This is a genomic window from Mesorhizobium sp. WSM4808, assembly GCF_055811675.1.
This window is the reverse complement of the sequence record NZ_JBVVQX010000011.1, coordinates 164,005-221,675: the sequence shown is the minus strand read 5'-3', so window position 1 is coordinate 221,675 and position 57,671 is coordinate 164,005. Positions and strand designations below refer to the sequence as shown.

At 62.1% G+C, this 57,671-nt stretch carries 47 protein-coding genes (2 of these 47 only partly in view); 19 read left to right on the top strand and 28 right to left on the bottom strand.

What is annotated here, in order from left to right:
* The 7 genes from AC0L2U_RS21075 to AC0L2U_RS21045 all read right to left on the bottom strand — a co-directional run.
* Nucleotides 1–252, bottom strand: partial view of a class I SAM-dependent methyltransferase gene (locus tag AC0L2U_RS21075; RefSeq protein ID WP_023809557.1) — the 5' portion only. The gene continues 228 nt to the left of window position 1, outside the view; 252 of the gene's 480 nt are visible here — the first part of the coding sequence; the start codon lies at nt 250–252; the stop codon falls past the left edge of the window.
* A 206-nt stretch (nt 253–458) separates the two neighbouring features.
* Nucleotides 459–1,640: an ABC transporter permease gene (locus AC0L2U_RS21070; RefSeq protein ID WP_127811229.1), complete on the bottom strand. Its 1,182-nt coding sequence runs from the start codon at nt 1,638–1,640 to the stop codon at nt 459–461.
* Complete coding sequence (locus AC0L2U_RS21065) at nt 1,637–2,635, bottom strand: ABC transporter permease (protein WP_127395737.1); 999 nt, start codon at nt 2,633–2,635, stop codon at nt 1,637–1,639. Before AC0L2U_RS21065 ends, AC0L2U_RS21070 begins: the two co-directional genes overlap by 4 nt.
* A gap of 2 nt (nt 2,636–2,637) precedes the next feature.
* A complete protein-coding gene (locus AC0L2U_RS21060) occupies nt 2,638–4,536 on the bottom strand; it encodes an ABC transporter substrate-binding protein (RefSeq protein ID WP_127395736.1) in 1,899 nt (632 codons plus the stop codon).
* Nucleotides 4,533–6,428, bottom strand: a complete 1,896-nt coding sequence (locus AC0L2U_RS21055) for an ABC transporter ATP-binding protein (protein ID WP_127395735.1) — start codon at nt 6,426–6,428, stop codon at nt 4,533–4,535. Before AC0L2U_RS21055 ends, AC0L2U_RS21060 begins: the two co-directional genes overlap by 4 nt.
* A gap of 156 nt (nt 6,429–6,584) precedes the next feature.
* Entirely contained in the window at nt 6,585–7,919 is a 1,335-nt protein-coding gene (locus AC0L2U_RS21050; RefSeq protein ID WP_127811228.1) for an adenylate/guanylate cyclase domain-containing protein, read from the bottom strand.
* Nucleotides 7,920–8,721: 802 nt separating this feature from the next.
* On the bottom strand, nt 8,722–9,885 hold the full coding sequence (locus tag AC0L2U_RS21045; RefSeq protein WP_245463554.1) for a DUF3095 domain-containing protein: 1,164 nt from the start codon (nt 9,883–9,885) through the stop codon (nt 8,722–8,724).
* 92 nt (nt 9,886–9,977) lie between these two features.
* On the opposite strand from AC0L2U_RS21045, the gene AC0L2U_RS21040 reads away from it, so the two are divergent.
* Both AC0L2U_RS21040 and AC0L2U_RS21035 read left to right on the top strand, forming a co-directional pair.
* Nucleotides 9,978–11,066: a glycosyltransferase family 4 protein gene (locus AC0L2U_RS21040; RefSeq protein ID WP_127395733.1), complete on the top strand. Its 1,089-nt coding sequence runs from the start codon at nt 9,978–9,980 to the stop codon at nt 11,064–11,066.
* Nucleotides 11,063–11,824: a polysaccharide deacetylase family protein gene (locus AC0L2U_RS21035; protein ID WP_473602608.1), complete on the top strand. Its 762-nt coding sequence runs from the start codon at nt 11,063–11,065 to the stop codon at nt 11,822–11,824. Before AC0L2U_RS21040 ends, AC0L2U_RS21035 begins: the two co-directional genes overlap by 4 nt.
* A 1-nt stretch (nt 11,825) precedes the next feature.
* Here the strand turns inward: AC0L2U_RS21035 and AC0L2U_RS21030 are convergent, their stop codons facing one another.
* From AC0L2U_RS21030 to AC0L2U_RS21020, 3 genes are read right to left on the bottom strand one after another with little or no spacing between them, the layout of a single operon-like run.
* Nucleotides 11,826–12,680: an MBL fold metallo-hydrolase gene (locus tag AC0L2U_RS21030; protein WP_127811227.1), complete on the bottom strand. Its 855-nt coding sequence runs from the start codon at nt 12,678–12,680 to the stop codon at nt 11,826–11,828.
* A gap of 23 nt (nt 12,681–12,703) precedes the next feature.
* Nucleotides 12,704–13,150, bottom strand: a complete 447-nt coding sequence (locus AC0L2U_RS21025; RefSeq protein WP_127292062.1) for a cyclic nucleotide-binding domain-containing protein — start codon at nt 13,148–13,150, stop codon at nt 12,704–12,706.
* 34 nt (nt 13,151–13,184) lie between these two features.
* Nucleotides 13,185–15,899 (bottom strand): ABC transporter transmembrane domain-containing protein, encoded by a 2,715-nt coding sequence (locus AC0L2U_RS21020; RefSeq protein WP_127326884.1) that lies wholly within the window; start codon nt 15,897–15,899, stop codon nt 13,185–13,187.
* Nucleotides 15,900–16,129: 230 nt separating this feature from the next.
* On the opposite strand from AC0L2U_RS21020, the gene AC0L2U_RS21015 reads away from it, so the two are divergent.
* The gene (locus AC0L2U_RS21015; RefSeq protein WP_164873903.1) at nt 16,130–16,804 is read left to right on the top strand and encodes a class I SAM-dependent methyltransferase; all 675 of its coding nucleotides are present in this window, start codon (nt 16,130–16,132) and stop codon (nt 16,802–16,804) included.
* 37 nt (nt 16,805–16,841) lie between these two features.
* On the opposite strand, the gene AC0L2U_RS21010 is transcribed toward AC0L2U_RS21015, so the two are convergent.
* From AC0L2U_RS21010 to AC0L2U_RS20960, 11 genes are all read right to left on the bottom strand, one after another.
* Nucleotides 16,842–17,993 carry a glycosyltransferase family protein gene (locus tag AC0L2U_RS21010; protein WP_127811226.1) on the bottom strand — a complete coding sequence of 384 codons (1,152 nt, stop codon included), beginning with the start codon at nt 17,991–17,993 and terminating at the stop codon, nt 16,842–16,844.
* Entirely contained in the window at nt 17,990–19,234 is a 1,245-nt protein-coding gene (locus AC0L2U_RS21005; protein ID WP_127811225.1) for a glycosyltransferase, read from the bottom strand. Before AC0L2U_RS21005 ends, AC0L2U_RS21010 begins: the two co-directional genes overlap by 4 nt.
* 1 nt (nt 19,235) lies before the next feature.
* Nucleotides 19,236–20,450 carry a glycosyltransferase family protein gene (locus AC0L2U_RS21000; protein ID WP_127396319.1) on the bottom strand — a complete coding sequence of 405 codons (1,215 nt, stop codon included), beginning with the start codon at nt 20,448–20,450 and terminating at the stop codon, nt 19,236–19,238.
* Nucleotides 20,451–21,506: 1,056 nt separating this feature from the next.
* Nucleotides 21,507–22,607 (bottom strand): class II histone deacetylase, encoded by a 1,101-nt coding sequence (locus tag AC0L2U_RS20995; RefSeq protein ID WP_127811224.1) that lies wholly within the window; start codon nt 22,605–22,607, stop codon nt 21,507–21,509.
* 8 nt (nt 22,608–22,615) lie between these two features.
* Nucleotides 22,616–24,199 carry a GMC family oxidoreductase gene (locus AC0L2U_RS20990; RefSeq protein ID WP_127811223.1) on the bottom strand — a complete coding sequence of 528 codons (1,584 nt, stop codon included), beginning with the start codon at nt 24,197–24,199 and terminating at the stop codon, nt 22,616–22,618.
* 10 nt (nt 24,200–24,209) lie between these two features.
* Nucleotides 24,210–25,295, bottom strand: coding sequence for a branched-chain amino acid ABC transporter permease (locus tag AC0L2U_RS20985; RefSeq protein ID WP_127396192.1), 1,086 nt, complete (start codon nt 25,293–25,295; stop codon nt 24,210–24,212).
* An 8-nt stretch (nt 25,296–25,303) separates the two neighbouring features.
* Nucleotides 25,304–26,191: a branched-chain amino acid ABC transporter permease gene (locus tag AC0L2U_RS20980; protein ID WP_473602606.1), complete on the bottom strand. Its 888-nt coding sequence runs from the start codon at nt 26,189–26,191 to the stop codon at nt 25,304–25,306.
* Nucleotides 26,192–26,195: 4 nt separating this feature from the next.
* Entirely contained in the window at nt 26,196–26,924 is a 729-nt protein-coding gene (locus tag AC0L2U_RS20975) for an ABC transporter ATP-binding protein (protein WP_127326892.1), read from the bottom strand.
* Nucleotides 26,921–27,745 carry an ABC transporter ATP-binding protein gene (locus tag AC0L2U_RS20970; protein WP_127317773.1) on the bottom strand — a complete coding sequence of 275 codons (825 nt, stop codon included), beginning with the start codon at nt 27,743–27,745 and terminating at the stop codon, nt 26,921–26,923. Before AC0L2U_RS20970 ends, AC0L2U_RS20975 begins: the two co-directional genes overlap by 4 nt.
* A gap of 70 nt (nt 27,746–27,815) precedes the next feature.
* The gene (locus tag AC0L2U_RS20965; protein ID WP_128287408.1) at nt 27,816–29,114 is read right to left on the bottom strand and encodes an ABC transporter substrate-binding protein; all 1,299 of its coding nucleotides are present in this window, start codon (nt 29,112–29,114) and stop codon (nt 27,816–27,818) included.
* Between the two features lie 55 nt (nt 29,115–29,169).
* Nucleotides 29,170–30,603, bottom strand: a complete 1,434-nt coding sequence (locus AC0L2U_RS20960; protein WP_127811220.1) for an amidase — start codon at nt 30,601–30,603, stop codon at nt 29,170–29,172.
* A gap of 131 nt (nt 30,604–30,734) precedes the next feature.
* On the opposite strand from AC0L2U_RS20960, the gene AC0L2U_RS20955 reads away from it, so the two are divergent.
* The 16 genes from AC0L2U_RS20955 (at nt 30,735) to AC0L2U_RS20880 (ending at nt 51,418) form a co-directional block, all read left to right on the top strand.
* A complete protein-coding gene (locus AC0L2U_RS20955) occupies nt 30,735–31,703 on the top strand; it encodes a LysR family transcriptional regulator (RefSeq protein WP_128287407.1) in 969 nt (322 codons plus the stop codon).
* Nucleotides 31,704–32,201: 498 nt separating this feature from the next.
* Nucleotides 32,202–33,179 (top strand): cytochrome c oxidase subunit II, encoded by a 978-nt coding sequence (gene coxB / locus AC0L2U_RS20950; RefSeq protein ID WP_281061694.1) that lies wholly within the window; start codon nt 32,202–32,204, stop codon nt 33,177–33,179.
* Entirely contained in the window at nt 33,176–35,704 is a 2,529-nt protein-coding gene (gene ctaD, locus AC0L2U_RS20945; RefSeq protein ID WP_127326898.1) for a cytochrome c oxidase subunit I, read from the top strand. Before coxB ends, ctaD begins: the two co-directional genes overlap by 4 nt.
* 7 nt (nt 35,705–35,711) lie before the next feature.
* Complete coding sequence (locus AC0L2U_RS20940) at nt 35,712–36,086, top strand: hypothetical protein (RefSeq protein ID WP_127397622.1); 375 nt, start codon at nt 35,712–35,714, stop codon at nt 36,084–36,086.
* The gene (locus AC0L2U_RS20935; protein WP_473602604.1) at nt 36,083–36,703 is read left to right on the top strand and encodes a cytochrome c oxidase assembly protein; all 621 of its coding nucleotides are present in this window, start codon (nt 36,083–36,085) and stop codon (nt 36,701–36,703) included. The genes AC0L2U_RS20940 and AC0L2U_RS20935 overlap by 4 nt, the downstream gene beginning before the upstream one ends.
* 41 nt (nt 36,704–36,744) lie before the next feature.
* Nucleotides 36,745–37,785 carry a c-type cytochrome gene (locus AC0L2U_RS20930; protein WP_473602603.1) on the top strand — a complete coding sequence of 347 codons (1,041 nt, stop codon included), beginning with the start codon at nt 36,745–36,747 and terminating at the stop codon, nt 37,783–37,785.
* A gap of 38 nt (nt 37,786–37,823) precedes the next feature.
* Nucleotides 37,824–39,158, top strand: a complete 1,335-nt coding sequence (locus tag AC0L2U_RS20925; RefSeq protein WP_473602601.1) for a PQQ-dependent sugar dehydrogenase — start codon at nt 37,824–37,826, stop codon at nt 39,156–39,158.
* 226 nt (nt 39,159–39,384) lie between these two features.
* A complete protein-coding gene (locus AC0L2U_RS20920) occupies nt 39,385–40,581 on the top strand; it encodes an AraC-like ligand-binding domain-containing protein (RefSeq protein ID WP_245481773.1) in 1,197 nt (398 codons plus the stop codon).
* A gap of 103 nt (nt 40,582–40,684) precedes the next feature.
* Nucleotides 40,685–42,712, top strand: a complete 2,028-nt coding sequence (locus AC0L2U_RS20915) for a hydantoinase/oxoprolinase family protein (RefSeq protein WP_127398407.1) — start codon at nt 40,685–40,687, stop codon at nt 42,710–42,712.
* A gap of 3 nt (nt 42,713–42,715) precedes the next feature.
* Nucleotides 42,716–44,683, top strand: a complete 1,968-nt coding sequence (locus AC0L2U_RS20910) for a hydantoinase B/oxoprolinase family protein (protein WP_127380462.1) — start codon at nt 42,716–42,718, stop codon at nt 44,681–44,683.
* 162 nt (nt 44,684–44,845) lie between these two features.
* On the top strand, nt 44,846–45,697 hold the full coding sequence (locus tag AC0L2U_RS20905) for an FAD binding domain-containing protein (RefSeq protein WP_127811214.1): 852 nt from the start codon (nt 44,846–44,848) through the stop codon (nt 45,695–45,697).
* Nucleotides 45,694–46,191, top strand: a complete 498-nt coding sequence (locus tag AC0L2U_RS20900; RefSeq protein WP_127811213.1) for a (2Fe-2S)-binding protein — start codon at nt 45,694–45,696, stop codon at nt 46,189–46,191. Before AC0L2U_RS20905 ends, AC0L2U_RS20900 begins: the two co-directional genes overlap by 4 nt.
* On the top strand, nt 46,184–48,532 hold the full coding sequence (locus AC0L2U_RS20895; RefSeq protein WP_473602600.1) for a xanthine dehydrogenase family protein molybdopterin-binding subunit: 2,349 nt from the start codon (nt 46,184–46,186) through the stop codon (nt 48,530–48,532). The genes AC0L2U_RS20900 and AC0L2U_RS20895 overlap by 8 nt, the downstream gene beginning before the upstream one ends.
* Before the next feature lie 12 nt (nt 48,533–48,544).
* Nucleotides 48,545–49,276 carry a LamB/YcsF family protein gene (locus AC0L2U_RS20890; protein ID WP_127317797.1) on the top strand — a complete coding sequence of 244 codons (732 nt, stop codon included), beginning with the start codon at nt 48,545–48,547 and terminating at the stop codon, nt 49,274–49,276.
* 94 nt (nt 49,277–49,370) lie between these two features.
* Nucleotides 49,371–50,753 (top strand): aspartate aminotransferase family protein, encoded by a 1,383-nt coding sequence (locus AC0L2U_RS20885; RefSeq protein ID WP_127396158.1) that lies wholly within the window; start codon nt 49,371–49,373, stop codon nt 50,751–50,753.
* Complete coding sequence (locus AC0L2U_RS20880; RefSeq protein WP_127396157.1) at nt 50,750–51,418, top strand: nuclear transport factor 2 family protein; 669 nt, start codon at nt 50,750–50,752, stop codon at nt 51,416–51,418. The genes AC0L2U_RS20885 and AC0L2U_RS20880 overlap by 4 nt, the downstream gene beginning before the upstream one ends.
* A gap of 156 nt (nt 51,419–51,574) precedes the next feature.
* On the opposite strand, the gene AC0L2U_RS20875 is transcribed toward AC0L2U_RS20880, so the two are convergent.
* The 7 genes from AC0L2U_RS20875 to AC0L2U_RS20845 form a co-directional block, all read right to left on the bottom strand.
* On the bottom strand, nt 51,575–52,768 hold the full coding sequence (locus tag AC0L2U_RS20875) for an ABC transporter substrate-binding protein (RefSeq protein ID WP_127317803.1): 1,194 nt from the start codon (nt 52,766–52,768) through the stop codon (nt 51,575–51,577).
* Nucleotides 52,769–52,811: 43 nt separating this feature from the next.
* Nucleotides 52,812–53,903: a branched-chain amino acid ABC transporter permease gene (locus tag AC0L2U_RS20870; protein ID WP_127326909.1), complete on the bottom strand. Its 1,092-nt coding sequence runs from the start codon at nt 53,901–53,903 to the stop codon at nt 52,812–52,814.
* Between the two features lie 4 nt (nt 53,904–53,907).
* Complete coding sequence (locus AC0L2U_RS20865) at nt 53,908–54,813, bottom strand: branched-chain amino acid ABC transporter permease (RefSeq protein WP_027036291.1); 906 nt, start codon at nt 54,811–54,813, stop codon at nt 53,908–53,910.
* A 1-nt stretch (nt 54,814) separates the two neighbouring features.
* Nucleotides 54,815–55,549, bottom strand: a complete 735-nt coding sequence (locus AC0L2U_RS20860; protein WP_027036290.1) for an ABC transporter ATP-binding protein — start codon at nt 55,547–55,549, stop codon at nt 54,815–54,817.
* Entirely contained in the window at nt 55,546–56,298 is a 753-nt protein-coding gene (locus AC0L2U_RS20855; RefSeq protein WP_027163992.1) for an ABC transporter ATP-binding protein, read from the bottom strand. Before AC0L2U_RS20855 ends, AC0L2U_RS20860 begins: the two co-directional genes overlap by 4 nt.
* Nucleotides 56,299–56,547: 249 nt before the next feature.
* On the bottom strand, nt 56,548–57,519 hold the full coding sequence (locus AC0L2U_RS20850) for a 5-oxoprolinase subunit C family protein (protein WP_127319973.1): 972 nt from the start codon (nt 57,517–57,519) through the stop codon (nt 56,548–56,550).
* A protein-coding gene (locus AC0L2U_RS20845) for a 5-oxoprolinase subunit B family protein (protein WP_127811209.1) crosses the window boundary here: on the bottom strand, nt 57,509–57,671 show its 3' portion. 713 nt of this gene lie beyond the right edge of the window; the window shows 163 of its 876 coding nt (coding positions 714–876); the start codon falls outside the window, past its right edge; it ends in the stop codon at nt 57,509–57,511. Before AC0L2U_RS20845 ends, AC0L2U_RS20850 begins: the two co-directional genes overlap by 11 nt.

The window sequence follows — 57,671 nt, the reverse complement described above, 5'->3', positions numbered from 1 at the left end:
GGCCGTCTCGCGTATTTCGCCGAGCACGAGGTTTTCGGCTTCGGGAATTGAGCTGGCATGTGCGCCGACTTCGCGGTCGAACACCACGATCCGGCGCCCGGGCAGGCGCTCGCGCAGATGGTGGAACGTCCGACCGTTGCCGAGGCCGAGCTCGAGTACAAGCCCCTCCATCTTCGCCACCTCGACGCAGACTTGGTCGAGAATGTCGCGCTGTGCGGTCATCCTGCTGATGAAATTCTCGAGGCGACTCATATGCTTTTGTGTGTCCTGAACCAGAAAGAGATCGTCAATGCCGCCGACAAGAACTGTTCACGGGTGAATCCCGAAGGCGTAGTGCGAAACTCGATCACGTGTCGGCACATATAGAGGCGGACCATGAACACTGCAACAACCGTACAGGCAGCCGGCAGGATCATACCGGGTGGAATAGGCGGCACGGCGCGCGGCAAAATAACAACTCATTTGTAGGGATCTGCGGCGTCCCGCAAGCCGTCACCGAGGAAGTTAAACGCCATGATGACGAGAATGACGGGAAGCATCGGCAAAAGCAGCCATGGATAGAATGCGATCACGCTGACGCTGCGCGCCTCGGTGAGCAGGATGCCCCAGCTGGTTATCGGCGCTCTCAGGCCGAGCCCGAGGAAGCTCAGCGCCGTCTCACCCAGGATCATGCCGGGAATGGAGAGCGTCGCCGTGGCGATCAGATGCGACATGAAGCCGGGAATGAGATGCCGGCCGATGATGCGGCTGCTCCCGGCGCCCATCAATTGCGCGGCCAGAACGTAATCCTCTTCGCGCAAGGCCAGAAGCTTTGAACGCACGGCCCGCGCCAGTCCGGTCCAGTCGAGCACTCCGAGGATCACGGTGATGCCGAAATAGATCAGGATCGGACTCCAGGTTATCGGCATGATCGCCGCCAGGGCCAGCCATAGCGGAATGCTGGGAATCGATTGCAGGACTTCGATTATCCGTTGAACGATCAGGTCGAAGATACCGCCGTGATAACCGGCCAGTCCGCCGATGACGATGCCGAGCAGGAAGCTGAAACTGATGCCGACGAGGCCGATTGTCAGTGAAATGCGTGCGCCATAGATCATGCGCGAGAGCACGTCGCGCCCCAGCCTGTCGGTGCCGGCCAGAAAGAGCTGGCCGTTTTCGGCAGCGCAGACAAAATGCCTGTCACCTTCGATCAGGCCCCAGAACCGGTAACTGTCGCCCTTGCAGAAGAAACGGACCCGCTGAACATCGCCCGGGTCGTCGATGTAGTTCCGCTTGAGCGTGTCCATGTCCAGCGTCATCTGGCGGCCATAGACGAACGGCCCGACGAACTCGCCGTTGTGGAACAGGTGCACCTGCTGCGGCGGCGAATAGATATAGTCCATGTTGCGCGTGTGCAGATTGTAGGGCGCCAGAAACTCGCAGATCAGTATCCCGAAATAAAGCACTATCAGGAATATGCCGGATACAAGGGCAAGCCGGTGCATGCGGAATTTCCACCACATCAACCGCAACTGCGACGCCTGAAAGACCTTCGACTGCTCCGCCGTCATCGCCTCGACCGACTGCAGGTCAAAGGGCGCGCTGGAAACGTAGTGTTCTAGTGGAGCACCCGGAGCGGGGAGCGGCGAATCCGTCTTCATTTGGTGCTGCCGCCCTGCAAACGAATTCGTGGATCAAGCACCGCCAGCGCCAGGTCGGAAATCAGGACACCGATGACTGTCAGGAAGGCTAGGAACATCAGGAACGACCCCGCCAGATACATGTCCTGGCTTTGCAAGGCCTTGATCAGCATCGGCCCGGTCGTTTCCAAAGACAGCACGATCGCCGTGATTTCGGCGCCGGAGATGATGGCCGGCAGGATAGAGCCGATGTCGGAAATGAAGAAATTGAGCGCCATGCGCAGCGGATATTTGACCAGAGCCCTGAACGGATGAAGGCCTTTGGCGCGTGCGGTCACCACATATTGCTTGTGTAGCTCATCGAGCAGATTGGCGCGCAGCCGCCGGATCATGCTTGCCGTGCCGCCGGTGCCGATGATTAAGACCGGGATCCAGAGATGGGCGAGTATCGACTTCGCCTTGGCCCAGCTCATCGGCTCGCTGAGATATTGCGGGTCCATGAGATGGCCGAGGGACGTGCCGAACCAGATGTTGGCGAAATACATCAGGATCAGCGCCAGCATGAAGTTCGGAATGGCAAGGCCCAGGAGGCCGAAAAAGGTCAGGCCGTAATCGCCCCAACTGTATTGATGCGTCGCGGAGTACATGCCGATCGGAAAGGCGATGAGCCAGGTGAAGATGATCGTGACGAAGGAAACCAGCACAGTCAGCCACATTCGGTCCCCGACGACGTCGCGAACCGGCAGCTCATACTCGAAGGAATAGCCGAAATCGCCGTGCAGCATCCCGCCGACCCAATAGAAGTAGCGAATGATCGGCGGCTTGTCGAAACCATATTCCTTGCGCATCATCTCGATGCGATCGGAATCCACCCCTTCGCCCTGTGCCCGAAGCTCGGCGACATAGCTGTCGAAATAGTCGCCGGGGGGAAGTTCGATGATCGTGAACACCAGCGCTGATATCACCAGCAGCGTTGGAACCATCACAGTAATGCGCCAGACAATATATCGAAGCACGCTCAGGACTCTCCAAGCCAGAATGTATCCGGCATGTAGACACCGAAATAGGCGGTCGGATCGTAGCCGAAGAGCGCCTTGTCAGGCAGATTGCGCAGCCGTGAGGACACCAGAATCGGCTGATGCGTTCCGTTCACGGTCCCGATCGAAAACACCTGATCGGTGTAGATCGACAGCATCGAATTCCAGATTTCGGCGCGCTCTGTCGCTTCGGTCGATGCGTTCCAGCGCTTGAGCAAAGCCATCAACTCGATCACTTCAGGAAGATCGGGCGCCTCGCCCATCTTGCCGTGAGACAAGTAGTGAGCACCCCAGAGCGGCCATTGCAGTTGATCGTCGATGGTGGGGGCCAGCTGGCTCGGGTTCATGTCGGCGGTCGGCACGCCATTGTCGATGCCCGACCACATCGACATCATGATCTGGCCGCCAAGCGCGCGGCTGCGGAAGATGTCGCGCTGCGAAGTCCGGATGAACAGGGCGATGCCGATCTTTCGCCAGTGATCGGTGATGAGTTCGAGCGCGTCGGTTTCCAGTGTGCTTTCGCCGGCGGTTTCCACGATTATCTGGGCAGAGCGTCCATCGGGAAGTATCCGCAGGCCGTCATCGTCACGTGCCAGAAGCCCGACCTCGTCGAGCAGTGCATTGGCCTGCTCGGGATCATGGGCAACCCAAGCTTTAGCGAATTCCGGCCGGTAGAGCGGGCTCTCGGACAATACCGTATCGGCGCTTTCCTGCGCCAATCCGTAGAACACGGCCATATTGATCTCGCGCCTGTCCACGGCGAGCGAAAGTGCGCGGCGCACGCGCACGTCACGCAGAAGGCCACGCCACACTTGGTCGGCGCAATTCAGATTCGGCAGCAGCGCCAGCCGAGAACCCTGTGTACGTTTCCACAGGTGCATCTTCACCGGATAGCGCTTCTCCGCGTCTTTCAGGAAGGAGTAGTCGCTGAAGTCAATTCCCATGCATTGCAGGTCGCTCTCGCCCGCACCGGTCTTGGCGGAGATGATCGCCGATGAGCTGACATTCATGATGATCCGGTCAACATAGGGCAGTTGCCGGCCGTTCTCGTCTATTCGATGAAAGAACGGGTTGCGCTCGAAGATGAATTGCTCGGCCGGCGGCTTGGTCCGGTTCTGCCAGGGGTCGAGCGTCGGCAGTTCCGGGTTCTCCGGGCGATACTGCCGCGACATGCGGATATGCAGGAGCGTCCATTTCTGGGTCCGGTTCTCCTTCATCAGGCCGGCGAGCCGGAATGAATCCTGATATTTCTTGTGGAACTGCTTGAGATAGGCGGCCGGCAGGACAAGCGATAGCGGCGAAGCGGCAGCGAGCTTGGGCAGGAAGTCTGGATTGGGCGCATCCCAGCTGTAGCGGACCGTCAACGGATCGACGATCTCGAAGCGTGGCGGCTTGCCGTCCGCCAGCAGGGCGGGGGCGAGCCCGCCTTGCGAAAGCTCGTCGTTCAGCCAGACATCTTCCCAACAATAGCGAAAATCCTCCGGCGTCAGCAGGCTGCCGTCAGACCATTTGTGCCCTTCCCGTATCTTGAAGGTGAAGACGCGATCATCCGCCACGTCGAAACGCTCGAGAATGTCGGGTTGCATGTTGAGCTTTTCGTCATAGCCGACCAGGCGAGAATACCCGTAGATCGTCATCATCCGGATATCTTTCTGGCTGCCGATGATTGTCCGCAGCGTGCCGCCATACTGGCCGGGCAGCCGGCCCATTGCAGCGAGATTCAGCGCGCGCGGACTCTTGGGCAGGCGCTCAGCGAGTGTCGGCAGCGCCTTGACCGTCAGTTGTTGCCGAAGAAATTCCGGCTCCAGATCGCCGGCGCGCGACGTCCCTGGCAGAAATGCCGAAGCCATGAGACCAAGGACGGTGCGCCGGCTGATCAATGGCGTAACTCACTGATATCGGCCGAATGTCTCGCCAGCACGAGGTGGCCACCGCCAAGATCGAGTGGTGACAGCCTATCTTCGTCGCCCTCGTCGCGGAATTGCGGTCCCCATGCGCTGGTGTCGGAAGCTCCGCTGAGCTTCAGCGTCTTGAAATCCATCGGCCTGTCGAGATCGGGGAAAGGTACCGCGGCGACCAGGGAGCGCGTGTAGGGGTGGATTGGTTTTCTGAGCAGAATTTCGCGCGGCGCAAGCTCGACGATACGCCCGCCGCACATCACCGCGATGCGGTCTGCCATGTAGTCCACCACCGCCAGATTGTGGGATATGAACAGGTAGGTCAGGCCCAGTTCTTTTTGCAGGTCCTTCAGAAGATTCAGGATCTGCGCCTGGACAGAGACATCGAGCGCCGAAACCGGCTCGTCGCAGATCAGGAGTTCGGGCCCTAGCGCCAACGCACGCGCGATGCCGATGCGCTGACGTTGCCCGCCGGAGAAACTGTGCGGATAGCGCTTTATGAAGCGCGGATCGAGCCCGATTGCCTGCATCAGGCTCTTGACCGTGGCGAGTCGGGACGCCGCATTGCCACGTTGATGGATCTCCAGCGGCTCGCTCAAGATGTTCTCCACCGTCATGCGAGGTGAAAGCGACGAAACCGGGTCCTGGAAGACCATCTGGATTTTCGCGCGCAATATGCGCAGGGCATCTCCCTCTGCGCCCAGGACGTCGGTCGGTCCATCGCGGCCGTTGAAGATCACAGAACCGCCGCTGGGGGTGATGGCCCGCATGAGGATCTTGCTGACGGTTGTTTTGCCACAGCCGCTTTCGCCGACCAGACCCAGACACTCACCCCGCCTGATGTCGAAGCTCACGCCGTCCACGGCGCGAACAGAGGTTTGATGACCCCCGCTGAACCATCCGGACTTGCGGGTGGTGAAGGTCTTTGTCAGATCCCTCACCGAAAGCAGAATGTCCTCCGGCCCCTTCGATGCCGGCGCAGTCTGCTTGCCGAGCAGGTTCCCAACGTTCACCGGCACCTCGCGAAGCGCCTTTAGCCTTTCACCAGGCTTCAGGTCGAAATGCGGAACGGCTGCCATCAGGCCCTTCAGGTAAGGGTGGCCCGGCCGGCGGAATATCGCCTCGACAGGCCCCATTTCCATGATCTCGCCATGGTACATGACCACCACCTCGTCGGCGACATTGGCGACCACGCCGAGGTCGTGCGTGATCAGCAGCATCGCCATGTTCAGCTTGGTCTGAAGCCCGCGCAGCAATTGCAGGATTTGCGCCTGGATGGTGACGTCCAACGCCGTCGTCGGCTCGTCGGCGATCAACAAAGCAGGCCGGCAGATAAGCGCCATGGCGATCATGGCGCGTTGCCGCAATCCTCCCGAAAGTTCAAATGGATACATGTCGTAGGCGCGCTTGGGATTGGGAAATCCGACAAGGCCGAGCATTTCCTCGGTCCGCGCCTTGCGCTCCGCCCGAGCCATAGGCGTATGAATCTGCAAGGATTCGCTGACCTGGTTGCCGATCGTGTGCAGCGGCGACAGCGATGTCATCGGCTCCTGAAAGATTTTGCCGATGCGACTGCCTCTCAACGCCCGGATTTCGGTTCCGTCACGCTGCATCTGCAGGATATCCTGCGTCGTTCCGGGCTTTTCAGGATCAGAAAACAGGATACGGCCGCGAACATGGGCCGTATTCGGCAAAATGCCCATCACTGCCTGGCTGAGAACCGATTTTCCGGAACCGGACTCGCCCACAAGCGCGGTAACCTTGCCGGGCAGGACGCGAAGATTTGCGCGCCTGACGGCATGCAACGGTCCCCCGATCATGGCAAAAGAGATGCCAAGATCCTCGATCCGCAGCAGATCAATGCCCGAATTCATCCTCACACCAGCCCCACTCTGGCAGTCTGCCGGGCGGCAGACCCAAAAGCGAGACTAGCGTATTGCCAGCCTAGAGCAACTTGGATTCGAATCGAATTCCGCGACGGAACCGGCGACCGGGCTGCACACCAAGGCTTTCGGACCGGATCGTGCCGGTTACTGGAGCTTCCTCCGGTCGCTTGCCGACAACCGCGCGGCATCGCGATGAAGCAGCATGACCTGCTCGGCGTCCGATATCCGGTCGTGAATCGGCGCAGCGTCTTCATCGAGGGCGAGAGCACCCGACAAATCGGGTGAAAGCACCGTCAGCTTCTGCTTGATACCCGCCAGTTCCTCCGTGCCGAGCGTCAGCCAACTGTTGTCGCCGCAATAGCTGGCGAAGTCCTTGCTGGCGAGAACGCTGTGCGGATATTTCTTGGTCAGGGTCTGGAGACGCTGGACCTCGTTTACAGCCGAGCCGAAGACAGAGAATGTCAGCCGGTCGGTAAGCCCGACATTGCCGAACATCACATTGCCGACATGCAGGCCGATACCAAACTTTATGTCGCCCAGTCCCTGCTCCTTTCTGCGCAGATTGAGTTCCATCATGCGCGCGCTGGCCTTGTGCGCTGCCGCAAGAGCAGCCTGGCAGGCGATCTCGGACTGCGAGCGATGCCTTTCGCAGGGGTAGACGGCGATGAAGCCATCACCCAGGAAACTCATGATCTGCCCGCCTTTGCGATTGAAAGGCGCAGCGATGGCATCGAAAAACTGGTTCAGCGTATCGATGTAGATTTCGCGACCGGAGGTTTCGGCAAGCCTTGTCGACCCGCGCATATCGCCCATGACCAATGCGGCCCGGATTGTGTCACCCTCGCCGCGCTTGATCTGGCCGTCCAGCACACGCCTGCCGGCGTCGCCGCCAAGATAAGTGGTCATCATGTTGTCGGCGAGCTTGGTGAGCACCGCCATCTTGGTGGCGATAGCGAGATAGTTCTGGATCCGCAGTAGCGCCGAAATCATGCCGTCGCTGAAGCCAGACGCACTGTCGGTCGACCACGACCCCATCATGCCCTGGCTGGTATCGCCGTTGAAGGGGTGCACGAAAGCCATGTAATCGGTGACGCCCATACGCCTGAGGTCGTCGAAAACAGGAAACTCCGACCGCACCGACGGGTCAAGCCGGCGCCGCAGGTGGTCGAGCTTGTTGCTGAGCAGATGGTAATATGGGCTGGTCAGGAATCTGTCGGAATGAACGCCGTTCTCACTGCGGAAGCCTTCCACTTCCAGGCCCTGGCCGCGAAGCCAGGTAAAACCAAGCGCGTCATAAAGCGGATGAAGCATCGAAAAGCTCAAATGCACCCGCTTCAGCGGCAGGCCGGCAGCAGCCAGCCGTTCACAAAAGCCCTTTACCAATGTTTCCAGGTCGTTGCCCGCCAGCGCCGATTGGCTCAGCCAGTCGGCAACTTTATCCATGAGAATGGTGGAAATTTCTGCTTGCGCTGTGCTCATGCCATCTCAAACCCGTCGAAGACGAGCCATCTCCTTTGATCCGCCACACAATCGAAGTCAGTGAAGCCGGCTTCGGCGACGAAAGCCGGCGAAGAATTTCCTAAATAACTCCTTGCAGGAAGGAAGCAGGCGTAAAACAGCATCTATCACCTGGAACCCTATGTGGCGAGGCTTCCGGCGGAGTGCAATCTCGATCCTGACATCGGGCAAAGAATTCGCCGTCTCAGACACCGTCGGGCCTTCACCACTGTCTCTTGGGCACCCCGAGATGGCCAAAAAAATTGCGTGTGTCGACGATCAGAGGAGCGTGATCAGCGATCGCCTGATAGTCGATCGCGTCGTGGCCGGTTGCCACGACGACAGCATCGAATCCTTCGGGGCTTCCGGTGTTTCGTCAGCGGTGTCGGAACGCAGATTATGATGGCATCGCAGACGGCTAGTTCGACAAATCCGCAGTGGCGCGGAACCGCCCGGTCGGCAAGGGCTGTCGACGTCACTGCCTCAAGGAGGATTGGCCGTTGTTCAGGCTCTCGACCTTCCGGGTTTCGATGTCGAAGCCGGAAAACCGGGGACCCGGCGCGTGCGATCGCAACCGACAGCGGCAACCCAGCATAGCCAGCCCGATCACGCTGACATGCGCGGCGCGCCTCGAAATCCGGTTAAGAAGACGGTCATATCGTGAGGCGTCCAAAAAATCTGCTTTCCCGTCAATTCGGACAGGTTACCCGCTCCCATGGCGAGGCTCACCGGTGCCAAGAACCATGAGTGAGGGCATATTGCGGAACTCGAATTCCGCAAGCAGTCAGCAGACCTGCGCCTTTGCCTTCAGGCTTGCGGCAGCCATCGCGTAGCCGCCGGCGGCGCCATCGATGAAGTGAACGTGATCGCGCTGCAGCGGCGAGATGACGAGGCAGGTCATCAAGGCGGACTTCTGGCGGTGCAGGCCATAATTGCAGATGCCCGCTTCTTCCGCCTGCTTCAGCCGGTCTTGGATACGATGCAGCACATCCGCGTCAACGTCGATGGTCATCTTCAAGCCGTCGTCGAACTTTCGGAAATCCGAATTGCTGGCCACCTCGCGTTTGTAGACCTTCGGATCGAAACGGCCAATCGTCCAGCCAAATCGATCGGTTGCAGCCGTAAGCGTCATCAGGAACACGATCCACAGCTTCGACCGCCACCGCCATCCTGCCGGGGCCATCGCCCGCGCCTCGACATCCAGGCCGGCGGGCAGCAGACTGTAGCCCGGGCCGTCCACCGGCACCGGGTGGCCATCGCGCTCCTGCCTGCCGGCGAGGGCGATGATGTCGGAAGCCAGAAACTGAAACCCGCGCAAGTCGCGCGACGCCCCCGGTGTGGCTATGATCGAGACGATTTCGCCATGCCGGGCCTCGATCGGGTTCCAACGGCAGGAGAGGCCGGTCAGATCCGGCCGCGCGCCGGCCGGCGCAGGATCGATGCGGTAGCGCCCCGCTTTCATCTCAGCTTCCGCCCAACTGCCGCCACCGCCGGCGAACATGGCATAGAAGGCCGCTTCGGAAGCCCGGAACCTCGCCACGCGAACGTCGAGGCCATGCGCCCTTATGTCCCCTATCGGCACGATCGCGGCGCGCAAGGTAAGGCCCAGTTCGTCCGCCACCCACCTTTGGACGGCCGCCAGCGCGTTGCGGGCAATCTCCAGCGCCGAGCCGGGAAACGCCACGAGCGCGCCGTCGCCGCCGAAGACAAAGGGGAGGTCTTGCCGACCCAGCGCATTGAGCAGCGCCGAAATGACGCTTGCGCCGGCCATATTGACGGTTTTATAGCGCCCCGCCTCGATCGCCTTGGTCGAGCCGACAATGTCGGCAGTGGCCAGCGCCCAGCCATCGGGGAGGGGCCGATAGTTATCGATGTCGGCAACGCTTTCGAACTTTGCGAAGACCGGCAAAGAAGCGACAAACGGGTCGGACGCGACAGCTGTTTCCATGGCCATTAGATAGCATATTCCACGGCTTGAAGGTGAAGTCGATTACGCTTGGAAATTGACTTGCGCAGGCTTTCCGGTGATAGGGTCGCGCGATGCGAATTGCCTTCTACGCGCCGCTGAAGTCACCCAATCATCCCGTTGTTTCCGGCGACCGCCAGATGGCACGGATGCTTGTCAAAGCGCTGGAGCACGGAGGGCATAGCGTCGAACTGGCATCTGAGTTGCGCTTCTATCTACGCCAGCCGGAGTCGAAAAGTTTCGAGGCACTAAAGATCGAGGCCGCAGAGGAAGCCGCGCGGCTGACCAAACTTTGGGGTCGTGACGGCAAGCCCGATCTCTGGTTCACCTACCATCCTTATTACAAGGCGCCCGACTTGATCGGGCCGGAGCTGGCGTCGGCCTTTGCTGTCCCCTATGTGACAGCGGAAGCCTCCTATTCCAGGCGACGCGAAGCCGGCTTGTGGGCCGATAGCCAAGCATTGGTGGCGCGAGCCATCGAACAGGCGGCGATGAACATCTGCTTCACCCAAAGGGATCGTCAGGGACTGGCGGATGCTATTCCCAAGGCCGCTTTCGGTATGCTTTCGCCCTTCATCGACACATCGGCATTCCGGGAAATCCCGGCACGGGGTTGTCCGACGCGCCTCATTACCGTCGCCATGATGCGCCCAGGCGACAAACTGGGCAGCTATCGCATGCTGGCGCAAGCGCTCGGCTTGATAGGTCACCTGCCCTGGACCATGTCGATCGTCGGAGACGGCCCAGCCCGCGACGAGGTCGAAGCGCAATTCGCCGACCTGCCCGCCGATCGTATCGAGTGGATTGGCTCGATCGAGCCAGCCGCCGTGCCGGATGTCCTTTACACCGGGGGAATCTATGTCTGGCCGGGTTATGGCGAGGCCTACGGCGTTGCCTATCTTGAAGCACAGGCCGCCGGCCTTCCGGTGGTGGCTCAGGACATCGCCGGCGTGCCGGAGGTCGTGCGGGATGGCCAGACCGGGTTTCTAACCCCGCCGGGCGATGTCGCGGCGTTCGCTTCCGCCATTGAAAGGCTTCTGGCCCGTGACGACGAAAGAACCATCATGGCCGCGGAAGCCAGGCGTTTCGTTCTCGAAGAACGTTCCCTCGGTGGCGCAGCTGCGCGTCTGGCCGGACTTATTGCGAAGGTCCCGGTCTCATGACGTCCGATCCGATCTGGCAGCCCTTGGTGGAAGAGCTGGCGCGCCTGCAACGGGCGGGCCGCAAGGCGGAGTTCTGGCTGCGCGACGACGACGCCGTGGATCCGACGCCTGCGCTTAATCGGCTGCTCGACCTCACCGGTGAATTCGCGGTTCCGGTCACTCTGGCCGTCATTCCGGCCCTGACCGACGCGAAGCTTGTCGCCCGGCTTGACCAGGCCCCGCATGCCACGGTCGCGATCCATGGCTGGGCGCACCGAAATCATGCGCCCGAGGACCAGAAAAAGCAGGAACTCGGCGCGCATCGGCCACGCGAGGCGGTGCTCGATGATCTGGCTCGCGGACTGTCGCGAGTAACCGGCCTGCACGGCGCACGTGCCGTTCCGATGCTGGTGCCGCCATGGAACAGGATCGACGCCGGCGTGGTATCCGACCTTGGATCGATAGGTTTTGCGGCCTTGTCAGTCTATGGGCCGCCGAAGCCGGCTTCATTGGCGGTCATCAACAGCAATGTCGACATCATGGATTGGCATGGCACGCGCGGCTGCCTCGATCATGGTCTATTGGTCCAGGCTATCATCGCACACTTGCAGCATGCATCCGACGGCGAGCCGATCGGCCTGCTCACCCACCATCTTGTACATGATGAATCGGCCTGGCTTTTCCTCGAACGATTGTTGACAGTCACCGCACAGGCTGAACCCTGTGCATGGCTTCCGATCAGGACATTGATCGGGCGCCGCGCGGGTAAAGGAAAATAGCTCAGCGCTTTCTGTGCGATGAGACCGGGAATTTGAGCATCTGGCCATCCCGCGCGGCAAAAGCGCCGGCAAACCTGTCCTTGGCCAGCTTCTCCATCTCGTCCAGTTGCTCGTCGGTGCGTGTCGGATCGTGGTGAAACAGCGCAAGCGCCCGTGCACCAGCAGCCTCACAGAGCTTGACGCCCTGTTGCCATGTCGAGTGCCCGTTACCGCGGCGGCGTTCCATTTCCTTCTCGGTGTAGGTGCAATCGTAAATGACGAGGTCGGCATCTTCGATCAGGTCGAGCACCGACTGATCGAGTTTGTCCGGCTCGTGCTCGGTGTCGGTGATCACCGCCACGACGCGGCCGCCCCATTCGATCCGGTAGCCTATGCAGCCTCCCGGATGGGCGAGACTGCCGGTCCGAACCACCACCCCTTCGCGCGGCCGAAGCACGTCTCCGGATACAAAATCGCGGCAGTCGAGATTTGCCTTGCAGACGTTCATTTTCACCGGAAACCACGGCGGCCGTATGAACTCATCGATAATCTGCCGGGTCGTCATGCGTCCTGCAAGATGCCCGGACCAAAGCGTAAGTTTGACGCTCGGGTCGAAGATAGGCGCAAAAGCCGGCAGCCCGATGATGTGATCGTAATGGCAATGGGTGAAAAGCAGGTCGAAATCGGTTACATCCGACGCCTGAAGCGCCCTACCGGCAGGCCGCAGGCCAGAGCCTGCGTCGAACAGAAGCGTATGCTTGCCGCATCGCATCTCAATGCAGATTGTGTTGCCGCCATAGCGAGCGAATTCTGGCCCGGATACAGCAATGCTGCCGCGCACGCCCCAAAATCTGACCAGGAAAAAATCGTCGTCCATGCTACCTTTCGCTCATCATAGCTCTAGGCGCTTCGTGCGTCGATCAGATCCGCGGTCGTATGGCTTAGCCGATCGGCAAGAACCCGCAATATCTCGATGGTCATTTCCGGGAACTCCTTCATAAGCCTCAGGAAATGATCCTTGCGGATTCTCAAGGCCTCCAGATCACTTGCCGCGCTGACGGTGGCAGTGCGGGAGCTGTTGCACAATATGGCGATCTCGCCGACGATCGAATTTGGCAGCAGTTCGGCAACCTTTATCGGCCCGCTGTCGGAATCGACCAGAATATCCGCCCTGCCTGAAAGGATGACATAGGCAGCGTCTGCCTCGTCGCCCTGCCGGAAAAGAATCTGGCCGGCGCTGTAATTCACGCGATCGGATGTGAACGCGAGCAGCTTGAGCTTTGCCGGCTCAATGCCGGAGAACAAGGGAACGCGTTGCAGCATTCCAACTTCATCCTTGAGCAGCATTGTCGCAAACCTTCCTAAATTCGCGTCTGCCAGACTATGACAGAAGTTCCTTGAAGATACCGTTCTCTGCCAAAAGTGTCTCGTGTGTACCGTCTTCCACCAATTGCCCCGAGTCAAAGACGATAACGCGATCGAACATCATCGCCATTGCCGGACTCGTCACGACCCACACAATTGCCGGCGAATGGCCGTCGCGTCTGGCTTCCTCGAGCACGTTTCGCAGCACCTTGTCCTGAACGCGCTGGTCGAGCGCCGACAGCGGCCGGTTGAGAATGAGAAAATCGGGACGCTTGAGCAGAGCCCGGGCAACATCGAGCTTCTGTCGCTGTCCGCTGGTCAGCCGCCTTCCACCGGCGCCGACGTTGAAGTCCAGGCCGACATCCAGAAGCTCGGCATAAAGCCCCAGCTCGTCAAGAATGTCATAGACGATGGAGCGTATGCGGTCCGGCGCGTCGGGATGGTTGTTTCCCACACGGCCGAACAGGACATTGTCCATGACGGTGGCCGCCGCAATGTATTTGGCAGGATCATACCGTTCGATCGCGTTGTGCAGCTCGGGCGGCAGGTTTTCATAGAACCGGTTGCGTGCGGCGACGATCTTGCTCATCAACTCGTCGGTCAGCAGGCCGAAGCGGTGCCGGGGCTCGATATAGGCAAAGCTCAAGGTGATGATCATGGCGCGGTCGGCCTCCGAAACCGCCTCGTAGGGGCGGTTCTTGAGCCGCTGCAGCAAGGTCTCGTAGGCGGGGATCTCCTCGGCGCTCATGAAGGCGAGCTGCTGGAAGAACTGGTGATCTGGCGGCAGGTCGGCAAACAGCTCGATCGCCTGTTCGGCGATCTCCATGCCCATCTCGTAGAGCGTGCTGTCGAGGCCGGCCTGCTTCAGCACGGAAGCAAAGTAGGGATTGGCCGCCAGAGCCTTGTCGGCCAGTTCGGGGCCGGCGGCGGCGCCGAAAAGCAGGTTCTGGCCGATCGTCGCTTCCGTGTTGTAAGCGCCCGGCTCGAAAGGAACCACCAGTTCGCGCAGCCCTTCCTGTTCGAGCCGGGTTCGCAGCGCTGCACGCAGTTCGACGATCCGCCCGGCGAGCTTCGTGTGACGCGTGAGGTCGGCCGAAGAGCGCAAGCCAAGATCCAGAATGTCGCGCGACAGAAGAACCGCGTCGAGCACCCGGCGCACCGCTTCAAAGAGGTCGTGCGGGCCGGTAGCACCGGCGGAAGCATAGTCGATCCAGTCGCTGTGGACGTCGAAATCCGGATTGCCCGACCGGCGCGCCTCGTCCATGTTCCAGCGCTGCTGGTCTGCCGCGGTGCCGTCATAAGTCACCGATGTCAGCGGTGCATGCTTCAACCCGTAGAGCAAGTTATCGCGCAGGCTTGCTTGGAACAGGAAAACATCCGACGAGGCGTAGGACATGCGCCGGCCGGTCACGGCTTCGGGGAGTTCAAGCAGGTCATCGGCGCCCGAAGCGACCTTTCCACTCTCTGGCCAGTTCAGCCGCGCGAAGGCTTCTGCTAGCGCCTCTGCTCCGCCTGTCGGGGTGCTGACCAGCGCCACCGTCTCAGCCGGCTTGACCTGCATGGAGACACGGTTGAGGAGCATTGCACCGCCATCGTCTGCCATGGACAGACCGACCGCCGACAGCGGGTTTGTCATCGGACCGGGATCGTCGATCGCCAGTGCCGCGATTCCCGGCGCAATGATATCCTCGACGGTGAACTGTTCAACGACCTGCTGATATTTGACCTGGACATCCTGCCGATCCTGATCCCAGTCGATCAGCTCCTTCATCGGTCCGGGCAGGTCCTTGTAGGCTCCGATCACCGCCACGAGCTGACCGACGTCCAGCCGGCCCCCTATGACCAGATACCCGCCGATCATGTAGAACAGAAAGGGCGTGAGCTGTGCGAGAAAATTGTTGAGGAACTTTACCATGAATTTCCATTGGTAAAGATCGAAGCGGATCTTGAAGATGAGCCCTAGCCTAGCAGCTATGTCGGCGCGCTCGTAGTTCGACGTGTCGTGGACGTGAACCGCGCCGATACCGTCGACGATTTCGCCAACCCGGCCGGAAAGCGCGCGCGCCGTCAACTGCCGTTGGCGCCCAAGCACGAGCAGCCGCCGCCGCATCCGCGGGATGAGTACGATCTGGATGATCACGATCACCATCGCTATCATTCCGAGCCAGACGTTCTGGACCATGATGAACAGCATGGCCGTCAGCGCCTGGCCGCCGAGCAGCACCGGCTGCAGGAAGGCATCGCCGATAAAGCCGCCCAGCGGCTCCACCTCATCCTTCACCATGGTCGCCACTTCGGCGGATTTCACCCGCTTGAAGTAAATCGGCGGAAACCGCAGCACACGATCGATCAGATCGAAGCGAATACGCCGCAGCATGCGTTCGCCGAGGCGGCCCTTGTAGGTGTTGATGTAGAGTTTGAACAGGCCGTTGATGACGACCAGCAAGAGGAACACAAGGCTCAGGGCAAGCAGCGTCTCCTTGCGGTCCAGCTGAAAACCGGAGAAGAACTGGACCTCGCCAATGAACGGCAGGTTATAGTGCAATTTCATGAAGGGCAGGGTCGCGCCGGGTTGCTCGAACCCCTTCCCCTGGATCGGGCCGTTGACGATCAGCTTCGGCAGGTCGAAGGACATGAAATATGGGATCATCGAAAGCAGGACGATCATCAATATCCAGATCTGCTGCTTCCGGGTGTGCGTCCAGATATAGCGGGCTAGGCTGGGTTCCATATGCGGCTGTCAGTTTGGAGGAAGCAGGCGGTGAAAGCACCTGCTGGCAAACGATGTATCGGCAATGTCTTCGCGGATGGACGCCGCTGGTCCGGACAGACGCAACCGGCCCCCTTCGTGACCGTGCAACGGCGAAACGGCTGGTGGCATAGTCTCATCCGCAAGTCGAACAGCCTTGGGTGAGGCAATATTGCGTTGTGTAGCCCGAAATCCCAACATAGAAGACGAATATGATGGATGTCACGCAAGCACGCAATGCCGGCATTGACGGGCACGAACAAGCCTTGGACCTCGCCCGGGGAATTGCCGCCTATGTCGACCACCCTCTTGTCGCCGGGCTGGCGCGGGTCATCGCCAAGTATCCGACTGCCGATATCGCCAACGCCTTCAACCACAAGCAGGTCGCCTGCAAGATGTGGGCGCTCGACAAGCTGTTCGAAAACGACGGCGGCCGGTTCGGGCGCATATGGGTTCTGGGCGGATGGTACGGCGTATTGCCGGCAATGCTTTTCAACGACGCCCGTTTCGACATTGCGGCGATCGACAGCATCGACATCGATCCTGAAGTCGGGCCGGTCGCCCGGACCCTCAACCGGGAAGCCGGCGACCGCTTCCGGGCGCTGACGGAAGATATGTACGCACTCGACTATGCGGCCGGTCGGCCCGACCTGGTGGTCAATACGAGCTGCGAACACATAGCCGACCTGGGTGCCTGGCTTGCCCTGCTTCCGCGGGGCACGAAGGTGCTACTGCAATCGAACGATTACTTCAGCGAGCCGACGCACATCAACTGCGTGGCTTCGCTTGCAGCCTTCGAAGCAATGGTGGCGCTACGGGAGATCAGGTTCTCCGGCGAACTGCCGACAAAAAAATATACCCGCTTCATGCTGATTGGAACTGTTTGAAGCGCGTTGCGCGAATCCAACCGAGATATGACCTGCGCTAGGATTTCGAGGACCAGGTTCGATGCCGCTCGCGCAGGATTTGCGCCGAGTGACGGGCGCCTTCCAGATCGAGACGATGCGCGGCTGGCGTCGGTCCCGCAAGCGCCTGTTCGATCGCTTGCGCCAGACACTCAGGCGTCAGGTCCTTTTCCATCCGCACCGTTGCAAGACCGAGTTCTTCGAGCATCAGGGCTCGAACCGTCTGTTCCGTTTCCCCGCCGGCTGCAAAGGGAACGAGCAGCGAGCGACAGCGCGCGCGAAGGACATCGCAGACAGTGTTGTAACCCGCCTGCGAGACCGACAGGCGGGCGCCGGTCAGCAAGCTGGCGAAATCCTCGCGAAACCGAAAGATGGACAGGCCCGGCGTGGCATCGCGTGTAATCGCGTCAAACTCGTCCTTCGGCAAGTTTGGGCCGGTGATCAGACACCATTTCCAGGCGTTGTCGGCATTCCGCGCTGATGCGATGGTGGACCGGACAAGGCTCTTTCCGGCGGCTCCGCCGCCAACCGACACCACAACGTCGAAACGCTCGGAGGCCGCGGGCGCTGGTGGCGCGGCAACGAGCCCTGTGTACGCAACCTCGGCCCTGATCGCTCCCGCCAGTGGAAATGTCTTGTCTAGGGTTGCGAAAGCCGGATCGCCATGGACCATGACAAGGTCAAAATGCCTGTTAACGAGATCGACCGTTTCCTCGTTTCGGCCCGGCTTGACGCGCTCCTGAAGGATATCACGGACGGACGTCACCAGCAGCGGTCTGGGCGACGCCGCGTCGATGGCCTCGATCAGCGGCAAGAGTTCGAAACGCATCTGCCGGCGCCCAAATGGAAACGCCTCGACAATGACGATATCAGGCCTGCAATCCCGGAATGCCTGCAGCAGCATCTCTGAACGCCGTTTCTTGAAATCATCGTCAATGGGCTTGCCCTGCAGGTCGACAAGACCGGAAAATCCTTCATCACCGGAGGTAACAGATGGCAGGGTTACAGATATTGCCCCCAATCCCGGAAACCCCGCGACCGGCGCTCCGCCAGTGACGATGGTTACGTCAAACCCGTCATCGACCAGAGCCGCCGCGACGCGGCTGGAGCGCGCGAGATGGCCGATGCCGAGCAGGTGCTGGACATAGAAGAAAGCGCGCAGCCGCTTCATTCGGCGGCCCGCCACTCCCGTTCGAACAGCTCCTTGAGCTGTCCAATGCTTGCCATGTGATCGAAATTGCCGCGCACGCGCGCCTCTGCGGTGTCGCCGAGGCGGGCACGCAGCACGGGATCACGGATCAGTCGCTCCAGCGCCTGTGCCAGGGCAATTGGGTTTTCCGTCGGAACCAGTAGCCCGGTTTCATCCGGCGATAAAAGCTCCGGCACGCCGGAAACATCGGTCGACACGCAGGCAAGCCGCTGGCTGGCCGCCTCCACCAGAACATTCGGCAGACCATCGCGGTCGCCATTTGCGGTGATCCTGCAGGCCAGGGCGAAGATATCGGCGCGGCGGTAGTGCTCAAGCACCTCTTCCTGCGCGAGCGCGCCTTTCCAAGAGATGCGACCATCCAGTCCGAGTTTTTGCGCCAACGCCTTGAGCCGCTCCAATTCCTCGCCGCCGCCAATATGCTCGAAACGCCACGCTAAATCACCGGGCAAGAGGGCAAGGGCCTCCAGCAAGGTGTCGAAACCTTTCTTTGCAACGGCGCGCCCGACACTCAGAACGATAACCGGTTCGTCCGGCGCCGAGCCGTCATGCTGTTTTCGTGCCTCGCCGAAAATGCCGAAGCGATCAAGGTCGAGCCCATGATAGCTCAAATGCACTGACGAGTTGCCGTCGGCGAGTTTTTTCAGACGGTCGAAGCCCGTTTTCGTGCAAGTTACCGTCCAGCGCGCCGAGGAAAGCTTGCTGGCCAGATCCCAATCCGCCGAAGTCCAGATGTCCTTGGCATGGGCCGAGCAGCTCCAGGGCAGACCAAGAAGCTGGCTGGCATAGCGCGTCACCGATGCCGGCGTGTGCGCGAAATGCGCATGCAGCCATACCGCGTCTTCGGGCCATTCGGCCGCTAGCACGAGCGCTTGCCCGAAACGGCGCGCGCGATTGCGCGTAAAGTCGCGCGGCATATCGACGGCCAGCGATCCCAGTGCACGCCAGAAGCCCGGCCGCTGCAAACAAGCAGAAAGCGAGCGAACCACGCGCAGCGGCTCTTCATGCAGATATTCCGGCAGATAATGGACGGGCGCTTTGATCTCGTCATGCACGGGGTGGCGTTTTGCGTCGGTCGGCCGCCTGAGCGCAACGAGTATCAGATCGAACCCCGCACGCTCCAGTCCGAGCAGTTCCTGCGCGATGAAGGTTTCCGACAGCCGCGGATAACCCTTCAGAACCACGACGATCTTGCGATGTTGCAACTCAGTTCATGCCTTCAATAACCGAAAGGTGAGGGCCAGCCTGCCGGTCGAGCAGTTCCGCGACGATTTCGGAAATATGAGGGAGCCCTTCCAGGGTCAGATGTGGATTACTCTGGGATGGACGAGGCCGATTCGGCAGCGCCACCAGTGCATCGGCAAACCGCTGGGAGTCCTTGGCTTCCTCCGGCAAAAGCATTTCGATGAGGCCCAGTTCGGCCGCGCGCCGCGCGCGGATCAGTTGTTCCTGGCGGGGTTCGATGCGCGGCACGATGAGCGCCGGCTTGTCGAAAGAAAGTATCTCGCAATAGGTGTTGTAACCGCCCATCGCCACTACCGCCTTGGCGCCGGCAATCAGGTCTTCCATGCGGTTGTCGAACTCGATAATCTTGATGTAGGGGATCGTGGCACCCTTCTTCAGCAACTTATTGCGCTTGCGAGCCGGCATGTAAGGCCCAAGCACGATCAGCGCCTTGTGCTGCAATTTCGGATCCTGCTGATAAGCGTCGATGACGTCGTGAATCAATTCGGCCCCGTCGCCGCCGCCACCGGTGGTAACCAGGATATAGTCGCCCTCTGGCCGGTGGCCGGGCAACTGGTTCCGCTGCAAGCTCCGTTGCAGGAAACCGACGAATCTCATTTTTGCCCTGACAGCCGGCGGCACATCCAAGCCGGTCAATGGGTCGTAGAAATCCGGCGGGCCATAGGCCCAGACCTTGTCGTAGAACAGGCCTATCTTGCGCATCACATCCCTGCGAGCCCACTCTGCTTCGAGCAGATGCGGTGCATCCATCACCTCGCGCAGGCCAAGCACCAGCGTGGTGCCCCGGGTCTTGAGGTAGGACAGCGTGTCCTCAATCTCACCGCGTAGGCCGAGCGGTTCCTTGTCGACGATGAAGATATCCGGCCGGAAGGTCTCGGCTGTGTGGCGGATGATCGACTGACGCATCCTTAGCGTCTCATGCAGATCGATGTCCTTTTCCAACGAGGTGTATTCGCCGTTGCGCAACTTGATGACGCTGGGGATCTTCACGAAGTCGACACGGGCGCGGTAGTCGAAGGCGCCGGCGATAGTCGCACCCGAAATGATAAGCACCTGAAGCCCACGGAAATCCTCGACTAGCGAATGCGCAATAGTCCGGCAGCGCTGCAAGTGGCCGAGCCCGAACGTGTCGTGGCTGTACATGAGAATTCGAGCGTTTTCTGCGTGCTGGGTCATTCTTGAACGTCTCTTAAAATTCTCGCCTTGAGACCGTGAGCGCCCCCCGGCTTCGAAACCATCCCGGGTGTGAAACACATGGCCGCAATTTCAATTTATATCGCTTCTATGGAATGCCGTTCAGATATGCTTTCTGATCGCCAGTCCGGAACTAGGTGGGTTGGCGAATATCGCCGCGAGGAGTGAGCAGAGACTTCCTGTTGTATTGTGGGATGGATCGAGGAGGAAAACGATGTCAAAAAAATAGGCAGAAGTCATCCCTCTTGATTCCAATCCGGATTGCTAAAAACGATTTCCCCTATCTTGCCCATACAGCCAATTGCTTGATCGGTATACGAAAGGACAAGGTCGCTGGGCGTCGCACGGCGCATTGTTGTAGAGCTCATTCGTGCGCCATTGCACTCGCCTTGGACCAAAGGTGCCGCCCATTATTCTCTTGAAGGGCGGTCTGATTGTGATTCACCGACCAGAAATTGAGCCATCTGTCGCCAAGCTAGCCGGAATTTTAGCAATAATCGAGTGGATGCGAGCGGTCGCGCCACACCGCCCGCAGCAGGGTGTGTGCGACACCGGTTGCTTGTCGATCATTATGACCCATGCCAATGCCTTATTGGAGCGGTGACGGTACCTTTTTTAAACGGCTTGGGCAGGGCCGTCGAACGTCTTGAGGTACAAAAATCGCCCAATTGGTCCCGATAGTTGGTGAACCCTGGAAAAATTCTTTGCGGCGATTTCCCTTTAGAACCAAAGCGTAATTTTTTGACGGCTCTGGTCGGTCTCTTATGGGGCTATGGAAACATCCTAGTGTAATTTCAATTAGTTATAGGCTGTTTGAACAATCGAGTGGGAGTAGGGGTCAGCGTAGTCGGGAGTGCTCCGGCGTAGTTTCTCGCAAAAAACGACGCGCTTTAAGTCTTTGTTTTCGTGCATGTCGTTGTCCCAAACCGGAACTTTTGGGCGACATGCATTAGCCTACCGTCAGCGCATGCCCGCATTTGCGAGATTGGCCGCCGGTGTGTCTTGAGATCGCCTCATCGGCTGACCGCAATCAGAATTCTAGGCGATGCCGCCCAAAAGTTCCTCCGCCCTGGAAACAGCGGCCGCCTGATGTGGCTGCAAGGGTTGGCCGGCATAGCTTTCGAAGACCGGCAGGAACGGGTCGTCGATATGCGTCCTGATGCCGGACAACTGCTCCATCACCGCCAGGCCACAGTAGGGAACGTAGGAGGCGGAATAGCCGCCTTCGTGCGACATCATCAGGCGCCCGCCGCAGAGGTCGTCCGCCGCCTGCATCAGCATCCGCGTCATGTCGCGGTAGCTGCCGCTATGCAGCATCATGCGCCCCAGCGGATCGGCCGCCGAGGCGTCGAAGCCCGACGGCACGACGATGAGATCAGGCTTGTAGCGATTGAGCGCCGGTAGCACGACGCGTTCGAAGACGGACATGTAAGCGCCGTGGCCGCAGCCGGCCGGCAGCGGTACATTGATGTTGTAGCCTTCGCCCTTGCCCTCGCCGCGTTCCTTGTGAAGACCGCTGTCATGCGGATAAAGCCCGTCCTGATGGATCGAGATGGTCAGTACCGACGGGTCCGAATAGAAGGCGGACTGGGTGCCGTTGCCGTGATGAACATCCCAGTCGACGCTGGCGACCCGCTCGAAGCCATGTTTGGCCCGGTTCTTCAGGATAGCGACCGGAACGTTGCCGAACAGGCAAAAGCCCATGCCTTGCCCGCGCTCGGCATGATGGCCGGGCGGTCGCACCAGCGCATAGCCATTGTCGACATCGCCGCTCAACACCGCATCCATCACCGCTGCCGTGCCGCCGGCAGCCAGACAGGCGATCTCGTAGCTGCCATGGCCGAAGGGGGTGAGATAGCTCGCATCGCCGCCGCGCCCATCACTGAGCAGCTTGATACGGCTGATGTAGTCGCGGTCGTGAAACAGGGCGAGGTCATCCTCGCTCACCGCGACGGAGGCGATCTTAGACAGTTTCTCGGTCAGGCCCGAAACCTCCATCAGATTGCGGAATCGGCGTTTCGTGTCGGCATTCTCCGCATGCTCGCCCGGCTCGATGGTCAGGCTCGGCTGAAAGAACTGCGCGGCATTGCCGGTCTCGTGCCAGAGATAGAGTTCGTGGAAATTCCAGCCCGTCGTCATCTCGTGCCTCATCCCGCCTGGATCATTGACGCGGCGCGTTCGGCGATCATGATCGTCGGCGCGTTGGTGTTGCCCGACACCATTTTCGGAAAGACCGAGGCGTCAGCGATGCAAAGCCCGTCCAGCCCATGAACCTTCATCGACGTGGGATCGACGACGGCCATTGCATCTGAACCCATGCGGCAGGTGCTGGTCGGGTGATAGAGCGTCGTGCAGTGGCCGCGTATATAGTGGGCGATCTCGGCGTCGCTCTCGCATTCGGCGCTCGGCGTGATTTCGCCGACGAGCATTTCGGCAAGCGGCGACTGCGCCGCGATGCGCCGGCTGATGCGGATGCCTTCGACCAGCGTGGCGATGTCCGAGCCATCCTCGTCGCTGATGAAGTAACGTGGGTCGATCGCCGGATATTCGATTGGATTGGCCGAGCGCAGGCGAATCTCGCCGCGGCTGTCTGGCCGCTGCAGCGTGGTGTGCAGCGTGATGCCGGGTCTGGACGAAAGGAACCGAACATAGTCGCGATGCGGGCTGATGGCGCCGTAAAGCTGCAGGTCCGGCTCGATATCGGGCCGGCTCTTGACGAAGCCACCCGCCGCCACCCAGGGTGAGGAACGCGGGCCGCTGCGCGATGTCTGCCATTCCGCGAAGTCGCGCTGCAGCGTCTCGTCGGTCCAGGCGCCGACGCCGATCTTGTCCTTGGTATAGAAGGTGATCGGAATGTTGATGTGGTCCTGCAGATCCTTGCCCACGCCCGGCAGGTCGTGCACGGGAGCAACGCCGACCTGGGCGAGTTCGTCGGCCGGCCCGATGCCCGAAAGCAGCATCAACTGGCAACTGCCGATCGAGCCCGAAGACAGCACCACCTCGCTGTCGGCGAAAGCGGTCTCAGGTTCGCCATTGACGAGATAGCGGATGCCCTTGACCCGGCCCTTCTCGACGATCAGGCCCGTCGCCAGCACACCGGTTTTCACGGTGAGGTTGGGACGTTCCCGCGCCGGGCGCAGATAGGCCTTGCCGGTGCCCCAGCGTTCGCCATTCTTGATGGTGAACTGGAACAGGCCGACGCCTTCCTGCTCGACGCCGTTGAAATCGCGGTTCTGCTTGTAGCCTGCGGCCTTGCAGGCCTCGATCCAGGCAAGCTCGTTGGGATCGACATGTCCGACATTGCCGATATGCAGCGGCCCGTCGGCGCCGTGCAGCGGGTCGTTGCCGAGTTCGGCATTGCTTTCACTGGCCTTGAACACCGGCAGCACGTCAGCCCACGCCCAGCCGGGGCAGCCCATCGCCGCCCAGCCATCATAGTCGGACGGCAGGCCGCGAATATAGATCATGGCGTTCAGCGCGCCGGAGCCGCCGATCATCTTGCCGCGCGGCCAGAACACCCGCCTGCCGCGGCAGCCGGCCTGCGGCTCGGTGTAGTAGCCCCAATCGACTTCCGTGTTGAACATGGTCGGCCAGTCCGACGGCACGTCCGAGGCGAGCGGCGCCTCGCGCCCGGCCTCCAGCAGCAGCACCTTGCGGGCAGGATCGGCGCTGAGCCGGTTTGCCAGCACGCAGCCGGCCGAGCCGGCGCCCACTATGATCGTATCGAACATCGTCAGTCTCTCACTTTCCGGCCGGGGTCGGGCTTTGCACAATGCTGCTTGCTGCTGGCTTGCTGTCGGGGCTGGCGCGACGGCGCCCGAGCCAGTCGATGAGATCGCCAAAACGGCCGACCAGCCCCTTGGGCATCAGCACCACCGACAGGGCGATGATCAGGCCGAGCCCGAGCGTGCGGAACTCGCCGCTCTCTCGCATCAACTCGTCAGCCAGCACCAGCACCACCGTCCCGACCAGCGGTCCCCAGAACGTGCCGACGCCGCCGACCACGACGATGGCGATGATGAACATAAGTTGCGACATCGACAGCACACCGGGGCCGATCGCCTGGAAATGCGCGGCATAGAAACCGCCGGCCAGCCCGGTGAAGAAGGCGGAGATGCCGAACACCAGAAGCTGCGCCTGGAAGCGGTTGACGCCGCGGGCCACCGCATAGCCCGGATTGTCCTTCAGCGCCCGGAAAGCAAGGCCGATCGGGCTTTTGACGATCGCGTAGGTGAAGACCATGGTGAGCGCGAACAGCACCGCGATGATGGCGTAATTGCCGACCAGCCACTGCGCTCGGAGCAAGGCCCTGGTGCCGAGGTCGCCGAAGCGGGCAAAGCCGACGGCGCCGCCGGTGAACTGGCGGCAGACGGAGCCGACCATGACGAAACATTCGGTGTCGGTGACGATCAGCAGATACATCGTCTGGGCGATCGCCAGCGTCAGCAGCGCCACATAGACGCCGGTCAGGCGAAGGCAGGCGAGGCCGACGACCAGCGAGAACAGCACGGCGCCCAGCGCGCCAGGCACAAGTGCTGCCCAGACGTTCCAGCCGAAATAGAAGCAGAGCATCGCCGTCGCATAGCCGCCGAAGGCAAAGATCGCCATTTGCGCCAGCGAGAAGATGCCCGAGAAGCCGAACAGGAGGTTCCACTGCGAGGCGATCGTCGCATAGAACAGCGCCAGCACGATCTGGCCAAGGATGTAGCGGCTGTCGACCAGGAACGGCAGCGCGATCGCCGCCGCGATCAGCATCAGGCTGATGGCAAGATCAGTCCTGGCCGAGCGGGACATGGAGAAACGGGGCAGGGGACGTGTCTCTGTCATGATGACCCTCACATGCGCCGGATTTCGGCGTGGCCGAAAAGGCCGGACGGCCGCCAGATCAGCACGGCAATGACGACGAACAGCAGCGATGGAAAGCCCCACCTGGCGCCCAAGACGTACTGGACGAAGGATTCGAGCAACGCCAGCCCAAGTGCTGCTGCGATGGCGCCCGGCAGATTGCCGAGACCGGCGACCACGCACATGATGAAGGCCTTCAGCATCGGGTCGTTGCCGAGTGGCGGCGACAATTGCGTCATCGACGAGACCATGACGCCGCAGATGCCGGCGAGCGCGCCCGACAGCATCAGCACCTGCAGGTAGACGCGGTTGACGGCGACGCCCATGAGTTGCGCCGCGTCGCGGTTCTGCGCCGTCGCCCGGATCGCACGACCCATCCGCGTGCGGCCGAGCGCCGCCGAGACGACCACCATCATGACGACCACCACCGCGATGATCAGAAGGTTTTGCCAAGGCAGCGTCAGCGGCCCCAGGCGCAGGGCGCCGGCGATCGAAACCGGCTGCTTCAGCGGCTGCCCGCCATAGGTCAGGAGGATGGCATTCTCGAGGGCGATGCCGATGCCGACCGTGGCGATCATGACGTTGGCTTCGAATGTCGATTTGTCGTTCTGCAGGAGATTGCGAACGATCGCGAAATAGAGGATGGCGCCGGCCAAAGCACCCGCGCCGATAGCACCGGCGAAACCGATCGCGACCGGCAGGCCGAGCGAGGTGATCACCGTGAAGGCGACGTAGCCGCCAAGCGTCAGCATCGCCGCATGGGCCATGTTGAGCATGCCCATCGAACCCCAGACCAGCGACAGCCCGACCGTCGCCAGCGCATAGAGCGCGCCCGAGGTGAAGCCGGCGACGAGAATGGCCATGAGAACGTCGGTCATGGCGTCAGCCTCCGAGATAGGTTGCGAGGAGTTCGTCGCGCGCCATCAGTTCGGCGGGCTTGCCTGACCAGACGATGGCGCCGTCGTCGAGCAGATGCAGGCGGTCGGCGAGGTCCTCGACCCGGGCCGGGTTCTCCTCCACCAGCAGGATCGTGCGCCCAGCCTTGCTCAGTTGCGAAATGACGTCGTAGACCTGATCGATGATCAGTGGCGCGAGGCCAAGCGACGGCTCGTCGATCAAAAGGATGCGCCCGCCCATCATCAGGCCGCGGCCTATGCCGACCATGCGCCGTTCGCCGCCCGACAGGCTCGAGGCGATCTGGTTGCGACGGTCGGCAAGCTTCGGCAGAAGCGCGTAGACCTCGTCCAGCCGACGCGCGATCTCGGCCTTGTCCGGCGCGAGATAGCCGCCCATCAAAAGGTTTTCGAGCACGCTCATCTGCGCGAACAGCATATCGCCCTGCGGCACGTGGGCGACGCCCAACATCGCCGTCTCATGCGGCTTGCCGGACAGGCGCCGGCCGTCGATGCTGATCTGACCGCCGCGCAGCGGCACCAGGCCGGAAATGGTCTTGAGCAATGTCGACTTGCCATGGCCGTTCGGGCCGACGACGGTGACGAATTCACCGGCATGAACGGTCAGCGAAATGCCCTTGAGCACGTCGAGTCCGTCATAGCCGCAGACGATGCCGTCGAGTTGCAGGACAGGTGGTTTTGCGGCTGCGCCCGTCATGGCGTTCCCCCCACCGCCGGATTCGTCGCGGCAGCTTGCTCATCGAAGAATTTCTTCAGCCGTTTCTGCGTGCCCTGGCCGAGATAGGTTTCGACAACGGTCTGGTCCTCGGCGACCTTGTCCGGCCGGCCTTCGAATATCACCTTGCCATGGTGCATGATGATCACGCGGCTGGAGAGCGCCAGGAGAAAGCGCATGACGTGCTCGATCAGGACGATGGTCAGTCCCTGGTCGCGCAGTTTCAGCACCATCGCCATGATCTGGTCGATCTCGGCGACGTTGAGCCCGCCCACCGGCTCGTCGAGGAAGAGCATTTTCGGCCGGGTGGCGATGGCGCCGGCAATCATCAGCAGCTTGCGGTCGAGCACCGGCAGCCGCGCCACGGTCTCGTCGGCCTTGGCCGCAAGCCCGACGAAGTCCAGCGCTTCGATCGTTGCCTGCCGGACATCCTCGCCAAGGCGGAAGCCGGCCAGCCTTCGCCGCTGCCGGCCGAAATACGCGGCGATCTCGATGTTTTCGCGAACGGTCAAGCTGTCGAAGGCGGCATTGAGCTGGAAGGTGCGGGCGATGCCGAGTTGGCAGATGCGGTCGGCCGGAAGCGCCGAAATGTCGGTGTCGCCGAAATGCACCCGGCCGCCACTGGCCGGCGTGATCCCGGTCACCACGTCGAAGAAAGTTGTCTTGCCGGCGCCGTTTGGCCCACCAATGCCAACGATCTCGCCCGCATTGACCACCATCGACACGCCGTCGACGGCGGCCAGCGAGCCGAACCGTTTGACCACACTGTCACAAACCAGCATCGGACCGGCGGCCTCAGTCATATTTCTCACCCAATGGAGCCGGTCGGGCAAACGGCCCGGCCGGTGTCGTTGGTTTCATTTCCGCGTCCGGTCACTTGATCCATGGCGGCAGGATGAAGCTGTCCGTGGCATAGAGCACCGGCGCGATCAGCTTCGGATCGGTTTTGTAATCCTGATGCTGCAGGAACTGGTGCGGCATGCCAAGCGACGGATCGGCTACCTGCGTCGGATAGCAGAAGGCCGATTGGCCGGCCGGATCGGCCCGGTAGGTGCCGTTGACCCCGCGATAGACCAGGCGCTTCATCGCATTGGCCACCTTGGTGGTCTGCGCCTTGTCCATCGGTTCGCCTGGACCACCGGCGATTGCCGCGGCAAGCGCCCACATCCACAGGCCGTCATAGGTCTGCGATCCCGTGATGTAGGCCGAGTTCGGACCGAATTTGGCCCGGTAGCTCTCGCGGAACGGCTTGGAGAAATCGTCCGGCAGGCAGCCGATCACCGTCGAATAGACGACGCCGTTGACCGCCTCGCCGCCGATCTCGCGGAAAGCCGGCAGCGATGGTCCGTACTGCATGTAGATCAGGCTGTTGATCGGCTCGGCGAGGAACTGGACCATGAACTGCGCCAGGTCCTGCGGCAGGAAGTGCGTGACCAGGATCGCCGCCGGCGGGTCCTGGCGAAGTTTCGCCAGCGTCGGTCCCCATTGGTTGGTCGGGAACGGAACGGTCTCGAACAGACTAACCTCGAAGCCGTATTCGGCGGCCTTGTCGCGGATCGCGTTGGCGATGACGATCGAATATTCGTTGGCAGACGGGATGATGGCGATCTTCTTGTTGGGCGCCTTCCATTTGCCGTCCGCGGCAAGCGTCTTGAGGAAGTTCAGGCAGCCCGGTCCATACCAGAACTCCGGCGGATCGCCCTGGAAGGAGCTGTAATAGCGGGCGGGGTCGGTCTTGAACTTCTCATTGTGCGAAATCAGCGTGTTGTAGTGCATCATGATGACGTCGTTGTCGGCGGCGACGTCCATCTCGATCATGTTGGTGCCGAGATTGTAGCCATTGATGATGACCGGCGCCTCGAAGCGGTCGATCAGGCGCTGCATCGACTGGCTGACGAGGTCGGCGCCCATTTCCTTGGTGTCTTCGATGTGGATCTCGACAGGCCGGCCGAGAATGCCGCCCGCCGCATTGATCTCCTCGGCGGCAAGTTCGAGACCGTTCTTGAACTCGATGCCGTCGGCGGCGGCAATGCCGGACATCGGCAGGGCCGAGCCGACCGGAATGGGCTTGGTGTCCTGGGCGATCGCCGCAGTGTTCATATCGGCAAGAAGCGCGGCACCGGCCGCACCCGCGCCGACCACGCCCTGCAGCATTGCACGTCTGTTCATCATGGCAAAGTTCCCCTTTTTTGGCGTTGGTTAGAGTCTTTTCTTCATGCGAAATCTTTCACACCAGATCTTTCTGGCGAAACGCGTGGGTCATGGGCACGAAAGCGGCTTCCAGGTCGGCTGCCGCCGAAAGCACGCGGGCATCGTCGCCGCGCGCGCCGATAATCTGGAAGCCGACGGGCAGGCTCGCCTCGGTCATGCCGCAAGGGATGACGCAGGCGGGTTGCTGGCTGAGATTGATGGGGTAGCTGAACGCTGCCCATTCGATCCATCGCGAGAGGCCGCTGCCCAGAGGCACTTCAAGGCCAACGTCGAAGGCTGGAATCGATGACCCCGGCGAAACGATGAAATCATAGTCGTCCAGCAGCCGGTCCATGGCGGCGCCGAATTCGGCGCGCTCCAACTGTGCGGCGACGAGCGTATGGACGTCGAACGCCGCCCCAGCCTGTGCGATCTCCAGGAAGCCCGGATCGATGCCCGCCCGTTCGCTCGGCGGAACCAGCGCCAGCCGCGCCGCGGCGCCGGTGAACCAGTGATGCTGGAACAGGTCGAGGAGATCGCCACCGGGAAGATCAATCGGCTCGACCGTCGCGCCGAAGGTGTCGAAACACGTCAAGGCGTGGGAGACGACGGCGGCGATCCCGGAATCCAGCGCTCCTGAAGGCGGCTTCGACCAGTAGCCGATCCGAGCGCCCCGCAAAACTTCTTCGATCCGGCCAAGCGGCGCCAGCGTTCCCACGCCTTGCTGCCAGTCGCTGATATCACGGCCGGACATGGCGCCGGCCATGACGGAAAGATCGAGTGCTGTCCGTGCCATCGGTCCGATATGGGCGACGGTTCCGAACGCGCTGGACGGATAGGCGGGCACGCGGCCGAAGGTCGGCTTCAATCCGGCGATGCCGGTGAACGAGGCCGGAATGCGGATCGAGCCGCCGCCATCGGTACCGAGATGGAAGACGCCGGCGCCGGTGGCGGCGGCCACCGCCGCTCCGCCGGAGGAACCGCCGGGGGTCTTTTGCGCATTCCAGGGATTGCGCGTGATGCCGCAGAGGCCGCTGTCGGTAATCGCCTTCCAGCCGAATTCGGGCGTCGTCGTCTGTCCGATGAAGACGGCGCCGGCTCTGCGCAGCAGGGCAACGGCGGGGGCATCCTTGTCATAGGCGGCGGAAGTCGTCGTCCTGCTGCCGTAACGCACGCTCCAGCCCTCGACCCAGACGATGTCCTTCAGCGTCGTCGGTATGCCGTCGGCTGCCGACAGCGGCTCGCCTGCCCGCCATCGTTTCTCGGAAGCACCTGCGGCCTCGATCGCACCCTTGCGGTCGATCATGGTGAAGGCGTTGAAAAGCGGATTGATCGCTTCGGCGCGATCCAGCGCCGCCAGCGTCACCTCGACGGGCGACAGCGATCCAGCGCGGTAGGCGGCGCTAAGCTCCGCAGCAGCCAGGCGGCACAGATCATCGGCGTCGGCAATGGGAGACAGCCCATTCGGCATGCAGTTCGAACCCCTCACTTCATGGCCGCTCTTCCGGCAGCCTTGTCAGCCCGGGCAATCTGGCGGGTTTTTTCATCACCATAAAATGTATTGTTGTGGGGAATATTCGCTATTTAATGTAACAAAGAGCCATGAATCTGACCATTCGGCAGTTGCGCTATGTCTGCGAAGTCGCCCGCCTTGGCAGCGTGCTGGCGGCCTCCAGATCGCTCTACATCTCGCAATCCTCCATCCTCGCGGCGATCACTCTGGCCGAGACCGGGATGGGGGCGCGCATTTTCGACAGGCGGCCGGCGCGCGGCGTCTCCATCACGCCGGCCGGCCAACGCTTCGTCGCCGCCGCCCGCATCATGCTGGCGGCGGAGACGGAGTTCAACCGGTCGATCGGAGACCTCAACGGGCGCGTGCCGAAGGTCCTGCGCATCGGCTGCTTCGAGCCGTTCGGCGCGCTGTTCATGCCGGAGATGCTGCGCAGCTACCTCGACAGCGTCGGCGATGTCGAGATCGACCTTGTCGAGGCCGACCAGGTCCAGTTGCAGGAACGGCTTGTCGCTGGCCAGATCGATCTGGCCATTCTCTACGACATCGGTCCAATCGGTATCGACAGCGTCACCCGCATCTGCAAGGTACCGGCGCATGCCGTGCTCAATGCAGACGATCCCCTTGCCGCGCGCGACGGCATCTGGCTGGCGGAACTGGCGGCACGGCCGCTGGTGCTGCTCGACCTGCCGCACACGGCGACCTATCTCCTGACCCTGTTCGACGTGCTGGCGAAACGACCGGAGGTGCGCTTTCGCACGCGCTCTTATGAAACGGTGCGCTCGGCCGTCGCATCCGGCTTCGGCATGGCCGTCCTCAACATGCGGCCGATCGGTCGCGCCACCGCCGATGGCGAGGAGATCGTTCGAAGACCAATCCTCGATGAACTGCCGCCACCCACGCTGATCGTCGCCGACATGTACGGGTCGGCAAAGCCACTCTTCGTGCGTGTCTTCATCGACATGTTCCATCGCTTTTTCAGCGCGGTGGGCCCTTCGGGCTTTTCGGTGACGACGCCGGAGCGCGAACCTTTTCTACTGGTCGCCAGGGACGATGGCTGAGCCGCCCCCCTGGCGTTGCGGACATTTACAGGACCGGCGTTGCAACCGCGCCGGAGGCGCGGGTTCCTGATCGAGATGTTCAAGATCGACGGGCGGCTCGGCGACAACTCTTCGGTGCGCGCCCACGTTTCACCAACACCAATGCTCGGTCGCCTGCTCGCAGGTTGGAGCGGAGACGGTACTTTTCGAGACGGCTTGGGCACGCCGTCGAACGCCGCAAAGTGCAAGAAATCGCTCGATTGGTCCCGATAGTTGGTGAACCTTAAAATAGGTGGCTGCCTGCTGAGACGTACAAAGGATCGCCGGTATCGAAGCCTACCGGCGCGACAAATGACGAAACCGGCGCACAGATTGCATGAGCACTGGCCATTGCCGTTAAACTGAAGTTTTGGCGCAACCACTCGGTTGCGGGCGCGTTTGTGAGCAAGGGCATCGATTGGAGGGATAGATTCGTCAACAGTTCCAAGCACAAGCGCCCGGATTACGAAACTCGCTGCGGTGCGCTGGCTCGCGCTGTGGTTATGCTTGGGAACCTGTTCCAGCTGCTCGGGAGCCCAGTCGGCGCTTGATCCGGCCGGAGAGGAAGCGCGCCAGATCGCCGACCTTTTCTGGCTCATGGCCATTGCTGGCGGCCTTATCTGGCTGACGGTCATCGGTCTTCTGGTCCACGCGACACGTCATGAGCGCACTCCCATAGACGAGCGTGTTGCAAGCCGGCTGATTTTCTGGGGCGGGGCAGCCATTCCTTCGCTACTCCTCTTTCTCTTGCTAGGCTATGCGCTTTGGTTGATGCCTGGACTGAGACCTTTCGCACGAGCCGGCGAAGCCAATGGTCTCAGGATCGAAGTGACCGGTGAGCAATTCTGGTGGCGGGTCGCCTACCACCCGGCTGGCGGCGGAGTTCCTATTCTTTCCGCCAACGAGATCAGGCTGCCGGTTGGCGAGCGCGTCGAGTTCTTGCTGAAAAGCACCGACGTCATCCATTCCTTCTGGATTCCTGCGCTCGGTGGCAAGATGGACATGATCCCGGGTCGCGTGAATCGGCTCTCGTTGCTGGCGACCAAACCTGGCACCTACCGCGGCCCTTGCGCGGAATATTGCGGGACCTCGCACGCGCTGATGACCTTCACGGCCGTCGCCATGCAGCCCGCTGCCTTTCGGGAATGGCTGGCTGTGCGGGCGAACCCTTCGCCCGGCGCATCCTTGCCCGGACGCGACATATTCCTTCGCAACGGCTGCGGCGCGTGCCACCGCGTTGCGGGCACACAAGCTGAGGGTGGTGTCGGCCCGGATCTCTCGCATATGGGTTCGCGGGGAACGATTGGTGCCGGCGTTTTGCCCACCGACGATGAGGCCGTTCGTAGCTTCATCGCCCATCCGCATTTGATCAAGCCGGGTTCGAAGATGCCCGACTTCAACATGCTGTCCCAACAGGACATCGCCGAAATCGCCGCCTGGCTGAAGGGGCTCGAATGACAACCCTCAAAGCCCGCATCAAGCGAAACGCCTTGCCCTCCGCAGAGAAGATCGAGGAAGAACAGCTGCGCCTCGTCTGGAAGACGCCGATCGGCTGGCGTTACTGGACTTCGGTCAACAATACGCAGGTTGGCCTCTGGTACGGGGGTGCGGCCTTTGCCTTCATGCTGTTTGGCGGCGTTCTGGCGCTTCTTGTGCGCACGCAACTCGCGGTTCCGGGAAACAATTTCCTCTCTGCCGACTTCTATAACCAGGCCTTTACTCTGCATGGCACCGTGATGATGTTCCTGTTTGCCGTGCCTATCTTCGAGGCCGTCGCGATCTTTCTGCTGCCGCCAATGCTCGGTGCGCGTGAACTGCCATTTCCCCGTCTCGGCGCCTTCGGCTTCTGGAGCTTTCTGATCGGCGGTGTCTTCGTTTGCGGTTCGATCTTCTTCGACGCCGCTCCCTCTTCAGGCTGGTTCATGTATCCGCCTCTTGCCACTGACAAGGCATATTCCGGCATTGGTGCCGACATCTGGCTGCTGGGCCTCTCCTTTATCGAAGTCGCCTCCATTGCTGCGGCGGTCGAACTGATCGTCGGCATCATGAAGTGCCGTGCGCCGGGCATGCGCATCAACCTAATGCCACTGTTCGCCTGGTACCTGCTGATCGTCGCGGGCATGATCCTCTTCGCTTTTCCGCCGCTGATCGCCGGCGACATCCTGTTTGAGATGCAACGCATGTTCGACTGGCCGTTCTTCGACCCGACGCGGGGCGGCGACCCACTGCTGTGGCAACACCTGTTCTGGATCTTCGGGCACCCCGAGGTCTACATCATCTTCTTGCCCGCCATCGCGCTGATGGCGATGATCGTGCCAACCTTTTCGCAACGTCCGATCGTCGGCTACTCCTGGATCGTGCTTGCCGCTGTCGGCACCGGCTTCCTATCGTTCGGCCTCTGGGTCCACCACATGTTCGCTACCGGCCTGCCGCAGATCTCGCTGGCATTCTTCTCGGCCGCCTCGGAAGCGGTCGCGATTCCAACCGGCGTGCAGATCTTCGTCTTCATCGCCACCATGCTGGCCGGACGTGTCATCTTCTCGGTGCCGATGCTGTTCGGCGCCGGCGGGCTCGCTATCTTCGTCATCGGCGGGCTGACCGGCGTGATGGTCGCGCTCGTTCCGTTCGACTGGCAGGCGCACGATACCTATTTTATCGTCGCACATCTGCATTACGTGCTGATCGGTGGAATGCTGTTCCCGCTGGTCGCCGGCGTTTACTATTATTACCCGCTGATCAATGCGCGGATGCTCTCGCCCCGTCTCGGGCGCACCGCCTTCTGGCTGATGTTTGCCGGCTTCAACGTCGCGTTCTTTCCGATGCATCTCAGCGGCCTGCGCGGGATGCCGCGCCGCGTCTTCACCTACCCCGAGGGGATCGGTTGGGACTGGCTGAATCTCATCTCCACGATCGGCGCCTATGTTTTCGCGGCAGGGGTGCTGGTGGTTGTCTTCGATGTTGTACGGCCGAAGCATCGCGAACCCCGCAGCGAGCAGAATCCGTGGAAGGCGGGCACGCTCGAATGGCTGAACGAGCCCGAGGAGAACTGGGGCGTTCGATCCATTCCGATCATCGAGAGCCGGTATCCGCTTTGGGACCAGGCGGATCTGATGCAAAAGGTCAATGAGGGCGCCTATTATCTTCGCAGTGCCAAGGAGAATCGCCGCGAGACGCTCATCACCTCGGTGCTCGACGCCCATCCGCTACAGTGCCAGCGCGTGGCGACATCAACCACGATCACAATAATCTCGGCCGCATTGCTCGGCGGGGTCTTCGTCGCGCTCACCTTCGAACTCTGGATCCTCGCCCTATTGTCGGGCATCGGCACGCTCTCTGCCGTTCTGTGGTGGCTCTGGACCGGCACCGGCGAAACCCCGGAAAAGAAGACCAAGGATGTCGGCCTTGGATTGCGCTTGCCGCTCTATGCCTCCGGTCCGGATTCTGTTGGCTGGTGGGCGATGTTCATTACAATGGTTGGCGACGGAACTGCCTTCGCCAGCCTCATCTTCGGCTATTTTTTCTACTGGACCATCCATCCCGACTTCACTCTGGGGCAGCCGGGTCCCGGTATGCGGTGGCCGATGATCGCGCTGTCTCTCTTCGTCGCCGCATGGGTCGCGATGCTTGGTGCGCGCCGACTGAACGCAAGCGGGTGGATCGACGGCGCACGCGTTGCGCTTGTTGCTGCGTTTCTGCTGACGCTTGCTGCCTCTGCAGCCGGTTTTGCCGGACCCTGGCAGCATGACATGCAGCCGACCGCGCATGTCTATCCGGCGATCGTCTGGATTCTCGTCATCTGGGCGCTTGCTCATGCCGCGGTCGGATCCGTCATGCAGCTCTATTGCCTTGCGCGCAGCCTCGCCGGTCGCCTGACGCGGGAGCACGACATGGAACTGCACAACGTCGCGCTCTACTGGCATTTTATGGCGATCACCGCTGTCATCACCTTCGCCGTCATCGGTCTTTTCCCGGAAGCGATGTGAGACGGTGATGCGCATCATTCCCAAAGAGGTCGAAACGCTCTGGACGCTCTTCACCGCGCCCGTGATCTGGGCCGGACATTTCCTCGCCTGTTACGCACTGGCCGCAATCTGGTGTGCCAAGCGCGGTGACCTCGGTTTCGCTGTCGTCCAGGCTGGCATAGTGGCTATGACGCTGGCGGCACTCGCGATGATCGTCTTGTCCGGCTGGCTCGCCTGGAGGCAGTGGGGCTTCGGCACGAACGACCCGCCGCACGACGATCCCACAGCGACGGACCGCAACCTCTTCCAGGGGTTTGCCACGCTACTGCTTTGCGGCCTGAGCTTCGTCGCCGTGCTCTACGTGGGGCTGCCGCTGCTCTTCATCGACGGATGCTCCTCATGAGGACGGCAAGCCTGTTGCTGGGCTTCGTCACCCTCGCGCTGGTCTGGGCGGGACCGCTGCTCGATGCGTGGCGTGGCTCGTTCGCGGCTCACATGCTTGCCCACATGGGCGTCGTCGCGATTGCGGCGCCGCTGATAGCAATCGGTATTGCCAGAACGATACGCTCCGTGGTCACCGCCGCTCCCCTTATCGCCTCTCTCGTCGAACTGATTGTCGTCTGGGGCTGGCATGCGCCGGCTGCGCGCCAGTGGGCCGAGACATCGACCATCGCCACCATGATCGAGCAGGTGTCCTTCCTTGGCGCCGGGCTGTTCCTGTGGCTGACGTGCATGGCGCCGCGCAATGCCGATGCGCCGGCTAGGGACGCTGCCGGCGCCTTCGCGTTGCTCCTGACCTCCATCCACATGACGTTGCTTGGCGCGCTGCTCTCGCTCGCCTCGCGACCGCTCTATGGCCTCGGCGAAGTGACGTGCTTCGGCCTCGTGCTCGGGGCGGGGCAGGACCAGGCGCTCGGCGGCATCATCATGTTGATGATCGGCGCTGCCGTTTACCTCGCCGGAGGCGTCTTCCTGCTTGCCAGGCTCCTGAGCGGCAAAACCGAGAGGCTGGCCGGCTGATGCACGTCAACTGGAAACACTTGGCGATAGGCTTGGCGATCTTGCCGGCCGCGGTGCTTTTCGCGACCTGGATCGGCTTCTTCAACGTTGGTGCCTCGACCGGCCACTGGAAGGTGACCGAATGGTTCCTGCACTTCGCGATGCGCTCGGCCGTGCGGACATACGCACTCACGGTCAAGGTGCCGGACGAGCTGCCGCGCTACGCTATTCAGCCGGCTGCCGGCCATTTCGCGCGCGGCTGCGCCATCTGCCACGGTGCGCCCGGCGAACCGCGGTCGCCCGCCGTCCTTGCGATGCTGCCGCAGCCGCCGGACCTTGCCGGCAAGGTCGGCGAATGGACGGACGCCGAACTCTTCCGCATCGTCCAGCACGGCGTGCGCTTCACCGGCATGCCGGCCTGGCCGACGCAGCAGCGCGACGATGAAGTCTGGGCGATGGTCGCCTTCCTGCGCGAACTGCCGATGATGGACGAGGCGCGGTGGCGCGACCTTGCTTATGGCAGTAGCGAACCGTCGACTGGCCAAACACAAGGCCTCGAACGCGCACTCGCCGACTGTACCCGCTGCCACGGCACGGACGGGCTCGGCCGGAGCCCCGCAACGCCCGTCTTGGCCTCTCAGCGCGAAACCTATCTTCTTGAGAGTTTGAGAGCCTACGCTACCGGCCACCGCCAGAGCGGTGTCATGGGAATTTCTGTCACCGCTGTCGACCCTGCACTCCTCGCCGATCTCGCGCGGCATTTTTCCGCGCTGCCTGCGCCTGCAACGTCGACGCAACCGGACCGTGCCCGGATCGCGCGTGCCGATGAGATCGCGCGACGCGGCATCCCGGAGCGCGACGTTCCGGCATGCCTGGGTTGCCACGGTCGTCCGGACCGCAACCCCATCTATCCGGAACTGTCCGGACAGCCCGCCAAATACATTGCGACCCAGCTCGAGCTTTTCCGCGAGGAAAAGCGCGGCGGCACGCGCTTCGCCCAACTGATGCGCAACGCTGCTAAAAACCTCTCGGACGAAGATATTGCCGCATTGGCCGCCTATTTCGCGCAAATGTCGCGTGCCGCCGCAACCGGAACGCCCTGATGGCGTTACGTCACTGTCCCAATCTTCGGGAATATCCAATGCGAAAAATTCTGGGCGTCTTACTCGTCATTGTCGCCTTCGTCATAATCGCGGGGGCGGGCTTGTTCTTCTTCTCCCGCGAACAGGCCACCGTTCCGATCGAGCAGACCTACGGTCCAAACCCGACGCTTGCCGAACCCAATCCGACCTGGATACCCACGGTCCACGTTGCCGAGGCGACCCCTTGGCCCCAAGGCAAGATGCCGGTCGCCGCCAAAGGCTTCGCCGTCAACGAATTCGCTGGCGGCCTCGACCATCCGCGCTGGCTGCACGTGCTGCCCAATGGCGACGTGCTGGTCGCCGAAAGCAATGCGCCACCAAAACCTGACGAAGGTTTTTCCATACGTGGCTGGTTCATGAAACTGTTCCAGAGCCGGGCTGGCGCCGAGGTGCGGAGCGCCAACCGTATCTCGTTGTTACGCGACGAGAACGGCGATGGCGTGGCTGAGACCAGGACAGTCCTCCTCAGCAGCCTCTTCTCGCCCTTCGGCATGACGCTGCTCGACGGCAAGCTCTATGTCGCCAATGCCGACGCGGTCGTCGCTTTCCCCTATCGCGATGGCGACGCCGAGATCACTGCTCCGTCCGAGAAGATCGTCGACCTTCCGGCCGGCCGCAATCACCATTGGACCAAGGACGTCATTGCCAGTCCGGACGGAACGAAGCTCTATGCCACCGTGGGCTCCAACTCCAATGTCGGCGAAAACGGCATGGAGGAGGAAGAAGGCCGCGCCGCCATGCACGAAATCGACCTCGCGACGCGGCAGACGCGGCTCTTTGCGTCGGGTCTGCGCAACCCGAACGGCCTCTCCTGGAACCCTGAAAGCGGGGAACTCTGGGCGGTCGTCAACGAGCGGGACGAGATCGGCAGCGACCTCGTTCCCGACTACATGACATCGGTCAGGGATGGCGCCTTCTACGGCTGGCCCTACAGCTATTTCGGCCAACACATCGATGTCAGGGCGGAGCCACCGCGTCCGGACCTCGTCGGCAAGGCGATCGTGCCCGACTACGCACTCGGGGCGCACACCGGGTCGCTTGGGCTCACCTTCAACACCGCCGACCTGTTCGGGTTGCACATGAAGAATGGCGCCTTTGTCGGCCAGCATGGTTCATGGAATCGCATGCCGCGAAGCGGCTACAAGGTGATCTTCGTGCCGTTTGCCGACGGCAAGCCGTCGGGGCCGCCGCAGGACGTGCTTACCGGATTTCTGAGCAACGATGACAAGGCATTCGGCCGTCCGGTTGGCGTTGCCATCGACCGAACTGGCGCATTGCTGATCGCGGATGATGTGGGCAACAAGATTTGGCGGGTTATCCCGGCGGCCGACTAGGCCGGCGCATCGCTTCGGCGCGTGGAAGGGTTGGGCTCATGCCAAAACGACCGAGGAGCCGAGCGGATCGGCGCCATTTTTGGCGGAACAGGGTTTCTCGGCCGCGGGCTCGCGCAAAGTTGCCTGGCGAAGAAGTTTCGGGTGCGCGCTGTGTCCCGCCATCCTCATCGCGCGAAACCAAACACGGCGACGACCGTGCCCAAGGTGCACGAGCCGGTCGAGGCCGATGCATGGTTCCAATTTGGCTTGCGGTTTGCGCGCCCAAGGCTGGTTTGATCAACTGCACACCAGGACCGTGACGATAACTGAAACCATCGCGAGCTCCGGCCCTTGGGCCAACGGCCACATAAGTTTATTCGTTTTTGACCAATACGCGCCGGCGGATTCCTGTAATCTTCAGAAAAACACCGGGCTAACCGGGGCCAACCAGAAAGGTCGGGGAATGAAATACGTCGTCGATACGATCGGCGGTCCCACAGGCGGTGATGCCTGGCAAGCCGCTGTTACCGAAGCCTATTTTCCGCTCGACACCGAGTATCGGAACCGTCGTGAATTTTCGGGCACGCTGGAAACCTTCTCGCTTGGGCTCGTCAGCGTGTCTAAAATGCGCTGCGATGCCGTAAGCTATCGCCGCCATCGCCGCCACTTCCTCAACGAACGTGACGCCAGCCTGCTCATCACCATCCCGGAGATGTCGGAGGTGAATTTCTCGCAAGGGTCGAGGACCGTCAATTGCGGTCCGGGGGGCTTCCTCGTTGAGAGGGGAGACGCGCCTTACGAATTCTGGCACGGCAAGCCAAACGCGCTGTGGGTCCTGAAGGTGCCATCGTCGAGCGTTCGGGCGCGGATCGGGTCTGCCGAACGGCTCAGTGCGCTCAGTTTCGACGCGACCCAGGGCGTCGCCGCGCTCTTCCTCGACACGGTGCGAACCACGATCGGCCATGTCGATGAGATCACTGAAGTCGCTCGTGAGATGATGGGCAGGCACATCCTGGAAATGCTGTGCCTGTCGATCGTGAGCGACGATCGCGTGCTGGACAGCAGCATCTCGTCGATCCGGGCCGGCCATTTGCATCGTGCCGAGCAGTATATTCGCGACAATCTGAAGAATTCCGGCCTCGGCCCGCAGGCGGTGGCCGATGCCTGCGGGATTTCCCTGCGTTACCTGCAGGTTCTTTTTCAGGACAGCAACCAGTCGATCAACGGCTTCATCCGCGACGCCCGGCTTGAACTTTGCGCCGAGGAACTGATGTCGGTGACCAACATCAGCAGCGTTGCCGAGATTGCTTACCGCTGGGGCTTTGCCGACCAGTCTCAATTCTGCAAGCATTACCGGACGCGGTTCGGTTGCGCACCGACCGATACCCGTCGCGAAGCAGCGAACCGGGCAGGCCGCGCTTCGACCTCAAGAGAGCGGCACTAGACCCGGCGAAATCCGGGTCAATTCCATAATCTATTGCGACGCCGCCCCGGCAAGGGCGGCGAAAGCCGGGCCTTGCCCGCAAATATCCCGCGAAGGAACTGTCATGAGCAGAATAAGAGTTGCCGTCGATGTCGGAGGGACTTTCACCGACATCTGCATCATGGACGAAGACAGCGGCGCGATCCGAATCGAGAAGACCGCCTCCACGCCTGACGATCCCATGCAGGCGATCATGAATGGCGTGGAGCAGGGCCGCATCGATCTTTCGGAGGTGACGCTGTTCTCTCATGGTACGACGGTCGCCACCAATGCGCTGATCACCCGCCGCCTGCCACGCACCGCAATGGTCTGCACCGAGGGTTTCCGTGATGTTGTCGAGATCCGCCGCGCCAACAAGGAAGACCTCTGGGACACCTACAAGGATGTCGCCAAGCCGTATATCCCGCGCCGCGACCGGCTGACAGTCCGCGAACGGGTCAGTGCCGAGGGCACGATCCTGGAAGCACTGGACGAAGAGGCCGCTCATCGCGTCGCGGAAATTCTCGTCAAACGGCAGGTCAAGTCCATCGCCGTCTGCTTCATGAACTCCTATGTCAACGGCGCCAATGAGCGCCGCATGCGTGAGATTCTGAAGGAGGCCATGCCGGATCTGCCGGTCTCGATCTCCTCGGAGGTGATGCCGGAAATCTTCGAGCACGAACGTTTTTCCACCACCATGGCCAACGCCGTCTGCGCCCCGGTCGTCGTCGATTACGTGTCGCGTCTCGGAGAAAAGCTTGCCGCCGCCGGATACAAACGAGATCTCCTGTTGCTGCACAGCGGTGGCGGGGTCATGACGCCCGCGAGCGTCAGGGATTTCTCGGCCCGGCTCGCGGGATCCGGCATCGCCGCCGGCGCGATCGCAAGCCGCTTCATCGGAAATCTCTGTGGCTTCCCGAACTCGATCGGCTTCGACATGGGCGGCACCAGCACCGACGTCTCGCTCGCATGGAACGGGGAGTCGCGCATCACAAAAGACTGGTACATCGAATTCGGATATCCGATCCGCTTCCCCTCCATCGAGGTGCTGACCATCGGCGCGGGCGGCGGGTCGTTGGCATGGCAGGACGAGGGCGGCAGCTTGCGCAACGGACCGCAGTCCGCCGGCGCCTTTCCGGGCCCGGCCTGCTACAAGAATGGCAACCGCACCGCCACCAACACCGATGCCAATGTCGTGCTCGGCCGTCTCGGCACCAGCCTTGCGGGCGGCAAGATCACCCTCGACCCCGCCCTGGCCGCCCAGGCGGTGCAGGAGACTGTGGCGACACCCTTCGGTATGGAACTCCACCAAGCGGCCGAGGCGATCATCGCCGTCGCCAACGCCAATATGGGCAATGCCGTGCGGCTTCTCTCCATCAGCCGGGGCTATGACCCACGAGACTTTGCGCTCGTCGCATTCGGCGGTGCAGGCGCTTTGCACGGAGCGGCCGTGGCGAAGGAGCTTTCGATCCCAACCGTGATCGTGCCGCCCAATCCTGGCGTCACCTCCGCGCTCGGTTGCCTTCTCGTCGACGTGCAGCATGATTTCTCCGAAAGCTTCATGGCCGATGCTTCGACGGTCTCGCCCGCCGAGATGCAGACGGCCTTTGTTCTGATGGAAGAACAGGCCGTTGAGCGCCTGACCCATGAGGGCGTGGCGCGCGAAGACATGGCGCTGCAGCGTACGGTCGAGATGATGTACCAGGGCCAGTGGCGATCGCTCGCGGTGTCAGCCCCGGCGCGGATCGAGAGCATCTGCTCGCTGATAGAGGCATTCCACAACGAGCACGAACGCGAGTTCAACTACCGCCGCGAAGAGGCGCCGGTGTCGATCTTCCGCATCGCGGTCAAGGCGATCGGCATCGTACCGAAAGCCGAGATGCCGCGGCATGAAGTCTTGCCTCATGTGCCCGAGCCGCTCGGCCGCCGCGGCGTCTGGTTCGACGGCGTATCTCATGATGCGGCTGTCTATGAACGCGACCAACTCAGGGCCGGCGCTGCCTTTGCGGGACCCGCCATCGTCGAACAGTTCGATTCCACCACCGTGGTTCCGCCGGGAATGAGCGCGACCGTCGACGGCTTCCTGAACATTCTCATCGTGACGAAAGGCTGAGACATGACAAAGCTGATTGAAACGAGCCCTGGCCTCGATCCGGTAACGTTCGAGGTGCTGAAGAACTCCTTCATCACCACCGTCGACCAGATGGCCGAACAGATGCTTCGCACCTGCTATTCCTTCGTCATCTACAACCGAGACTTTTCGAACGCCCTGCACGACGCCGATGGCAACTCCGTCGCCCAGGGCAACTACGACATCGCGGTCCATGTCGGCACACTGCACAACACGTGCAAGGAGGTGATCCGGGTCTTCGAAGGCGACATGGCACCCGGTGACGTCTACGCAATCAACGATCCCTATGCCGGCGGTACGCATTTCAGCGATGTTCGGCTCGTCCGGCCGATCTTCGACGAAGACAAACTGATCGGCTTCTCACAGTCGAACGGCCACTGGTCGGATCTTGGCGGCTCGGTGCCGGGTTCCTTCGACGTCACCGCCCGCGACATGTTTCGCGAAGGCCTGCGGATCACGCCGTTGCGCCTTTTCCAGCGCGGCCGCTTCTGCTCCGACGTCGCCAACATGATCGCGGCCAACACGCGCGATCCCGCATCGATCATTGGCGACATCCATTCCCAGGCGCAGGCGACGCAGGCCGCCGAGCGCGAACTGTTGCGGCTGGTCAAGAAGTACGGACGCGGCCAGGTCATGCGCGGGATGGAGGAGGTTCAGGACTACGTCGAACGTGCGGTGCGAAAGCGTCTCGCGGAGCTGCCCGACGGCACTTGGGAGACGGTCGACTACATCGACCGGGATCTCGGTGCCGGCGAAGGCATGATCCCGATCCGCATCAAGATGACGATCAAGGGCGACACGATCCACTACGATTTTACGGGAAGCCATTCGACCATTGCCTCGATGTACAATTCCGCCCCGGGCGCGACCTTCTCGGCCGTGGTCGCCGGCATGAAGACCTTCTTTCCGGACCTTCCACTCAACAGCGGGTTTTACCGGATGATCGAGGTGACCGCGCCAAAGAACAGCATCGTCAGCGCGGAATGGCCGGTGGCGGTGACCGGGTTCCTGATGCCGTTCGAAAAGATCATGAACGCGATCTTCGAGATGTGGTCGAAGATCATGCCCGAACGCGCTATCGCCTGCGCCTTCAACCTCGAATATCTGCTGGCCGGGGGACGGGACGCGCGCAAACCCGAAAAGCCGATCTTCATGTTCTACGAATGGCTGCCCGGCGGTTGGGGCGGGCGCAACGGCAAGGATGGTGCCGATGTCACCACCGCCTGCTTCGGAACTGGGCTGATGTCGCAGCCGAACGAAGGCAACGAGCGGGTGAATCCCACTCGGACACTCGAGTTCCAGATCAAGCAGGATTCAGCCGGGCCCGGCAAATGGCGGGGCGGCGTCGGCGTGCAGAAGACTTCGTTGCTGCTTGAGGCTGAAAATGCCGTCATGTCCTATATTTGCGACCGCGAGCGCGCTGTCGTCTGGGGTGTCGAAGGAGGCCTGCCGTCGATGCCCCACGGCTTGACCATGAAGCGCGCCGGAGAAGAGACCGAGATTTGGCTCGGCTCCGTATTCTCCGATTACTCCGTCCACACAGGCGATCAGTTCGCTCGTCCGACGGCCGGCGGCGGCGGTTTCGGCGATCCATTGGAGCGCGAGCCCCGCAAGGTGATGGAGGACGTGATCGACGACTACGTTTCCCTGGAGCGCGCCAGGACTGACTACGGCGTGGTGATCCGCGAAATCGACCGCGACCTGTGCCAGTACGAAATCGACGGGACGGCAACCGAAGCCTGCCGTGCCGACATCCGGGCGAAACGGAAGGACTGGGCACGCATGGATCCCGAGGAGGTCGCGCGCAAATACCGCTCCGGCGAGATCGATACGCTCGATGCGGTTCGGCACTATGCCGTGATCCTCGACTGGGAGACTGGCGAACTGCTCCCCAAAACCACCGCCCAGTTCCGGGAAAGTTTTGAGAAACGGACCGTCGCCCACTGGGTCTGAGCACTAACGAGCGCGCCGCAATCTTGCGGGCGCTCGCGGGATGCCCGAGTTATCTGTTTTTTCGATACGATATTCAAAGAATTACTATTTCACAGGAGCCTAAAGCTGGAGCAACAATGCTGCAGCGCCGCGAAAGTTGGCTGCTTCCGAGGGGTATGACAGATGGCACCAAGCGTGGAACGATCGTTCACCGCAGCCAGCACGATTGAAGAGGCAATGGCCGCACGCCGGCAAGGCGCGGCGGTGCTTGCCGGCGGCACCTGGATGATGCGTGATCCACGGCGCGGGGTCGATCTTCCCGAGGCGTTGGTCGCACTCCACCGAATACCCGCCTTGTCCAAGGTCGAAATCGCACCGGACCATGTCGTGATCGGCGCAGCCGTTAGCCATGCAGTCCTTGGCCGCGCGTTGCACGGGGCGGTGGGCTTCGAAGGTCTGGTTGCCGCGGCGGAGAATGCGGCCAATCCCGGCATCCGAAGGGTCGCCACCGTGGGCGGCAACCTTTGTGCCCTGGACTTTGCCGCCGCCGATCTCCCCCCTGCGCTTCTCGTCTGTGAGGCGACGGTGGAACTGGAGACGTTCGAAGGCCCAAAACTCATCGGTATTTCGGATTTCCTCGAAGACAGGCACGCGCTGCTGGCCGAAGCGATTGTGACGAGAATTCATCTGCGCCGCGACCTTGTCGCCAGTGCTCATATCCGCCTGCCGCTTCGGAAAGCCGGCGACTATCCGGTCGCCATCGTCTCGCTTGCGGTAGACAAGGACAAACGATGTCGCATCGCCGTCGGCTCGGTGGAGCCGGTAGCGCGGCGCTGGGCGGCGCTCGAACAGGCCATGGCGGCGGACTCGGCCTCTGCGCTCGATCCGGAACGCACCGCCGGGCTTGCGCTGGAGCACAATGATTTTCAGGGCCGCGACGGCAAGGAAGCGGAGGGTTGGTACCGGCGCCAGGTTCTTGCGCCGCTGGTCAAGCGCGGTGTTGCCGCACTTCTCAAGACCGGGCGCCTGGTATGACCGTGATATTCCAGCTGAATGGCGAGGACTGCCGCTTTGATGGCGATCCGATGACGCCACTCGTCGACATCCTGCGGCAGGAACGATTCCTGACGGGGACCAAAGCCGTGTGCCGCGAAGGCTTCTGCGGCGCGTGCACCGTGCATGTCGACGATGAAGCGGTGCCGTCCTGCCTGAAGCCGATTGGCCTCGTCCAGGGATGCGCGGTGACGACCATCGAGGGATTGAGTTCCGGAAACCAGGCGCTGCACCCGCTCCAGGCCAATTTCGAGGCGGCCGATGCCGTGCAATGCGGCATGTGTTTCCCGGGAATGGTCATGAGCCTTTCGGCGTTCGTGCGCGACAATCCGCATGCGAGCCGTCCCGAAATCAAGGCCGCGATGGTCGGCAACATCTGCCGCTGCACGGGATATGAGCGGATCGTCGACGCCGTGGCCGACTGGCTCGACCAAGCGCGGATGGCTGGCCAGGTGGTAGGAGGCATCCATGTCTGAGCTGTCCGCCACGGTGATGAACCTTCCCCGCCGCGATGCGCAGGACAAGCTGCGCGGGCGCACGAAATACACCAACGACCGGGTTCGCCCCGACATGTTGCATGCCGTGCTGCTGCGGTCGACCGTTGCCGCTGGGCGGATCCGCAAGCTCGACGTTTCGGCAGCACTTCGCTGTCCTGGTGTGCGCGCGGTGGCGACCGGCGCCGATGCGCCAGGGCTGTACGGCATCGGCATTGCCGACCATCCGCTCCTGGCCATCGACACGATCCGCTATCACGGCGAACCAATCGCCGTCATCGCCGCCGAAACGGAGAAGCAGGCGCGGGCGGCGCTTGCAGTCGTCGTGCTTGAGGTCGAACCGCTGGCACCGGTGTCCACCATGGCCGAAGCGCTCCAGCCCGCCGCCCGTCTCGTTCACGAGGGCTGGCGCGGCTATGAGGTGATCACCGAGGGCGGTGCACGTGCCGGCAACATCGCCTGGGAGGCAAAATCCAGTCGCGGCGACGTCGATGCGGCCTTCTCCCGTCCCGACATTCGCATTGTCGAGAGCAGCTTCACCGTCGGCCGGCAGAACCATGTGCCCTTCGAACCGCGCGTTGCCATCGGCTCCTGGGAGGACGCCCGTGCTCACATCCAGACCTCGACGCAGGTGCCTTGGACCGTGCGCAACGTCACCGGAAGGGTCATGCAGCTTCCGCCCGGGCGTGTGCGGGTCACTGTACCCCCTGTCGGCGGCGGGTTCGGCCTGAAATTCGATTCATCCATCGAGCCTATCACGGCACTTCTGGCGCGAATGACCGGGCGCACAGTGGTCCTGGAAAATACCCGGCAGGAAGAGATGGCAACCTGCCTCTGCCGCGAGAATGCGGAAATCCGCATCCGGTCCGCTGTCACTGCCGAAGGATACATTGCCGGGCGCGAGGCGGTCGTGCTGATGGACTGCGGCGCGTATGGAGGCGAACAGGTTTTTCTGACGACGATGACGGCGCACACGCTGGGCGGCAATTACAGGGTTGGCGCAACGCGGCTCGTCAGCCGCGCCGTATACACCAACACACCACCCAACGGTGCTTTCCGAGCTTGCAACGGCGTCTACAACACATTCGCTTTGGAGCGACATACCGACGAAATCTGCGATGCGCTAGGCTTCGACCCTATGGAGTTCCGGAAGAAAAATGTCCTGGGAGATGGCGATCTCGGTGCCACGGGCCAGGTTTTCGAGGCCGATGTGCTAGGTCCGATGCTCGATCGCATGGAGGCGTTACGCGCCAGTACCGGTACATCAGAGGCCAAGGCCGACGGCAGGCTCTATGGAATTGCAACCACGGTCGGCACATGGTTTGTTTTCGTAGGGCCTTCGGCGGCGACGGTGAATTTGAACGCCGACGGTAGCGCAACGCTAGTCACCTCGGGTGTGGAGATCGGATCCGGCACGATGGTGCAATCCCTGCCGCAGATCGTGGCCGGGCAGCTCGGCCTCGCTCCCGACCAGGTGATCGTGCGCGAAGCCGATACGGATGCCGCCGGTCTCGATGTCGGCGTTGGCGGTGGGCGCACCACCGTCTCCATCGGTGCGGCAAGTGTGGCTGCCTGCGCGGAAGTGCGGGAGAAGCTGCTGCGGACCGCCGGTGAGATGCTCCAGACCCGACCGGAAGACTTGGTGGTGCGGGATGGTCGTGTCGAGATCACGGGACGTCCCGGTTCCGGCATGTCGATCCCCGCTGTCGTCGCCCATGCGCAGGCAACCACCGGCCCGGTCACCGGAAGCGGAGCCTTTACCGCCAGGAACACTCCGGCAATGTCCGGCTGCGCGATGGGGCACTTCATCGATGCGCTCGACATCCCCGTCTTCGTCGTTCACGAGGCCGAGGTGGCGGTTGATCCGGACACCGGTCATGTCGAGGTGCTGGCCTATCGCGTGGTGCAGGATGTCGGCCGCGCACTCAACCCGCGCGCGGTCATGGGCCAGATACAGGGTGGTGTCGTGCAGGGTCTCGGCTACGCCCTGCATGAGGAGGTGACGATCACCGCTGACGGACGCATCGCGCAGGACGATTTCGAGACCTATCGCCTGCCGCTGGCGCAGGACGTGGTTCCGGTCGCCGCCGACCTCTACGAGGGCGCACCGTCGATGGGGCCTCTAGGCACCAAGGGCGCGGGCGAGGTCCCGATCCTGGCCGTGGGCGCCGCGATCGGCTGCGCTGTGGCACGCGCTATCGGCAAACCGGTGCGGCAGCTGCCACTGACGCCGCCGCGCGTGCTTCGACTGCTGCATGAGCGCGAACCACCGCCGGAATTCCCGCACATCGCCCCCGGCTGGGCGTCGAACACTCTGGGCTGAGGCAAGCAAACCATGGTCACCCTGAACTGCGACATGGGGGAAAGTTACGGCAACTGGCGTTTCGGCGACGATGCCGGCATCATGCCTCACATCGATTGCGCCAACATCGCATGCGGCTTCCACGCCTCCGATCCATGGACGATGCTGAAGACCGTGCGGCTCGCGCTTTCGCACGGAAAGAAGGTTGGCGCGCATCCGTCCCTTCCCGATCGCGAGGGATTCGGCCGGCGCGAGATGAAACTTCAACCGGAGGAACTGACAGCCGCCTTCCTCTACCAAATCGGTGCTCTGACGGGGATGCTGGCCGCCGAGGGCGGGCAGCTCAGCCATGTCAAGCCGCATGGCATCATCTACGGCATGGCCGCGCACGACATAGACACTGCCCGGGCAATTGCCGCGGCGGTCAAGCCGTTCGGCGTCCCGCTCTTCGGCCTGGCGGGAACCCGTCACGAGACGGCGGCAGCCGAGCTCGGCGTTGCCTTCGTGGGCGAGTTCTTTCCCGATCTTGCCTACGCTCCCGGCGGCAGCCTGATCATCCCGCGCGTCCAGTCGGCCATCGACCTGACACTTGCCGAGCATCGCATGGTGGGGGCGCTTACCCGACGCGAACTCGTCACGACAGACGGTACGATCCGCCCGGTCGACTTCGACACCGTCTGCATCCACTCCGATCCTCCGAATGCGCGCGACGTAGCCGCGCTGATGCGGCGGATCATCGACACCCATTCCAACAGCCTGCCATGATTCGTTTCCCGAATCGTGAAAGCTCCACGCATGGGATCGAGGACTATCTCGAACTCACCGCCCGAACCATTTCCCCAAGCCGCTGAGGACTTCCATGGATGCGCTTTCCAACTCTCTCGCCGCCGCCGACATCGCCACCACCATGCACCCATACACAAACCTGCGTCAGCACGAAGAAACCGGGCCGCTGATCATCAGCCGCGGCGACGGCATCCGCGTGTATGACGAACGCGGCAAGGAATACATCGAAGGGCTCGCCGGGCTCTGGTCGGTGGGCGTCGGCTTTTCGGAAAAGCGGTTGGCCGACGCTGCCTATCAGCAGATGCTGAAGCTGCCCTACTATCACACCTTCTCCTCCAAGGCGCATGAGCCATCCATCCGGCTCGCGGAGAAACTCGTGGAGATGACGCCGGAAAACCTGACGCGTGTCTTCTTCACGTCGTCGGGCTCGGAAGCCAACGACACCATCGTCAAGATGATGTGGTTCATGAACAACGCGCTGGGCCGGCCAAAAAAGAAGAAATTCCTGGCGCGGACCAAGGGCTATCACGGCATCACCGTCGCCTCCGGCAGCCTGACAGGCCTGCCGGTCAACCATCGCGACTTCGATCTGCCAGCGATTCCCGTTCGCCACCTGACCTGCCCGCACTTCTATCGCTTCGGCATGGAAGGCGAAGACGAAGCCGCCTTCACGGCGCGCCTGCTCGCCGAACTGGAAGCGGTGATCGCGGAAGAAGGGGCTGACACCATCGCGGCCTTCATAGGAGAGCCGCTTATGGCAGCCGGCGGCGTTCTGCCACCACCGGTCGGGTACTGGGAAGGCGTGGAGAAAATCTGCCGGGCAAATGATATCATTCTGATAGCAGACGAGGTGATCTGTGGTTTCGGGCGGCTTGGTACGCCCTTCGGCGCTCAGAAATACGGCTTCACGCCTGATATCATGACGGTCTCCAAGCAAATCACGTCGTCTTATATGCCGCTTGCCGCCGTCATTTTCTCCGATGCGATCTATCAGGCGATCGCCGACAACACCGCCACGATCGGCAATTTCGGCCACGGCTTCACCGCGTCGGGTCATCCGGTCGCCACGGCGGTGGGTCTCGAGAATCTGGCCATCTTCGAGGAGCGGGACCTGATCGGAAACGCGGCCCGCCTTGAGACGTCGTTCCAGGCCGGCATCCGCTCATTCGCCGATCACCCGCTTGTCGGCGAAGCGAGGGGCACCGGTCTTATCGGCGCCGTTGAACTGGTGGCGGACAAGGCGACGAAACGCCCCTTCGCCAAGGTTGGGCGTGTAGGGGCTATCGCAGCAGGAATCGGCCACGAGGAAGGCCTCATCTTCCGCGCCATCGGCGACCAGCTCGCGCTCTGTCCGCCGATGATCTCGACAGAAGACGATGTGAAGGAAATCATGACGCGCATGGGCCGGACGCTTGAGCGCCTGACCGGTGCGGTCGCCAAGGAGGGACTTGAATGACCCGCATGAAAGCCGAACCGGTCGTCCATATCGACGACGAACGCTTCCGGGTCACCGAATGGCGCTTTGCCACCGGGGCCGAGACCGGCTGGCACATCCATGGCCATGACTACGTCATCGTGCCGCTTACGGGCGGCAAACTCGGTCTCGAAGGCCCGGACGGCGCGCAGTCGCAAGCCGCTCTCACCCAAGGGGTGCCCTATTCGCGGCGGACGGGTGTGGCTCACAACGTCATCAATGCCGGCGATGCACCGCTCGCCTTCCTGGAGGTCGAGGTCGTTGAAGCCGGCGATCTCGCAGCCAGGCGGCTGGCCGTGCTCGACCGGTTCCTCGCGGCCTGGAACGCCCGCGACGTGGGCGCGCTGATGGACTGCATGGCTGAGAATTGCGCTTTCCACGGCTCGGCTGGACCCGATGCCGAAGGGCGCAAGCATATGGGGCGTGACGCCGTGCGCGCCGCCTATGCAGCGCTGTTCGATGCCTTCCCGAAAGCCGAGTGGACCAGGGGACGGCACGTCGTGACGGGCGACACCGGGCTTTCATCATGGCGCTTCGTCGGCACCACGGCAGCGGGGCAGAAAATCGAAGTCGACGGCTGCGATATCTTCGCTTTCTCGGGGGAGCTCATAGCGCTCAAGGATTCCTACCGCAAAGCGCGAGGGTAGCGAAAATCTGAATTCATCGGGCGACAAGGGCGGTCCAAACGGGCCGCCCTCATTTTTTGTCCAAAGGCAAGATCCTCAAAGACGAAAGGCCCGGTCGTCCCAGAGGAACAGGGCCTTTCGTAGATGAAGGGCCGGACTTATCCGGCCCATCTTCTCCTACTTGAGCAAGGCTTCCATCGGTACCGGCTCGGAAATCGTCCAGTTGCCTACAACACCCGGCTTGCCGGCCTTGGTCTCGACGATCAGGTACCGCGTCTGGTTCTGGTGATGCAGTTCCGGCGAGAAGGTACGAGGCCCGAACAGCGTCGGCTCATTCTTCATCTTTTCCAGTTCCGCGACGACCGCGTCGGCATCGGCCGTGCCTGCACGCTCCACCGCCTTGGCCCAGACGTCGACCATGACGTAACCCGGAAAGACATACTGGCTCGAGGGATCGGCGCCTGTCTTCGCCTTGTAGGTGGCATTGAACTTCAGCACGGCCGGATTGGGATCGTCGCCATAGATCGATCCCTGAACGGGGACGTAGAAGTTCGTCAGATCGGGCACAGCCGAAAGCCAATAGCTACCGTCGACGCCCGATCCATTCAGGATCATGGAGTTGATACCCGCGGCGCGAAGCTGCTTGATGGCCGAGACAGCGCCCGGCATCATCGTGCAAAGCATGATCGCATCCGGCTCCTTCGGCAGAGACTTGATGCGGGTGATCTGCGCGGCGATGGAGGCGTCCTCGTTCTTGAAGGTGTCTTCACCGACAAGCTTCGCGCCCTGGGCTTCGAGCTTCGGCATCATCCAGTCGAAGCCGTCGCAGATGCCCTTGTTGTAGGCCGTCCAGGTATCGAGCAGACGGTAGAAGTCCTTTGCGCCCTTTTCCTTGAATGCCCACTCGGCCATGGTTGCGCCCTGCACGGCCGCCAGCACCGACGCGGAGAAGCTGTGCGGGCCGACACCCTGGATACCGGCCTTGACCGATTCCGCGCACAGGAAGAAGGAGATACGGCCCGCGTCCTCGGCCGCGAGCGCAGCCGGCGATCCGAAGTCGTAATCGCAGGACACGACCACGAGATCCGCACCCTGGTCGAGCACGGAGAGGCCCGCCTTGGCGCCTTCGGCCCGGTCGGACTTGGTGTCGGCCTTGACAACCTTGATCTGCTTTCCAAGCAGGCCGCCAGCCGCATTGATCTCGTCGATGCGGATCAAGGCCGCCTCCTGCGCAGGCTTGTCATAAGCTTCCATGAAGCCCGACTCCGCAGTGGCGAAGCCGATGACGATAGTCTTGTCATCGGCCAGCGCCGGATATGCGATGGACATCGAGGCCAGAGCGGTTGCGACAATTCTCATTTTGTATGTCATGCACGTCTCCTTTTTTGTTTTCCGGTCGGGCTTGTGCCGCCGGTCACTTGTTGCGACTGCTGCGAGGTAAGGTGAGCTCGCGGTTGCCCATGAGTCCGGATGGGCGAAGCGCGAGGATCACGATCATGATGACGCCGAGGGCTATTTCCTGGACCCCTTTCGGGAGGGCGAAAGTGGACTCGCCGAGCGATACGCCTGCCTCCAGCCAGCGCAGCGCCTGGATCAGGGCGGACAGCAGGACGACACCCACCACCCCCCCCGACAGGCTGCCCATGCCGCCGACGACGAGCATGGAAAGGGTGATGAAGGTGAGACCGAGATAGAATGTATCGGGTGTGACCACGCCGATGGAATGAGCCATAAGCGCACCGCCCAGCCCCATCACCGCGCCCGATACGACGAACGCCACGAGTCTTTCCCTGGGAATGTCGATACCGGAAGCCGCGGCGGCGGTGGGCTCGTCGCGGGCAGCACGAAGGGCCAGGCCGGACCGGGAGATCGCGTGCGCCCAGGCGATGAAGATTGCGACCACGGCGCCGATGAGATACGGCCAGATCATGCGCACGATCGGAATGCCGACGACCGATGAGGTCGCTCCGGTCACGCTCTCCCAGTTGGAATAAATTGTGTTGATCATGGCGAGCATCGCGAAGGTCGCGATCGAAGCCGCGATGCCCGATAGCCGCATCAGCACCCGCCCGAAGATGAGAGCGGCGAGGGCGGCGAACAATGCCGCCAGCACGGCCGATTGCCAGTACGGCAAACGGGTCGCCAGCAGCCATTCGGGCAATCCCGGCAGCGAACCGCGTTTCATCATCGGATTGATGGTGAGCCATGCGGCCGCGTAGGCGCCAAGGCAGGTGAAGCCGATATGCCCGAAGCTGAGAACGCCCGAATTTCCGATAAAGATGTATAGGCCCACGACGAGGATGACACGGACGAACACGTCGATCACCGTCTGGTTGAAGGGCCGCGATCCGGTCATCACCGTGATCAGCGCGATGGCCAGCAGCAGCAGAGAAAGCAGGACCGGCGTCAGGATTGTGCGGCGGGCAAGCGCGAAGCGGGCGGGCTTTCGCTCGGCAGCCGCGGCACCGGCAGCGGTAGAGTTGGTGAGGGAGGCGGCGACACCCATGAAATCAGACCCTTTCCTTGGTGCCGCGCGCGGCAATAAGCCCTTGCGGGCGGAAGAGGAGAACGAGGATGACCGCTCCATAGACAAAGGCATCGCGGAACGGCCGGGCGTCGATGGGCAGCATGACCTGCATGATCACCGAGGCGGCACCCAGCAAGAAGCCGGCGAGCACGGCTCCCCCGAGGCTGCCGAGGCCGCCAATGACGGTGGCGATGAAGGCCATCAACATGATCGAGGCGCCCATCTGGATGTCCAGCGTGCCTGTCTGGGCGCCAAAGATCAGTGCAATGGCGGCGGCCAACGCGCCGGAGAGCGCGAACGCGCCCATGATAACCCGGTTCGCACGCACACCCAGCATGCGGGCCATCGAGAAGTTCTCGGCCGCCGCCCGCATCTCCAGGCCGAAGCGGGTTTGACGCAGGAACAGTGTCAGGCCGATCAGGATGACCATCGTGGCGACGATTGTTATGAGCTGGAGGAGGGGAAGCCTGGCACCGAGGATCTCCACCGGCTGGGACAGTTCGGGCAGCAGCGAGATCGATTTCGGCCGACTGGAGAAAAGCATGAGCAGGAAGTAGCGAATGACGAAACCGAGCGCGAAGGAGGCGATCATCATGGTTGCCGGATTTGCCTGGCGGAACCGCCTGAAGACAACGATTTCGCACAGCACCGACAGCCCGGCCCCGCAAAGGAGCACGAAGGGCACCAGCAGGTACCACGGCAATTGGCCAGCGAAGACGATGGCCATGGCGTCTGTTGAGGGCCATAGCAGCGCGAAGACGCAGAAGGCGATGACGTCGCCATGCGCGAAGTTCACCAGCCGCATGACGCCGAAGATGAGGGCAATGCCAAGCGCCCCAAGCGCGTAGAGCGAACCAAGCGAGAGTGCGTCGAACAGGATCTGGAGCATCTCAGTGGTCCTCGTAACCGAAATAGGCAGCCTGGATCGCCTCGCCGTTGCCGAGCGTCCGCGCGTCGCCATCGAGCACGATCTGTCCGCCACGCATCAGGATCATCCGCCCGCCCACCATCATCGCCCGGGCCGAGCTCTGCTCAACGATCAGGAGCGTGAGCTGGCGCTGCGCACGCAGCGCGATCAGCCGCTCATAGACCTGGTCGTTGATGTTGGGGGCGAGGCCCAGCGAAGGCTCGTCGATGGCTACAAGCCGCGGATTGGTCATCAACGCGCGTCCGATGACCAGCATTTGCTGCTGCCCGCCGGACAGCAATCCCGCCTGCCCATGCCGCCTCTCTTTCAGCATCGGGAAGGTTGCGTAGACGGCTTCGAGTTCGTCGGCCGCTCGGCTGCGCCAGCCGCGTTCGCGGGCGTGCATGCCGGTTCCGACCAGAAGGTTCTCTTCGGTCGTCAGCGAGCCGAAGACATCGCGCCCCTCCGGCACCATGGAGAATCCGAGCCGGGCGATGTTCTCCGGCGCCTGGCCGGTGATCTCATGACCTGCAAGGTCGATCCGGCCGCCCGCCACTGGCGTAACACCGGCGATCGCGCGCAGCAGCGAAGACTTCCCGGCTCCGTTCGGGCCGGTGATGAACAGGATTTCTCCCTCGTCCATGGAGAAGGAGACATTTCGGACCGCCGTGAGACGGCTGTAGCGGATAGTGATATCGGAAAGGGCGAGCAGGCTCATTCCATCGCCTCCAGCACAGGCAGGTCGGTGTTCGCGGCCGTGCCCATATAGGCGTGGCGCACCTTCTCGCTGTCGCGGATCGCGGCAGGCGGGCCTTCCTCGATGATCGCTCCGGAATCGAGCACGACGATATGCTGGCAAAGGCCGAGCACCAGCCCGACATTGTGCTCGATGAGCAGGACACCACAGCCGAGATCGCTGGCGATATGTCTTATCAGGGCCGAAAGCTCCCGCGCCTCCAGCGCGCTCATGCCAGCCGCGGGCTCGTCGAGCAGGATGTACGCGGGCCGTCCCATCAGGGCGCGGCCAATGGCGACGCGGCGCTCGTCCGTATATGGCAACGTTCCGGCGATGCGGGTGCCCAGCGCACCGATGCCTATCCAGTCGAGCATCGCTTCCGCTTCGGCGATGGCAGCGCGCCGGCTCATTCCCAGACCAACGCCGGTTACCTCCAAATTGTCCAGCACAGGCAGGTCGCGGAAGAGCCGCCCACCCTGGAAGGTGCGGGCAATGCCGCGCCGCCGGACCTGATGCGGCTTGAGACCTGTGAGTGCTGCCCCGTCGAGCTTGATGGTGCCTTCCGTCGGTGCCTGGAAGCCGGTCAGCACGTTGACGAGCGTGGTCTTGCCAGCGCCATTCGGGCCGATGAGGCCACTGATGCGGCCGGGCGTAATTTGGAGGTCTACCGATGACAGGGCCTTCAGCCCCGCAAACGATACCGAGACATTCTCCGCGCTCAGATGACTCATGACCCTTTCCTTCTTTCTACCGACGGAAAGGCGCGAAGCATCCGGCCTTGCGGCCAGTCACGTTGCAAATGTCTTCCCCTGTCGGTTCCGGCGGTCTCTAGCGGACTGCTCGGGTGCCAAATTCACGCCGTTGCCCGGCGTCGTCTTGTCGTTTCGCGCACCGGATTTTGTCTTCCGCCACGCACGGTCGGTTTTGGCCGGCCGATCTCCTCGCCACCGGCTCCTCCGCCGGCATTTTCCCGGCTGACGTCAGCCGGCCAGATGCCCTTCAGCACGCGCCAGCGCGGCGCGCTGTTCGGTTCGCGCGGCAAGCGCGTCTTCCAGCGTCACCGGAACGAAGCGCGCCGGGGTGTGCGGCTGGAGCTGGGCGATAAGGTCCATGTCGGCCGATATCACCACGCCCAGCATCATGTACCCGCCACCCGAAACCGCGTCCCGGTGAAGAACGATCGGCTCCGTGCCACTCGGCACCTGGACGGATCCGTAGGGATAGCAGGCATCGACGATGTTCGAGGGGTCGGAGCCCGCACCGAAAGGCTGCTCGCGCTCGACGAATTCCAGCGGCGTCCCACCCCGGAAGCGATAGCCGATGCGGTCGGCTTCGGGTGCGACCTTCCAGGTTTCCTCAAAGAACCGAGTGCCGGCAGCTTCAGTGATCCGATGCCAGTACATGCCGGGAAGCATTCTGAGTTCCGCCGGACTATTGCCCGCGCGGCGCAGATTTGCAGGCAGTGAAAGACCGGCTTTGCCGGAACCCTCGCCGAGGGGAAGCTCATCACCCGCCTTCAGCGTGCGGCCCTGATGGCCGCCGAGTGCGCCCAGAATGTAAGTCGAGCGCGAACCGAGAACCACGGGTACGTCGATACCGCCGGAGACGGCCAGATAAGCGCGCGCGCCGCCCTTGAGGAAGCCGAAGGAAAGCCGGTCACCGGCCTTCACCGGAAAACTTTCCCAGGTCGGCCGTTCCTCGCCATTGAGTTTGGGGGGGAGTTCTCCTCCCGTGACGGCGACGACCGCGGATTGGGTGAATTCGAGTTCGGGGCCCATGAAGGTGGCTTCGAGCACCGCGGCACCCGGATCGTTGCCGACAAGCAGGTTTGCGATGCGTGTGGCAAAGCGGTCCATGCCGCCACCTTCTGGAATGCCGACATGGTAGTGGCCCGGTCGGCCAAGATCCTGCACGGAAGTGGAGAGGCCGGGAGAGATTACCTTAACGGCCATTGATAAGCTCCATCAGCTTTGCATTGGTGCCGTAAATATCGCCGTTGAAGTCCTTCAGGCTGAAGGTGCACTCGCGAACCGTCGGCTGCCACCGATTGGCTTCGATTTCCTCCAGCGTGGCGTCGTAGTCATCGCGGCCAATGGCCTTGAAC

Bases quoted from the DNA above. Each gene is read 5' to 3' on its own strand.
- AC0L2U_RS21070 (WP_127811229.1), bottom strand. From the start codon at position 1,640: ATGAAGACGGATTCGCCGCTCCCCGCTCCGGGTGCTCCACTAGAACAC.
- AC0L2U_RS21055 (WP_127395735.1), bottom strand. From the start codon at position 6,428: ATGAATTCGGGCATTGATCTGCTGCGGATCGAGGATCTTGGCATCTCT.
- AC0L2U_RS21050 (WP_127811228.1), bottom strand. From the start codon at position 7,919: ATGAGCACAGCGCAAGCAGAAATTTCCACCATTCTCATGGATAAAGTT.
- AC0L2U_RS21045 (WP_245463554.1), bottom strand. From the start codon at position 9,885: ATGGAAACAGCTGTCGCGTCCGACCCGTTTGTCGCTTCTTTGCCGGTC.
- AC0L2U_RS21040 (WP_127395733.1), top strand. From the start codon at position 9,978: ATGCGAATTGCCTTCTACGCGCCGCTGAAGTCACCCAATCATCCCGTT.
- AC0L2U_RS21035 (WP_473602608.1), top strand. From the start codon at position 11,063: ATGACGTCCGATCCGATCTGGCAGCCCTTGGTGGAAGAGCTGGCGCGC.
- AC0L2U_RS21030 (WP_127811227.1), bottom strand. From the start codon at position 12,680: ATGGACGACGATTTTTTCCTGGTCAGATTTTGGGGCGTGCGCGGCAGC.
- AC0L2U_RS21025 (WP_127292062.1), bottom strand. From the start codon at position 13,150: ATGCTGCTCAAGGATGAAGTTGGAATGCTGCAACGCGTTCCCTTGTTC.
- AC0L2U_RS21020 (WP_127326884.1), bottom strand. From the start codon at position 15,899: ATGGAACCCAGCCTAGCCCGCTATATCTGGACGCACACCCGGAAGCAG.
- AC0L2U_RS21015 (WP_164873903.1), top strand. From the start codon at position 16,130: ATGATGGATGTCACGCAAGCACGCAATGCCGGCATTGACGGGCACGAA.
- AC0L2U_RS21010 (WP_127811226.1), bottom strand. From the start codon at position 17,993: ATGAAGCGGCTGCGCGCTTTCTTCTATGTCCAGCACCTGCTCGGCATC.
- AC0L2U_RS21000 (WP_127396319.1), bottom strand. From the start codon at position 20,450: ATGACCCAGCACGCAGAAAACGCTCGAATTCTCATGTACAGCCACGAC.
- AC0L2U_RS20995 (WP_127811224.1), bottom strand. From the start codon at position 22,607: ATGACGACGGGCTGGAATTTCCACGAACTCTATCTCTGGCACGAGACC.
- AC0L2U_RS20990 (WP_127811223.1), bottom strand. From the start codon at position 24,199: ATGTTCGATACGATCATAGTGGGCGCCGGCTCGGCCGGCTGCGTGCTG.
- AC0L2U_RS20985 (WP_127396192.1), bottom strand. From the start codon at position 25,295: ATGACAGAGACACGTCCCCTGCCCCGTTTCTCCATGTCCCGCTCGGCC.
- AC0L2U_RS20980 (WP_473602606.1), bottom strand. From the start codon at position 26,191: ATGACCGACGTTCTCATGGCCATTCTCGTCGCCGGCTTCACCTCGGGC.
- AC0L2U_RS20975 (WP_127326892.1), bottom strand. From the start codon at position 26,924: ATGACGGGCGCAGCCGCAAAACCACCTGTCCTGCAACTCGACGGCATC.
- AC0L2U_RS20970 (WP_127317773.1), bottom strand. From the start codon at position 27,745: ATGACTGAGGCCGCCGGTCCGATGCTGGTTTGTGACAGTGTGGTCAAA.
- AC0L2U_RS20965 (WP_128287408.1), bottom strand. From the start codon at position 29,114: ATGATGAACAGACGTGCAATGCTGCAGGGCGTGGTCGGCGCGGGTGCG.
- AC0L2U_RS20960 (WP_127811220.1), bottom strand. From the start codon at position 30,603: ATGCCGAATGGGCTGTCTCCCATTGCCGACGCCGATGATCTGTGCCGC.
- AC0L2U_RS20955 (WP_128287407.1), top strand. From the start codon at position 30,735: ATGAATCTGACCATTCGGCAGTTGCGCTATGTCTGCGAAGTCGCCCGC.
- ctaD (WP_127326898.1), top strand. From the start codon at position 33,176: ATGACAACCCTCAAAGCCCGCATCAAGCGAAACGCCTTGCCCTCCGCA.
- AC0L2U_RS20940 (WP_127397622.1), top strand. From the start codon at position 35,712: ATGCGCATCATTCCCAAAGAGGTCGAAACGCTCTGGACGCTCTTCACC.
- AC0L2U_RS20935 (WP_473602604.1), top strand. From the start codon at position 36,083: ATGAGGACGGCAAGCCTGTTGCTGGGCTTCGTCACCCTCGCGCTGGTC.
- AC0L2U_RS20925 (WP_473602601.1), top strand. From the start codon at position 37,824: ATGCGAAAAATTCTGGGCGTCTTACTCGTCATTGTCGCCTTCGTCATA.
- AC0L2U_RS20920 (WP_245481773.1), top strand. From the start codon at position 39,385: ATGCATGGTTCCAATTTGGCTTGCGGTTTGCGCGCCCAAGGCTGGTTT.
- AC0L2U_RS20915 (WP_127398407.1), top strand. From the start codon at position 40,685: ATGAGCAGAATAAGAGTTGCCGTCGATGTCGGAGGGACTTTCACCGAC.
- AC0L2U_RS20910 (WP_127380462.1), top strand. From the start codon at position 42,716: ATGACAAAGCTGATTGAAACGAGCCCTGGCCTCGATCCGGTAACGTTC.
- AC0L2U_RS20905 (WP_127811214.1), top strand. From the start codon at position 44,846: ATGGCACCAAGCGTGGAACGATCGTTCACCGCAGCCAGCACGATTGAA.
- AC0L2U_RS20900 (WP_127811213.1), top strand. From the start codon at position 45,694: ATGACCGTGATATTCCAGCTGAATGGCGAGGACTGCCGCTTTGATGGC.
- AC0L2U_RS20895 (WP_473602600.1), top strand. From the start codon at position 46,184: ATGTCTGAGCTGTCCGCCACGGTGATGAACCTTCCCCGCCGCGATGCG.
- AC0L2U_RS20890 (WP_127317797.1), top strand. From the start codon at position 48,545: ATGGTCACCCTGAACTGCGACATGGGGGAAAGTTACGGCAACTGGCGT.
- AC0L2U_RS20885 (WP_127396158.1), top strand. From the start codon at position 49,371: ATGGATGCGCTTTCCAACTCTCTCGCCGCCGCCGACATCGCCACCACC.
- AC0L2U_RS20880 (WP_127396157.1), top strand. From the start codon at position 50,750: ATGACCCGCATGAAAGCCGAACCGGTCGTCCATATCGACGACGAACGC.
- AC0L2U_RS20875 (WP_127317803.1), bottom strand. From the start codon at position 52,768: ATGACATACAAAATGAGAATTGTCGCAACCGCTCTGGCCTCGATGTCC.
- AC0L2U_RS20870 (WP_127326909.1), bottom strand. From the start codon at position 53,903: ATGGGTGTCGCCGCCTCCCTCACCAACTCTACCGCTGCCGGTGCCGCG.
- AC0L2U_RS20865 (WP_027036291.1), bottom strand. From the start codon at position 54,813: ATGCTCCAGATCCTGTTCGACGCACTCTCGCTTGGTTCGCTCTACGCG.
- AC0L2U_RS20860 (WP_027036290.1), bottom strand. From the start codon at position 55,549: ATGAGCCTGCTCGCCCTTTCCGATATCACTATCCGCTACAGCCGTCTC.
- AC0L2U_RS20855 (WP_027163992.1), bottom strand. From the start codon at position 56,298: ATGAGTCATCTGAGCGCGGAGAATGTCTCGGTATCGTTTGCGGGGCTG.
- AC0L2U_RS20850 (WP_127319973.1), bottom strand. From the start codon at position 57,519: ATGGCCGTTAAGGTAATCTCTCCCGGCCTCTCCACTTCCGTGCAGGAT.